Consider the following 50,816-nt stretch of genomic DNA (forward strand, 5'->3'; position numbering starts at 1 on the left):
ATCTTGACGAACACCGCTGAGCACCAGTTCGGTGGCAGAAAAAGTCCCCGGCATCATTCATAACCGCTTGATTGCTTTGGACAAGCCTCGTGTAGAGGATGAGGTATTTCACATCCAGACGCTGAACAACTACGTGAACCGGTGGTGTGGGTGGATGCAAACGTTTCATGGTGTAGGAACAGAATACCTGGAGAACTATCTGGCTTGGTTCCGTGTAGTCAGTCAGGAGCCAAACACCGCCGGCTCATGGTTGCTGGTTGGTGTCAATCGACTCACCAACACGTAACGGGAACAGCGCCCTCTTTACCCCTATGAGTTAAAACGCGATTTGCCTTTGCACCTGCTGCATCCATGGTTCATCATCAATCTTTTGCCAAGGGAGGTGCGCCATGTTTCTATTCGAGGTCACAGGAGCTGCGGGTGAGAAGGCCAGCATTCGTGTGCAGGCGCTGGATTGGGCGCAAGCCGGACCAGTGACCTTCCAGTGCGATGACGATCAGCTGGCGGTCGTGCTTCTGAGCGGTTGTCGTTGTGATGCGGTGGGCTTTTTCAATCTGCTGGCGGGGTGCAAGCCCCTCTATATCGAGCAGTGGCTCAGTTATCTGCAGGAGAGCGGCCGTATTGGCAAGTGGAGCCACCAGACCGAGAGTCCCGCCGATGGGGAGTATCTGGCCAGAGCCGGTCTGGATCACGATGAGCTCAACACCCTGCTTGGCCAGGTCTATCAGGTGGCGGGGTTCAATCGCCTGCAAATCAATCGTTACCTCAAGAATCGCCACAACCCCACCACGCTGGCGACCCGTTATGATCAAAAAGAGCTGGAACGCTATCGCCAGCTCAATGACATCATTCTGACCCTGTTGAAGCTGAAGCATCCTCAGTAAAGAGCCCCAGCTGGCTGATATCCGGTCGCAGCGGTTGCGGCCGGGCGATCAGATAGCCCTGTAAGCCATCCACGTACATCCCTTGCAGCAGCTGTTTCTGGCCAAGCTGTTCCACCCCCTCTGCAATCACCTGACACCCCATCCGGTGTGACACATCCACGATCATCCGCACAAACTGCTGGTTGGTCTGATCTTGCTCCAGCCCGGTGATAAGGGCGGGGTCCAGCTTGATGTAGTCGGGCTTTAGCTCGCGAAACAGGGTGAAGGAGCCGATCCCCTTGCCGAAGTTGGCGATGGCCGAGCGGCTGCCGTTGCGGCGCAGTAGCTCAAACACCCGCTTGGCGCCGGTCAGATTGCGCTCCAGGTGCTCCTCGTCGAGCTCGAACACCAGATTGGCACTGGTGTTGGGGTCTTTAAGCAACTGACGGTCAAGCCAGATCAGGAAGGCGCTGTTTTGCAGCAGGTTGGGGGAGAGGTTGATCCCCCAGCGATTCTGGTTGGTACCAAAGGCTCGGTACTGACGCATGATGTGGGTAATGACCAACTGTTCCAGTCGCATCACCATATCCAGCCGTTGCGCCATGGCAAACAGAGTGTCGGTGGGCAGGGCGGTACCGTCGTTGCCACTGAAGCGGGTGTAGATCTCGTTGTAGGCCAGCATGCTGCGGTGCAGCGGCTGGATCGGCTGATAGGTAAAACAGAGCCGCTCTTGCGCCAGTACCTCGGTCAGCACCTCGCGCCAGTGGTGCTGCCCCTGCAGGTCGGAGACGCTGTCATCTTGCTGGATAGCCCAGCCGTTGATGGTTTCGGTTTGGGCGCGAGCCAGTGCCAGATCCGCTCTGGCCAGCACGGCTTCGATTTTCTGACCGCTGCTGAGTTTGGTCAGCCCGGAGTATCCAGTACTCTCCAGCTCGTGCTGATCCTGATAGTGATCGAAGGCCATTTTTAAATCCTGTCCCAGCAGGTGGGGGGGGATATTGGCCACTGGCTGCACCAGCACGGCGAAATCGGCGCCGGAGATGCGATATACCTGATTGCCCGGGAAACGGCTCACCACCCGCTTGATGAGGTCCGCCATATCCTTGATATAGGCATCGCCGGACTGGAAACCGCGCTGAGCATTGATCTTGCCAAGCTCGGTGGCACGGATCAGCACCAGAGTGGCGGTCTGGGTGTCCTGATCCCGCTGCAGCAGTTCGGTCAGATCACGGCGAAACGCATGACGGTTGAGCAGTTTGGTCAGCTCGTCAGTGGTGGCCAGATTGTTCAATTCGGTCAGCTGGCGATGGGCACTCTGCTCAGCACTCTCAAACTGATCCAGCAGCTTTTGCAGCTCCTCCCGGGAGGCGGGCTCATCGAGCAGCGAGGGTTCACGGCTCCTGATCGCCTTGACCCAGGTGAGCTCCTGATGCTGGTGCAGGCCATCCATGGTGCGGATGGCCAGCATCAACAGCAGGATCATGCCGAGCAGTGTGGTGGTCAGAATAATGGCCAAAGTGAGCGGTGTGCTCTGCAGGGCCAGCCAAACTGCTTGCAGGAGCAGCAGGGGTATGGTCACTATGGTGGCGATGAGAAACAGGGAACGTCCGAGCTTGTGAACCATCTTGTCATCCTTGAAGTGGCTGCTTTATGGGGGAATTTTAACCAAGCTGGCGGAGCAAATCATGCTATTCCTCGCAACTCGGTTAAAAGGGTCAATTGGGATCGGTTAAATGTGAGTGAAACCACTTTCACAGTTACCGAAACAGGCGAAAATGAGTTGAAAATAGATCAAACAAGGCAGAGGTAAATCATGTTGTTAGAGCCCGAAAATAGTGCCAAAGCACGACAATTATTGAACCAGAGTATGGCACTGGTGCTGGCGGGAGGGCGTGGCAGTCGCCTGAAACAGTTGACCGACAACCGTGCCAAGCCTGCCGTCCATTTCGGTGGCAAATTCCGGATCATTGATTTTGTGCTCTCTAACTGTATCAACTCGGGGATCCGCCGCGTTGGTGTGGTCACCCAGTACAAGTCCCACAGTCTACTGCGCCACCTGCAATCTGGCTGGTCTTTCCTGCGTTACCAGATGAACGAGTTCATCGACTTGCTACCTGCCCAGCAAAGAGTGGATGAGGTGCACTGGTATCGCGGCACCGCCGATGCCATCTATCAGAATGTCGACATCATCCGTGATTACGGTCCCAAATACATAGTGGTGCTGGCGGGAGATCACATCTACAAGATGGACTACGCCGCCATGCTGCTCGATCACGTGCGTCTCGGCGCCAAGGTGACGGTCGCCTGCATCGAGGTGCCAAGAGCCGAGGCATCCGCTTTCGGGGTGATGGACATCGACGAGCAGCGCAAGATCCGCGCCTTCGTTGAGAAACCGGCCAATCCACCTGCCATGCCGGGTTGCGAGGATCGTTCGCTGGCCTCCATGGGGATCTACATCTTCGAGGCGGAGTACCTCTATCAACTGCTGGAGGAGGACATTCTTAACCAAGACTCCAAACATGACTTCGGGATGGATGTGATCCCCCGCATCGTGGAAGAGGGGCTAGCGTTTGCACACCCCTTCAGCATGTCCTGTGTCGGCGCCCGCGAGGGGCAAAAACCCTACTGGCGTGACGTGGGAACCTTGGATTCGTTCTGGGAAGCGAACATGGATCTCGCCTCCGTGTTGCCCGAACTCGATATCTATGATCAGAACTGGCCCATCTGGACCAGCCAGCCCCTGACGCCACCGGCCAAGTTTGTGCAGGACCGCAATGGTCAGCACGGCATGACCATCAACTCCATGTTCTCGGGCGGCACCATCGTCAGCGGATCGTTCGTGCTCAACTCGGTGCTCTTTACCAATGTGCGTGTGCACTCCTTCTGCACCCTGGATCAGGCCATTATCTTCCCAGGGGTCGAGATCGGCGCCGGTTGCCGTCTGCGCCGGGTGGTGGTGGATAAAGGGTGTGTCCTGCCCGATGGGCTGGTGGTGGGCGAGAATGCCGATGAGGATAGCCGCCGCTTCTACCGCTCCGAGCAGGGGATTGTGCTGGTGACCAAGGAGATGCTGGACAAGCTGGTTTGAGGAGGATCCTTGAAACTGTGTCAGACGCTGTAATGCAAAGGGAGCCATTATGGCTCCCTTTTTCATGCTGGTGCGCCGAGCATGGCGCTATCCGGTCACTGTGGTGGTGACAGGATGACTTGGAGGTATAAGACGAAGAGGACCGCTATCTATTACACGCGATTAAAGTGCCAGTGCGGCGTGGATCAGAGCACCTTGAACGGGATGACCAGACGGCCCGGCTCTACCTTGAGGGCTTCGACCTTGTCCTTGATCCTGGCTTCGTTCTTGCGGCTGCTGTCGAGGCGGTAGACCGGGGTTTGCGACAGGAACAGGGAGAGCGACTGATTGAAAGTGGGCAGCAGCGGGGTGAGGGCTGCGCCGATATCGGCGGGCTCGGTCTTCACCGAGAGCAGTTCAAGGTCGCGCAGATAGATGGCACCCTGGTCGGCCACATAATCCGGGCGGGCGCTCAAGGCAAAGCGGATCTTCATCTGCTGGCTGCCAAGGGGGCTGCTCACCTGCAGATCGCCAGCGGCGTCCAGCTCGATGCGATCCGGCTGCTTGCGGCCGATACGGCTCTGCATCTCATCCAGACGGATCTTGCTCGACATGATACCGGGGATCCCCAGCTGTTTTTCAAAAGAGACCTGATCTTTGAGGTACTGGTTGATTTGCGCCTCGCTGACGTTGTACTGGGTCAGGGAGCAGGCTCCCAGCAGCAGGGCGAGGGGGAGTAACAACAGCTGTTTCAACATGATGGATTCCGCTTGGGCAATTATGATGGCGCTATCTTACGCGATAATGGGCGTGGAATGAGAGCTTCATACCGTGGGAAATCACGGACTTGCTGCATTCCCGATTGTTTTTTGGCAACTGCCGGGTTCATCATCGACGGGTGGGCAGAATTGGGCTGAGCTGTTGGCTGCGGGCGTGGGTCTACGCCTGAGCAGAGAGAAGAGCACAGAGAAGAACACAGAGAACGAGGAGATCGCAATGGTTCGGATGAGCAAGGTTGGTCGCAGGGCGCTGCTGTGGCTTGGCTGCATGATGGGACTCTGGAGCTCGTCGCTGTGGGCCGAGGTGAAAGTGATCCCGGTCTTCGAGGCGCAGGCGGCGGTGCAGACCCTCAAGGAGATCTACCCCCAGCTGGGGGTGAGTGCCATGGGTAACCAACTGGTGCTGAGCGGGACGCCAGCCCAGTTGCAGGAGGCTGAAGCCACGCTGGCGCAGATCAACCAGCCACCGCAAAGTCTGCTTATCGAGTGGCGGGTGGATGGGGCCGCCAGCGGTCAGCAACTGGGGGGCTCAATCAGTCGCGACGAGGCCAAAAGGCAGTGGCTGCTCGATGGCAATGCCGAGCAGTATCAGCGCAGCCAGAACGACAGCTGGCAGGTGCGTGGGCTTTCGGGTCGTCCCGTGTTGCTGCAGATGGGCTCCTATCAGCCGGTGACCTTCTATCAGTGGAACGGGGGCGCCGTGGTGGGGATGATGCCGCTGGTGAATGGCCTCTATGCCACGGCCACCTTGATTGGCGATCGGGTGCAGATTGCGCTCAGCAGCGAACAGGCGAGGCTGAACCAGGGCACTATCAGCACTGGGCAGAGTGCCACCGAAGTGAGCGGTGCCCCAGGACAGTGGCTGACGGTGGGGGAGCTCTCGACCAACTCTGCAGATCAGGGGAGCAGCCTCGGCACCCAGTTACAGGGCGCACGAGGCAGCCAGAGTGAGCGCCAGACCCTGCAGATCCGTGTCACCCGTCAATAAGCCATTAACTCCTATTTTGTCATGCTCTACCTGACTGGGGGCTTCAGCCTGCAGGTGAACATGCAATCAACTGAGCGGGTGGGGTAGGAACCAGAGCAAAAACAGGCGGCTTAAAACAGGTTTACGCGACAACTATCTTGAAAAACGCCGGGCGGAGTTGCGCAGTGCCAAGGGTGATGGGAGAACGAGATTAGCATGGGGCAATCAACAGCAGAGACGAAAAAGCCCAGCTCGAAAGCTGGGCTTTAGAATGTGGCTCCCTCGACAGGACTTGAACCTGTGACATACGGATTAACAGTCCGCCGTTCTACCGACTGAACTACGAGGGAATTGGCTCCTCCTACTGGACTTGAACCAGTGACATACGGATTAACAGTCCGCCGTTCTACCGACTGAACTAAGGAGGAATTGCCTGTCTCGTTAAGACGGGGCGAATAGTAATGACCGGAGTGACAGGTGTCAACCCGCGAACTTCCCGAAAACCAGATTTTCGGACTGTTTGCCCAAAAGTTGCGCTTTGCGGTTTATTTTCAGCACAATCAGTCCCTTGCCATCACCTTGGCCAACTGATGCCGGGGACATTGGTTCGGTTCGCATCAACCTGATGATGCCAGCATGATGTCAGGAACGTGCAGGCAACCAGATAAGGCTCAAATGATAATCTTTGCTGCTAAAAGGGGGAGACTAGGAGTCAAGATCGGCGATTTTGCGGCAAAGAGGCCAAATAATCGATGAGCATGTGTTTCATTGATCCTGCCCATCGAAAAAATGGCCGGTCTGGAGTAAGGTTACACAGGATACCATCGCCGCGTCGACAGCTCTGCCGGCCCTTGATGATGATCGGGCGCCGGATTCTCTCCGGCCTTTATCTCCCTCTTCCGGTATTACGATATACATGCACAAGCAAACCTCTTTAAATAGCGTGAAGCTCGCCATAGCCTTACGCCAGTCCTGTATTGATGAACCCTACAGCATGGCCCGCTTTGGCCGTGACCTCATTGCCGGTGTAACGGTGGGCATCATTGCCATCCCGCTCGCCATGGCGCTGGCCATCGCCAGCGGTGTGCCGCCGCAACACGGTCTCTATACCGCCATCATCGCCGGTATTGTGATCGCCGTGACCGGTGGCTCCCGTTACTCTATCTCCGGCCCGACCGCCGCCTTTGTGGTGATCCTCTACCCGGTTGCCCAGCAGTTCGGGGTCGGCGGTCTGTTGATGGCGACGCTCATCTCCGGCCTCTTTCTGTTGGTCATGGGATTGGGTCGACTGGGGCGCCTTATCGAGTACATTCCCCCGTCAGTGACGCTCGGCTTTACCGGCGGTATCGCCATCGTGATCGCCACCTTGCAGATCAAGGACTTCTTTGGCCTAAGCGTGCCCGAGATGCCGGAAACCTATCTGGGCAAGGTCGAGGCGCTGGCCGCCGCCCTGCCAAGCTGGCAGTGGGGTGATACCCTGGTGGGGGTCGCAACACTGGCCGTGCTGCTGCTCTGGCCGCGGCTGCGGTTGCCGGTGCCCGGCCACCTGCCCGCGGTGCTGGTCGGGGTGGGTCTGGGTTTTGGCCTCCATTACTTCGGGGTGGATGTGGCCACCATCGGCAGCAAGTTCAGCTATACCCTGGCCGATGGCACTCAAGGGATGGGGATCCCACCCATCGCCCCGACACTGGTGATGCCCTGGGCCTTGCCCGGCCCCGATGGTATACCCGTTGAATGGAACCTCGCGGCCCTTGAGCGGTTGCTGCCTGCCGCCTTCTCCATGGCGATGCTGGGGGCGATCGAATCGCTGCTCTGCGCCGTGGTGCTGGATGGCATGACAGGTCGCAAGCACAGCTCCAACGCCGAGCTGGTGGGGCAGGGGCTTGGCAACATCTTCGCCCCCTTCTTTGGCGGCATTACCGCGACCGCCGCCATCGCACGCTCTGCCGCTAACGTGCGTGCGGGAGCGACATCGCCTGTTTCCGGCATCATCCATGCCCTGGTGGTGCTGGCCGCCATTCTGGTGCTGGCGCCCTGGTTATCCTGGCTGCCGCTCTCGGCCATGGCCGCTTTGTTGCTTATCGTCGCCTGGAACATGAGTGAAGCGCACAAGGTGGTGGAGCTGATCCGCCGCGCCCCCAAATCCGATGTGCTGGTGCTGCTGGTCTGCCTGTCACTCACCGTCATCTTCGACATGGTTATCGCCATCACCTTCGGGGTGATCCTGGCCTCCCTGCTCTTTATGCGCGAAATCGCCAAGATGACCAGACTGCACGATTTGGCCGAGCATAAGCGCTATGCCCATGAGGTGCCGGACAACGCGCTGCTCTACAAGATCAATGGCCCCTTGTTCTTTGCCGCGGCCGAGCGCGTTTTTACAGAACTGGCAGCCCAGGTCAAGGGGCACCAACTGCTGGTATTGCAGATGGAGGCGGTCTCCATACTGGATGCAGGGGGGCTCTCCGCTTTTCTGCTGTTTGAAAAGCAAATGGCCAAGGCGGGAGTACAGTTGCGAGTGGCCGAATTGCAGTTCCAGCCGCTCAAGACCCTGGCCCGCGCCAAGGTGCGTGCAGTGCCCGGCAAGCTGGAGTTTTACAGCTCGCTGGAAGAAGCTCTAAAAGGTGAACATTTGCATGAAGCGGCGGTAAATTGATTGAAAGGGATACAAAAAGGCATTTTTTTGGACGCTTTGTTCGGTTGTTGAGCAAAAAAACGCACAAAGTAAAAAATTGCATTGACCAAAAGTCATCGTATCCCTTACATTATGCCCCGTCGCTGCGGCATGGTCTGCCCGCGAATGTGCAGCTCAAGCACATAAAGCAGTGAGCAAAAATTTGGTGAGGTGTCCGAGTGGCTGAAGGAGCACGCCTGGAAAGTGTGTATACGGCAACGTATCGAGGGTTCGAATCCCTCCCTCACCGCCAAATATAACCCGTTGATTTATCAACGGGTTTTTTCATTTCTACGCTTACGTGATTTTTTCCCCTGGATCAACTGGGTGGAACAATCATCCATCTGTGTAAATTCCTCTGCTTCTACCGCGCACGGCTCCCGCACTCCAACATCGAATGTTACCGCACCGACCTTGATAGTCGCAGCCGGTTAGCAAGATGCAAAAGGGGGGTAACAAACGGTGCGAGAGGGTCATCACTTGTGCTGATCTGCCGGCGATTGCAAGGACATCATAGATGCGTGCCGGTATTGGTGCAGCAGTTTAAGAAAGTCATCCGGCTCCCGATCCAGGCTGTTTATCGGGATTAGCAGGTCATATCCGAGCAAGTAGCGCATCCGTGTCATGCGCTGTGCGAGCATGGCCAGTGCGCCGTCATAGCGTATTCCCTCGGGGGTGCAAAATGCACTCTCTTCCAGTAAATCGATGCCCTGCAGGGGGTCACTTCCCCGAACGGGTTGACCATGGGGTTGTTCGTTTTGCATGGCCAGCAGCAGCAAGGGCCGTTGCTCTGTCAGTAGATGCACGGCCAGTCTGGGGGTGATTAACCTCAGAAACTCGTCATACCGTTTGATCTTGAAGCCTATGTAAGGTAATGGCTGGAGATCCCACCCGACATGGACCCTGGGTTGATCGATGCGCTGGATGTTGTGCCACTTCAGTGCCCAACCGCCATATTTATGGTGATAGTGGAGGGCGTGCTGGCAGAGGGAGAGGCTGATCGGGGGCTCATTGAGCTTGAGCCAACCTATCAATGTCATCATCAGGCCACTGAGCAGCAATACATAGGCTGGAATGGGTGGGCTTGCCACAAACAACCAGAGCAGTAATAGCATCAGGCTGGTGATAAGCCCCCCGGCCCAGATCAGGGTCAAGCCATTGCGGCGGACCAGAGGCTTGATATGTCGTGTTTCCATTAAACCTCCTTGTCCTGTTGAGGATGGCGAGCGTTCCGATACTACCCGTTTGTGAGCAAGTATAAGCGTCGCGTTTTTGCGCTGACCCGTAAAGCACATGGCAGTCAGAGACGGGCTCGGGTATAGTCCTGCGCCAATGCGTGATCCTGTTTTGCTTACCCGTTGTGACCCTGCTGGTGACGAGGGCGAGCCCGTGTAAGGAGTGTTATGAAGTTCAGTCCCCTGCTCGATGAGATGATGAAGGCCCTGCAGGTGTTGCCGGGGGTGGGGCCCAAATCGGCACAACGGATGGCCTTTACCCTGCTCGAGCGCGAGCGCAGCGGCGGTCTGCGGTTGGCTCAGTTGCTTGGTCGGGCGCTGACCGAGATTGGTCACTGCAGCCACTGTCGTACCTTTACCGAGAACGATCGCTGCGATATTTGCGCCAATCCCAAGCGTGAAGAGAACGGCCTGCTCTGCGTGGTGGAGAGTCCGGCGGATGTGGCCGCCATCGAGCAGACCGGCCAGTTTTCCGGTCGCTACTTCGTGCTGATGGGACATCTTTCCCCGCTTGATGGAATCGGCCCGGAGGAGCTGGGGCTCGATATTCTCGAGCGCCGTTTGAAGGAAGAGCACATTAGCGAGTTGATCCTCGCCACCAATCCCACCATCGAGGGGGATGCCACGGCCTGGTATATCGCCGACATGGCCCGTCATGCCGGGGTAGAGGTGAGCCGCATCGCCCACGGCGTGCCGGTGGGTGGCGAGCTGGAGCTGGTGGATGGCACCACGCTCTCCCACTCCCTGATGGGGCGCCAGCGTCTCAAGTAACGGGGCGGCGGCAAGTCGCAACACACTGAACATAAAGTCGGCGGTCACACGCCAGCAGGGGGTGAATGAGCAGGATTGCACATTCGCCCCCTTGATATTTGGATCGCTGTCCCCATCTAGGTTGGGTGTATGTTCAACCCGATGTTTCTGAGGATAGGTCCATGACCCAAAGTGTTCATGCCGAAACCCACGGCTTTCAAACTGAAGTCAAACAACTGCTTAGCCTGATGGCTCACAGCCTCTACTCCAACAAAGAAGTATTCCTGCGCGAGCTGATCTCCAACGCCTCCGATGCGGCGGACAAGTTGCGCTTCAAGGCGCTTTCCGATGCCTCTTTGTTCGAAAACGACGGCCAGTTGCGTGTGCGCCTGGTGGTGGATAAAGAGAAGCGTACCCTGACCATCTCTGATAACGGGATCGGTATGACCCGTGATCAGGTGATCGAGCACCTGGGTACCATCGCGAAATCCGGCACCGCAGAATTCTTCAAAAACCTCTCCGGCGATCAGGGTAAGGATTCCCAGCTGATCGGTCAGTTCGGGGTCGGTTTCTACTCCGCCTTTATCGTGGCCGACAAGGTGACTGTGGTTTCCCGCGCCGCAGGTACGGCTCCGGAGCAGGGTGTGCAGTGGGAGTCGGAAGGGGAAGGCTCCTTCACCGTGGCTGATGTGACCAAAGAGGGTCGCGGCACAGACGTTATCCTGCACCTGCGTGCCGAAGAGGACGAGTTCCTCGACGACTGGCGTCTGCGCTCCGTGGTGGGCAAATATTCCGATCACATCAGTGTACCGGTCGAGATGTTCAAAGAGGGTACGCCGGATCGTGAAGAGGATGGCGAAACGATCAAAGGCACCCCGGGCGAGTGGGAGCAGGTCAACCGCGCGACCGCGCTCTGGACCCGCAACCCGAAAGATATCAAGGACGAGGAGTATCAGGAGTTCTACAAGCACGTCGCCCACGACTTTGAAGATCCGCTGCTTTGGGGTCACAACCGGGTGGAAGGGGCGCAGGAGTACACCAGCCTGCTCTACGTGCCGGCCCGCGCGCCGTTCGATCTCTATAACCGCGAGCAGAAGCACGGTCTGAAGCTCTACGTGCAGCGCGTCTTCATCATGGACGACGCCGAGCAGTTTATGCCGACCTATCTGCGCTTCGTCAAAGGGGTGCTGGACTCTGGCGATCTGCCGCTCAACGTCAGCCGCGAGATCCTGCAAGACAACAAGGTGACCGTCTCCTTGCGCAAGGCCTGCTCCAAGCGGGTGCTGACCATGCTCGCCAAGCTGGCGAAAGACGATGCCGAGAAGTATGCCAAGTTCTGGAGCGAGTTCGGCAATGTGCTCAAAGAGGGCCCGGCCGAGGATCACGCTAACCGCGAAGAGATCGCCAAGCTGCTGCGTTTTGCCAGCACTGCCGGCGAGGGCGAAGCCCAGACCGTCTCTCTCGAGGATTACGTGGGCCGCATGAAGGAAGGCCAGCAGAAGATCTACTACATCACCGCTGACTCTTATGCTGCCGCCAAGAACAGCCCGCACCTCGAGATCTTCCGCAAGAAGGGCGTCGAAGTGCTGCTGATGTGGGAGCGTGTGGATGAGTGGCTGATGAGCCACCTGACCGAGTTCGACGGCAAGCAGCTTATCTCCGTCACCCGTGGCGAACTGGATCTCGGCGATCTGGAAGACGAGGCCTCCAAGCAGGCCCAGGAAGAGGCTGAAAAAGCCAACGCCGGTCTGGTGGAGCGGGTCAAGCAGAGCCTGGGTGAGGCGGTGAAAGAGGTGCGCGTGACCCACCGTCTGACCGATTCCCCGTCTTGCATCGTTACCGACGCCTACGGCATGAGCACCCAGATGATCAAGCTGATGCGCGCGGCTGGCCAGCCGGTACCGGAGCAGAAGTACATTCTGGAGCTCAACCCCGACCACTCGCTGGTGAAGAAGCTCGACACCATCGAGGATGAGGCGCTGTTTGGCGAGTGGGTTGCTCTGCTGCACGAACAGGCCCAGCTGGCCGAGCAGGGCGGGCTGAACGATCCGGCGAGCTTTGTCTCCCGCATCAACCGCCTGTTGCTGCAAGCCTAAGCGGCAAAGCCGATAACAAAAAGCCCACTGCATGCAGTGGGCTTTTTTGATCCCGCCGAGTGAGAACGGCGAAAACAGCGGCAAGGGAGGCGGCCAGCGCCTCTCTATTTGCGGTATTCGTTATTGTAGTTCTGGATGAGACGCCGGGTCACTTCATGCTGGGGATCGGCAAACACCTTGAGGGTCTTGCCGCGCTCCACCACCCGCCCTTCGTGCATGACCAGCACCTCGTCGCTGATATGGCTGACGATACCCAGATCGTTTGCCACCAGCACATAGCTCAGCCCCATGCTCTCCTGCATCTCCAGCAGCAGGTTGATGATCTGGGAGCGGACCGAGATATCCAGGGTGGAGAGCGCCTCATCGGCCACCACGATCTTGGGGTTGAGGATCAGTGCCCGCGCCAGCGCCACCCGCTGTTGCTGACCGGAGGAGAGCATCTGCGGGTAGAAGAGGGCGTGATCCGGCAACATCCCCACCATGCGCAGGGTCTGTACCACCTTCTCGCGGCGCTCCTCCTCGGTCATCTCGGTGTTGAGACGCAGCGGGGTCTCCAGGATCTGGCCGACCCGGATCTTGCGGTTGAGCGAGGTATTGGGATCCTGAAAAATCATCCGTAGCAGTTTGCAGCGAGTCTGGTAATCACCATGCACCATCAGCTGGCCGTCGATGGCGATGTCGCCGCTGGTGGGCTCGATCATCCCGGCCAGAATACGGGCAAGGGTGCTCTTGCCGGAGCCTGCCTCGCCGACGATGGCGAGGGTCTGACCCACTTCGAGATCGAACGAGAGGGGCTTGATCGCCTCCACCGCCTGACGACGGAACAGACCGGTGCGGTTCTGGTAGGTTTTGCTAAGGCCTCTGACCTGCAACAGGGATGGCTCGATCACAAGCGGGGCTCCTTCATGGGGGCATTAACGGTCATCATTTTTTCGGTTCCTCCATGTTCAGCGGGAAGTGACAGCTGAACTGATGGCCCTTGATCTTGTTCATCAGCGGGGTCTGCACGCACTGCTTCTGGGCGTAGGGGCAACGTGGCCCCAGTCGGCAGCCGATGGGCAGGTGTTGCAGCGGCGGTATGACGCCGGGCAGGGTTTCAAGCCGCGACTTGTGGCGTACCAGCTTGTCAAAGTCGGGGATCGATTTGAGCAGGGCATCGGTATAGGGGTGATGCGGGGTCTCGAGGATCTGCTCCCGGGTGCCTACCTCCACCATCTGGCCGCAATACATCACGTTGATGGTGTCGGTCAGGTTGGCGATGGCGGCGATGTCGTTACTGATGATCAGGATGGTGGTGTTGCCGAGCTTGTTCATCTTGTCCAGCAGTCGCAGGATCTGCGAATGGGTGGTGGACTCCATGGCGCTGGTGGGCTCGTCGGCCACCAGCAGGCGCGGCTGGTTGGCAATCGCCATGGCGATCATCACCTTCTGGCACATGCCATCGGACAGCTCGTGGGGATAGGCGCGCATCACCTTGCGGTGATCCTTGACCCCGACCCTGTGCAGCAGGGCGATAGCCTTCTTCTTGCGCCACTGGAAGCGCTGCCAGAACTGCCCCTCGAACGAGTCGGTCGGGATCGCCTCTTCTAACTGGGTGCCTATCTCCTCGGAAGGGTCGAGGCAACTGATGGGATCCTGGAAGATCATGGCAATCTCGCGCCCCATGATGCGACGCCGCTCCTTGGGGGCCATGGTCAGCAAGTCCATGTCATTGAAGCGCATCCGGTCGGCACGCACCGTCCAGTTGTCCTTCTGGATACCGACGATCACCTTGGCCACCAGACTCTTGCCGGAGCCGGATTCCCCCACCAGACCGCGGATCTCCCCCTCGGCCACGGTCAGGCTCACCTTGTCCACCGCCTTGACCTTGCCCTGCGGGGTGTCGATCTCGATGGTGAGATTGCGTATATCGAGCAATGGCATCAGTTATTCCCCGCGGCAAGGGTGCCTTCACCTACCAGCGAATAGTCGATGGGCACGCAACATAATGGTGTACTGACACCGATGGCGACATTGCAAATATCTAGCAGGGTCATCAGCATCAGTCATTCCCCTCTTTGAGTGCTTCACGAATGCCTTCGCCGACTAAATTGGTGGCTAGCACGCTGAACAGGATGGCCATACCCGGCAGGGTGACGGTCCAGGGGGCGAGATAGATAAGGTCGCTCGAATCGGCCAGCATAGTGCCCCACTCAGGTTGGGGAGACTGGGCGCCGAGGCCAAGAAAACCGACCGCCGAGATATCGAGGATGGCCGCCGACAAGGTGCGGGTGGTCTGGGCCACCAGGGTCTCGACGATGTTGGGCAGTATGGCGAGGCGCATGATCCGGAAGGGGGGCGAGCCGTCAAGCCGGCTGGCGATGATGTACTCCTTCTGCATCTCGGCATGCACTGCGTTGTAAGTGGCCCGGATAAAGGGGGGGATCAACGCCAGGGTAATGGCGATAAGGGTATTGCCAAGGCCCGGCCCCAGAATGGCCACCATGATGATGGCCATCAGCAGGGAGGGGATGGAGAGCAGGGTATCGAGCAGGTGGTGCAGCACGCTCGATTTGAGCCCCTTGCTCATGCCGCCGAGGATACCGATGGCAGAGCCCACCACCATGGCGATCACCACCACGACAAGGGCACAGCCGAAGGTGAGACGTGCCCCCACCACCAGCCGGGAAAGCATGTCACGCCCCAAATCATCGGTGCCAAGGAAGTAGTCGATATTGCCGGTCGCCGCCCAGGAGGGGGCCAACAGCAGCCTGTCGGTGTGCTGTTCATCAATACCGTAGGGAACGACCAGCGGCCCCACCAGCGTGATAAGCAGCAACAGCAAAAAACACCAGAACCCCGCCATCGCCAGCGGATTGCGGCTGTATGAGGCCCACGTCTGCTCAAGGGGCGAGAGGATCTTGAGTTCGGGGTAAATGTTCGATTTATCTTGCATAGAGTACCTGGCTCCTGGTCACGCCATGAGCGCGTTCAATCCTGTTTGGCATAGAGCTCTTTGCGCCGTGCCGGATAGATAAGGGTGGTCAGCAACTCGGTGCTGACGCTGATCAGAATAACGAAACTGGCGACCACCAGGGTGGCGCCGCGGATGGCCGCGTAATCCTGCAGGGCGATGCTGCTGATGAGCCAGCGGCCGATCCCGTGCCACTCGAACACCACCTCGGTGATCATGGCGGAGGTGAGCACGCTGCCCAGTTGCAAACCCAGCAGCGGCAGCACCGGCGGCAGGGCGTTCTTGAGACCATGGCGCCAGACGATCTGTGCCTTGGACAGGCCCCGGCTCGCCGCTGCCTTGATGTAATTCTGCTTCATCACGTCGATGAGGGAGCTGCGCACATGACGGATCACCTCGGTGGTGGGCACTACCGCCAGTACCAGCGACGGGAGAATGAGATGACGCAGGGCATCATGCAGCGCCGCTTGCCGCCAGGGCTCGTTGCTGAGCAACACATCGATCAGGGCAATACCGGTAATGGATGGCACGTCGTAGAGCAGGCTGAGCTGTCCTGATGACGGTAACCAGCCAAGATCCAGCGAAAAGAGCATCACCACCAGCAGCGCCAGCCAGAATACCGGCACCGCATAGCCGATAAGGCCGGCGGTCATGATAGAGATATCGAGCGTCTTGCCCTGGGAGAGGGCGGCCAGGGTGCCAAGCGGAATGCCCACCAGCAGCGAGATGGCAAACGCCGCCAGACAGAGGATCAGCGTCGCCGGAAAGTAGTGGCGGATCTCGTCCAGTACCGGCAGCCCGGAGACGCTGGAGATCCCCAGATCTCCCGCCATGATCCGGCGCAGAAAATCGGGGTAACCGCGCCAGAAACTCAGTTCGTGAGCAAGCAGCCGATACTCCAGCAGATAGGCGACCAGGGTCAGCGCCAGCAGGGTAATGAGCAGCAGGTTGATGCGGCGCAATATGTATAGAAGCATGCTTACTCCCGGTGGGCCTGATTGAAGGAGGTGCCGCCAAAGGGCATCAGTGTCAGTCCCTCGATATCGCTGCGGGTGACCTGGGTGCGCAGGGCATGGGCCAGCGGAATGAGCGGTAACTGTTCATTAAGCAGGGTTTGCGCGTAATAGTAGTTGCGCAGCCGGAACGAGAGCTGGGGGGTGGTGACCGCATCATCCAGCAGTTGATCGAAGGCCGGACTGCACCAGCGGCTGTAGTTGTTGCCCCGCTCCACCGCAGAGCAGCTCAGCAACTGACGAAAGAAGTTATCCGGGTCTGCATTGTCGGCTATCCAGCCGGAGAGCAGACTGTCGTACTGCCCATTGAGCAGGCGTTTTTCAATGACGGGCCACTCCTGTTGCACAATCTTGAGTTTGATCCCCACCTTGGCCAGATCACTGCGGATCAGCTGGGCGGTCTTGACCGCATCCGGGTTGTAGGGGCGGGCGTCCGGTTGCACCAGCACCTGCATCTCAAATCCTTGTTCGAGCCCCGCCTCCTTGAGCAGCTGGCGGGCCCGTTTCGGGTCCGGCTTGCGCTCGGGCAGACTGGGGTTGTAACCCCAGGAGAGGGGGGGCAGCAGGCTGTTGGCGGGCAGTCCGGTATCGAAATAGACCGCCTGCAGCAGGTTATCGATATTGATGGCGTTGGCAATGGCCTGGCGCACCTTGATGTTGTTGAACGGCGGCTTGCGGGTATTGAGGGCTAAAAACGCGACGTTCATCCCCGACTGGACCGAGAGGCGCAAATCGGGATGCTGTTTGATCACCGAGAGCTGGCTGGCGACCGGGGTGCTCATCACGTCGCATTCGCCGGTCAGCAGCTTGGCCAGCCGCTTGGCGGATTTGGGGGTGATGTCGTAGACCAGTTGTTCAATCTTGGCCGGCCCGTTCCAGTAGCCGGGATGACGCAGATAGCGAATGAACTCGTTGTGACGATACTCCGTGAAGCTGAACGGTCCGGTGCCGATGGGGCGGCTATCCAGCAGAGCGGGTGTGCCCGCCTTAAGCAACTGGTCGGCATATTCGGCCGAGAGGATCACCGCATAGTCGCTGGCCAGGGTGGCGAGGAAGGAGGCATTGGGCTGGTTCAACTCAAAGACGACGGAGTGCGGCCCCTTTTGGTAGACCTTCTTGATCAGCTGCTCTTGCCCCAGACTGAAGAAGTAGGGGTACTCGCCGCCGGAGACCTGATGATAGGGGTGCTGTTTATCGAGCTGGCGGGCATAGGTGAAGACCACATCATCGGCATTGAAGGGACGGCTCGGTGTGAACCAGGGTGTATGGTGAAAGCTCACCCCTTCGCGCAGGGTCAGGGTGTAGGTGAGGCCATCCTCGCTGATCTGCCACTTGCTGGCCAGCGCCGGCTCCAGTGCCAGGGTATTAGGGTTGACATCCAGCAAGCGATCATAGAGCTGACGGGCACTGGCATCCAGCGTTACCCGGGAGTTGGAAACATGGGGATTGAAGGAGAGGGGGGATCCCTCCGCGCAATAGATGAGCCCGGTTTGGGAGGCCTCGGGTTGCTTCTGGCAGCCGGTGACCAGCACCAGCAGACCCAGTAGCAAGGGTGTGAGCATTCTCATTGTTGAACCATGTTCTTATAGGGGGTTTGTATGCACGTTTTGATATCAATGTGCCAGCACGAAAGCGGGCATGTTGCGGGCGTCGTCTTCAACCGCATTTCTTCACTCTTGTTCTGCATCGTTATCGCTATCCAGCAGTTGATATTTGCGCAGCATGCCACGGAACTGATGGTAGCTTAAGGCCAGCAGTTGAGCGGCTTTGCGCTGATTATACTGGGATTGCTGCATCGCCTGCTTGAGTAAATTAATCTCGACTTCCGCCACCGTCTGCTTGAGATCGAGCGGCAGGGCGAGGGGCGACACAGATTGTACCTCGCTTCGACTCTCCTGCGCAGATACAGTGGCCTGTGGTCGCCAGGGGGAATCAAACGGATTGATCACCAGCTCAACCAGCGGCAGCTGGGGATTACCCTGACGGTAGATGCTGCGCTCCACCACGTTTTTCAGCTCCCGCACGTTGCCCGGCCAGTGGTACTCCTGCAGCAGTTGGGTCGCCTTGCGCGAGAAACCGGCAAACAGCGGATAGCCCAGCTCCCGGGTCATGCTGTGGGCGAAGTGCTCCGCCAGCATCAGGATATCTTCCCGCCGCTCCCGCAAGGGGGGGAGGGTGATCACATCAAAAGCGAGCCGGTCGAGCAGATCGTGGCGAAACTGCCCCCTGTCTGCCAGCGCAGGGAGATCTTCGTTGGTGGCGCAGACCAGCCGCACATCCACCTTGAGGGGCTTGGCCCCACCCACCCGTTCGAACTCGCCATACTCGATGACCCGCAGCAGCTTCTCCTGCACCCGGGCGCTGGTGGTGGCCAGCTCGTCAAGGAACAGGGTGCCGCCATCGGCCCGCTCGAAGCGGCCCTGATGGCGCTTGGCCGCGCCGGTAAAGGAGCCCGCCTCGTGACCGAACAGCTCGGTCTCCAGCAGGCTTTCGCTCAAGGTGGCGCAGTTGATGGTGACAAAGCTTTGATCCCAGCGCGCCGAGAGATAATGTAGGCGGTGGGCGATCAGCTCCTTGCCCGTGCCCCGTTCACCGATGATCAGTACGGGTTTGCGCAGCGGGGCGAGCCGCGAGGCTTGCTCAATGATCTCGAGAAATGCGTTGGATTCCCCCAGCAGGCTTTCCGTGGCAGTGGTCATAGTGATCCCTGTCAGTTGTAAAAACTGGTCAATCTTACCAAAAGTTGGTGAATCTTATCATCACTTGCACCAGGCATCTTGTAATTTGGTCTTTCAGCCCCATATAAATCAACAAGTTAAATTTCATTCCAGATTGGCACACAAGTTGCCATTGTCAATGGAGAAACAACGCCATGCCAACAACAGGAGTGCAACCATGAGTATTTTTTCCCGTCTGGCCGACATCATCAATTCCAACCTGACGTCCCTGCTCGACAAGGCCGAAGATCCCCAGAAGATGGTGCGCCTGATCATCCAGGAGATGGAAGATGAGCTGGTCAAGGAGCGTTCCAATCTGGCCCGTTTCCTCGCCAGCCAGAAAGAGATTGGCCGTCAGGTCACCCGCCTTCAGGAGCGGGTCGACGAGTGGCAAGCCAAGGCCGAGCTGGCCCTGACCAAGGGGCGTGAAGATCTGGCCCGCGCAGCCCTTATCGAGAAGAAGAAACAGACCGAGTTGTCAGAGACCCTCTACCGCGAACAGCAAGCGGTCGACAGCGGCATCGAGAAGCTGGGTGAAGAGATCCGCCAGCTCGAAGCCAAGCTGGAAGATGCCCGCGCCCGTCAAAAGGCGATGGCGATCCGCACCGAAGCGGCCAGCAGTCGTCTCAACGTGCAGAGCCAGGTGGCCCGTGGCGAGAGTCAGGCGGTGGTGAGCAAGTTCGAGCGGATGGAGCGTCGCATCGACGAAATGGAAGCCCGCGCAGATCTGGGTCAGTCCGACAAGGCACTGGCGCAGCAGTTCGCCGAACTGGAAGTGGACGATCAGATCAGCAAAGAGTTGGAAGCAATGCGCCAGAAGCTGGGTCAGGGCGACAGTAAAAGTGAAGGTAAACAGGGGGAGTAACAGATGGAAGATCTGCTGGGTGTATTGATGGTTCCCATGGTGGTCTTCATGGTGGTGGTGGCCCCCATCTGGCTGGTGCTGCATTACCGGGCCAAGGGGCGCATTGGCGCCGGTCTTGCCGATAGCGAGCGCGAACAGCTGCAAGGGCTGCTGGCTCGTGCCGAGAAGATGCAGGAGCGAGTAGGCGCGCTGGAGTCGATCCTGGATGCCGAGGTGCCTGGTTGGAGAAACAAGGTATGACGGTTTTCAATGAGAGATGCCATGACCGTGGCGGAAAGCCGGAGCGGGTCGGCACAGTATTGGAGTCGACTCTGGATGCGGAAGTACCCGGTTGGAGGAACAAGGTATGAGCAATGTCAGTCGTGACGGACGTAACCTCTATCGCGATCCCCAGCGCGGCAAGATAGCCGGGGTTTGTGCCGGTTTGGCAGAGTACTTCGGGGTGGAGACCTGGATCGTGCGGCTGTTGGCCATCAGTGGCCTTATCTTCGCCGGTTTCATCACCTTCACCGCCTATATCGCCGCCTGGTTCTTGCTCGACAAAAAGCCGGTCACCCTCTATTCGCAAGAGGATGCCGACTTTACCGAGGTGCGGATGAAAGCGCGCAGCTGGCAGGCGGGGGTAACTCCTCATCAGGCGCTGGGCCGTATTGCGCAGGAACTTGACGCGCTGGAGCCCAGAGTTCAGCGGATCGAAAAGCTGGTGACCTCCAAGGAGTTCACCCTGCAGCGGGAATTCAGCAAGCTGTAGTAGCCATCGTCAGTATCCATCGTTGATGGTGGAGCCTCCTGTGATGCTCCATCATTGACGCCACTCAGGCAGATTGACCATTCCGATGCGGATAGCCAGTTTGCCTTGTTGTACGGCCGATCACGCCAGATGCAACCACCAAGGGAGAACGGATCAAGCCTTGATACTCAATAAACTGGAACAGAAGTTGACTCGCCTGCAACACAAGGCGAACGACGTGGTGAACCGGGTGCGGGATCGCCATATCCGGCTGGCGGTGACCGGCCTCTCGCGCAGCGGCAAGACCGCCTTTATCACGGCGCTGGTCAACCAGCTGGAGCACGCGGCCATCGACGGCCGTTTGCCGTTGTGGGATGCCCTGCGTCAGGGGCGCATTCTCGGCGCGCGCCGGGTGCCGCAGCTCAACGCCCACATTCCCACCTTTGCCTACGAGCGTGGCCTCGACTCCCTGTTTGGCGATCCGCCCGCCTGGCCCGAGCCTACCCGCGGCGTGGCCGAGGTGCGTCTCGAAATCCGCTATCGCACCCGCCACCCCCTGCGCAAGCATCTGGGGGAGATCTCCACCCTCTATGTGGATCTGGTGGACTACCCCGGGGAGTGGCTGCTCGACTTGCCGCTCCTTGAGATGAGCTACGAGCAGTGGAGCGAACAGGTGCGCGAGCAGCTGCGTCGCCCCGAGCTGCAAGGGCTGGCCGCCAGTTGGCTGACCCCCGAGTGGCAGGCCACCCAGCCGTTTGTCGAGCGGCCGGTGGCTGAGCTGGCCGAGCGCTACACCGCCTATCTGCACGCCTGCAAACAGGAGTTGGGATTGCACCTCATTCAGCCCGGCCGCTTCGTCTTGCCGGGGGAGTATGCCGGTGCCCCCATGCTGCAGTTCGTGCCCTGGGTGTGGGATATGCCCAGCGGTGAGCTTGCCGATGGGACCCTCTACGCCACCCTCAAGCAGCGCTTCGAGCAGTACAAACAGCATCTGGTGCAGGGCTTTTATGAGCAGCACTTTGCCGGCTTTGATCGCCAGATCGTGCTGGTGGACTGCCTGCAGCCGCTCAACGCTGGCGCGGCCAGCTTTGGCGACATGCAGCAGGCCATCGCCCGCATCATGGAGAGCTTTGCCTACGGCAAGAGCAACTGGTGGCGGCGGCTCTTTTCGCCCCGTATCGACAAGCTGCTCTTTGTGGCGAGCAAGGCCGATCACGTTACCCCCGAACAGCATGCGCCCATGGTCTCCCTGCTCCAGCATCTGGTGCGCAGTGGCCGCGGCCAGGCCCGTTTTGAGGGGATCGCCACCGAGTGTCTGGCGCTCGCCGCCATCAAGGCGACGGAAGTTGGCAAGGGGGTGGCCAATGGCCGCGAGTTCCCCGCCATCCGTGGCACCAGCCTGAGCGGTGAGCCGCTGCTGCTCTTCCCCGGGGAGGTGCCGCCCCATATTCCCCCCGCACAGTGGTGGAACAGTCAGGGTTTTGATTTTCAGGCGTTTCGCCCCATGCCCATGAGCCCCCATCAGGCGCTGCCCCATATCCGGCTCGATGCGGCGCTGGAGTTTCTGCTCGGGGATCACCTCGAATAACGGTGTGCGGCCCGGGGTTGTTTCCGTCGCCGCACTCAGGAGTACAATGCGATGAACGATCAGATAAAAGAGCGGCCCCCGCTGCAGGGCAAGGTGATCCTTGAGCCTGCCTTGACGGCGGCCAGTGACGAGCGACCGCCCGCGCCGGCCCAGCGGCTGGAGGAGGCGAGTTTCGAGCGCCTCGACGAGCTGGACGATTTCACCGAGGTGGAGAGCGCCCTCGTCAGCACACCGCGACGCCGCCATCGGCTCTTGGCCTGGGGGCTGGGGGCGGTCGGTCTGCTCTCGTTGGGCCAGTATGGCGCCTTTCTTTACGGTCAATTCCTCACCACCCCGCTCTGGGGCAGCGCCTGGCTGGCGGCCTCGGCGCTGGTGGCGGCGGGGACCGCCAGCGTGGTGGGGCGCGAGTGGCTGCGGCTGCGCACCCTCAAGCGGCGTCAGGATGTGCGCTCGCGAGCAGAAGATCTGCTTGCTCATCAGCGAGTCGGGCAGGGGCAGGCCTTTTGCGAAGGGTTGGCGGTCAAAAGTGGCGACAAGGGGCGCGAGGGGTATCAAACCTGGCTGGCCCAGCTCGACGAGAGCCACAGCGATCGAGAGGTGCTGACCCTTTACAGCCAGCTGGTGCTCGGCGAGCGTGACAAGCTGGCGCAGGCGCGGGTGGCCAAATGGTCGGGGGAGGCCGCGGTACTGGTGGCGCTGAGCCCGCTCGCCACCGTCGACATGATGCTGATGTTGTGGCGCAACCTGCGGATGATCGAGGATATCGCCGATGTCTACGCCATCGAGCTCGGCTACTGGAGCCGCATTCGTCTCATCCGTCAGGTGTTTCGCAACATGCTCTACGCCGGTGCCACCGAGCTGGTGACCGAGGTGGGGATGGATCTGCTGGGGGCCGAGCTCACCGCCAAGCTCTCTGCCCGCGCGGCGCAAGGGGTGGGGGCGGGGCTGCTCACCGCTCGCCTTGGCCTGCGCACCATAGAGGCGTGCCGCCCGCTGCCCTGGTGTGCGGACGAGAAACCCAAACTGGGAGAGCTGCGCAAGCGGCTGATCGGCCAGCTGGCGGGGTATCTCAACAAACCCTGATCGCCCTATCTGCACCTTGCTGCGATGACCCATGCCCCTGTTGTGCTCGCCAAGCCGCAGGGGCATGGTTTTAATCGGCAGATCATTGAGTTGGCAGCAGTGTCCGGTTTTGGCGAGGCGCCCGTTTACGGTTAAGCTGGCAGTCAATCTTACCAATCACACCAATAGTACCAATCGGCAAGGATGCCCGATGAACTTTACCTTTCGCCAGATCCGTTATTTTGTGGCCGTGGCCGACAGCTTTTCAGTGAGTCGTGCCGCCGCCGAGCTGCATATCTCCCAGTCGGCGGTCACCAGCGCCATTCGTGAGCTGGAGACCGAGCTCGGCGCCCCGCTATTCGAGCGCAATCCGCGCGGTGTCACCCTCACCACCCAAGGTCACCAGTTTTTGCTTCACGCCCGCCGCATTCTCGGCGCCATGACCGAGGCGAGCCACTCGCTCAAAGCGGTGGCCCAGCAGGATCAGGGGCGACTCACCATTGGCGTGACCACCCTGGTGGCGGGTTACTACCTGTCGGAGGCACTCGGCCGCTTTCGCCGCGCCTTTCCGGCGGTACAGATCGAGGTGAAGGAGGATGAACAGCCTTTTCTGGAGCACCAGATCGTCAACGGCGAGGTGGATGTGGGGATCCTGATGACTAACCGCACCATCCGGCAAGAGGCGTTTGATACCGAGTTGTTGACCCGCTCGCCACTGCGGCTCTGGCTGGCCGCCAACCACCCGCTCTGCGGCGAGTCGACCCTCTCGCTCACCGCGCTGGGGGAGGAGCCGATGATCTCGCTGACCGCCGATCAGCTGGATCAGATCATCGGGGGCGGCCTGCGCCGTTACGGTATCTCCCCTCGCATCGTGCTGCGCACCGCATCGGTCGAGGCGGTGCGCAGTCTGGTGGCGAGCCAGCTCGGGGTCGCCCTGCTGCCCGATTTTGCCTATCGCCCCTGGTCGCTGGAGCAGGAGCGGGTCGAGGCGCGCCCCATCAAGGAGCCCATTCCCGCCATCGACATCGGGCTGGTATGGCGCCGAGGTTCACGTCTGGATTGGACGGCGCGGGAATTTATCGATATTGCGCGGGATCAGAGCCGGTTGCGGGCCCGTCAGGCGCTCCCTCGCTAGCCATCTCTTGCGGGGTAGCCACCAAAAATCAGATTCATCTGCACTCGATATCGATTTAGCTGATACCTGAGCTACCAAAAATTGAAATATTCATCGTATTGCCACTCCCCTAAGCTCATTACTGGTTAACAGGATGTTAACGCCCATGGCGGCGTTCCTTCACCTGATGCAAGTCAACACAATGCAAGGAGTGCATGATGAAATTGACCCCTCTGATGCTGGCTCTTGTGCCGGCGCTGCTGGCAGGCCAGACCCAGGCTGCCCCGACCGAGCTCGGCAAGGGTGAAGGCCAGCTCAATATCGTGGCCTGGGCTGGCTACGTTGAGCGTGGCGAGACCGACAAGAACTACGACTGGGTGACCGGCTTCGAGAAAGAGACCGGCTGCAAGGTGAGCGTCAAGACGGCGGCCACCTCGGACGAGATGGTGGCGCTAATGAACGAGGGGGGCTTCGATCTGGTGACCGCCTCCGGCGATGCCAGTCTGCGTCTGATTGCCGGTGGCAAGGTGCAGGCGCTCAATCTGGCGCTCATCCCGAGCTACAGCAAGATTGATCCCCGGCTGCAAAATGCCCCCTGGCACACGGTGGATGGCAAGCACTACGGCGTGCCCTATCAGTGGGGCGGCAATATCCTGATGTACAACACCAAGGTGTTCCCCAAGGCGCCGGACTCCTGGAACGTGGTGTTCGAGGAGCAGACCCTGGCGGATGGCAAGTCCAACAAGGGGCGGGTGCAGGCCTTTGACGGCCCGATCCACATCGCCGATGCGGCCCTCTATCTGATGACCCATCAGCCCGATCTTGGCATCAAGGATCCTTACGAGCTGAACGAGGATCAGTACAAGGCCTCTCTCGATCTGCTGCGCAAGCAGCGCCAGCTGGTGGGACGCTACTGGCATGATGCCTTCGTTCAGATCGATGACTTCAAGAACGAAGGGGTGGTCGCGTCAGGCTCCTGGCCGTTCCAGGCCAATGCCCTGATCGCCGACAAGCAGCCCATCGCCACCACTGTGCCGAAAGAGGGAGTGACCGGTTGGGCCGATACCAGCATGGTGCACAGCGATGCCAAGAACCTCACCTGCGCTTACAAGTGGCTGGAGCACTCCCTGAGCAACAAGCTGCAGGGGGATCTCGCCGCCTGGTTTGGCTCGGTGCCTGTGGTGCCTGCCGCCTGCGAGGGCAATGCCCTGCTGGGCCCGACCGGGTGCAAAACCAACGGTATCGACAACTTCGATCGGGTTCGCTTCTGGCGCACTCCGGTCTCCCAGTGCAAGAGCCAGGGAACTTGCGTGCCCTATTACCGCTGGGTTTCCGACTATATCGCCATTCTGGGCGGCCGCTAAGGCGGGGTGAGCAGCGCCTCCTCTGCGTAACCGCCGAGACCGGATAATCAAGCGGGCTGGACAGGAGTCCGGCCCATCCCAGCACAGACAAGGACGCTCCATGAACGCCGTACAATTTGACCGGGTCAGTCGCCACTATGGCGAGGTGAAGGCGGTCGATGACATCTCTTTCCAGATCCCCTCCGGGGAATTCTTTACCCTGCTGGGGCCGAGCGGTTCCGGCAAGACCACCTGCCTGCGGATGATCGCGGGCTTCGAGTACCCGAGTGACGGAGAGATCCGCCTGTTTGGCGAACCCTGCTCCACCGTGCCGCCCTATGATCGCAACCTCAACACCGTGTTTCAGGACTACGCCCTGTTTCCCAACATGGATGTGCGCGACAACATCGGCTATGGCCTGATGCTCAAGGGGGTGGCCAAGGCACAGCGCTACCGCAAGGTGGACGAGATGCTGGAACTGGTGCGACTGCCCGGGGTCGGCAAGCGCCGCCCAAGCCAGCTCTCCGGCGGCCAGCGCCAGCGCATCGCCATCGCCCGGGCGCTTATCAACCAGCCACGCATCCTGCTGCTGGATGAGCCGCTGGGTGCCCTCGATCTCAAGCTGCGCGAGCAGATGCAGCTTGAGCTCAAGGCGCTGCAACGCCAGCTGGGCATCACCTTTATCTTCGTCACCCACGATCAGCAGGAGGCGCTCTCCATGAGCGACCGGATCTGCATCTTCAGTCAGGGCAAGATCGAGCAGATTGCCGCCCCCGATACCATCTACGACGCTCCGGCGACGCCGTTTGTGGCCCGCTTCGTTGGCACCGTCAATCTGTTCGAAGGGGAGCAGGCCAGACGGCTGTGCGGCGACGGCAGCCAGATGATGGTGCGCCCGGAGCGGATCCGGCTCGGTGAGGCGGGTGCGCCGGGCTGGTCGGGGGAGATCCGTGAGGTGGAGTATCTGGGGCCCTTCGTTCGTTATCGGGTCAGCCTCGGGGAGCAGCTCGAGATCATCGTTAACCACCCCAATGAGGGACAGGCCCGTCTGGCGCGTGGCAGCAGGGTCAGCCTCAGCTGGCCGGAGCAGGCCATCCATCGCCTGAGTGCCACCCATCAAGGGGCGCAGCCATGAGTGCCCCTCACAGTGCGAGTCTTGCCATGAACCATCAGCCCGAACCTGCCCGTTTCAGGCCGCTGCGGCGCCTCTCGACCCTGCTCTATGGTCGGCCCGGCCTGCTGCTGGCGATCCTGCTGGGGCCGCCGCTGCTGTGGCTCGGCATCATCTATGTCGGCTCCTTGCTGATGCTGCTCTCCAACTCCCTGTTCGGGCTGGACGAGTTCAGCGGTCAGGTGCGCCACGAGCTGGGGCTGCAAAATTTCGTCGCCCTGCTACGGCCGGAGAATCTGGATGTGATCGGCCGCACCGTCGGCATGTCGCTGCTGGTGACCCTGGCCTGCGCCCTGCTCGGTTTTCCGGTTGCCTACTACATGGCACGCTACACCAGTGGCAAGACCCGGGCGCTGTTCTATGTGGGGATCATGCTGCCGCTCTGGTCCAGCTATCTGGTGCGGGTCTACGCCTGGAAGCTGATTTTGGCCAAGGAGGGGGTAGTAAGCTGGCTGGCGGACAGCATGGGGCTGGAGTGGCTGCTCGATGCCATCCTCTCCTTGCCGGTGATAGGTGGCCCGTCGCTCTCCTTCTCGCGACTAGGCACCTTTATCGTGTTCGTCTATGTCTGGCTGCCCTTCATGATCCTGCCCATTCAGGCGGCGGTGGAGCGTATACCGCGATCCCTGCTGGAGGCGAGCAGCGATCTGGGGGCGACACCCGCCCAGACCTTTCGCAACCTGATCCTGCCGCTGGCGTTGCCCGGTGTGGTGGCGGGCTCCATTTTCACCTTCTCGCTGACCCTCGGTGATTACATCATCCCCGGCATCATCGGCAACTCGACCATGTATATCGGTCAGGTGGTCTACATGCAGCAGGGGACGGCGGGCAACTTGCCCTTTGCCGCCGCCTTCTCGCTGGTGCCGATCCTTATCATCGCCATCTATCTGGCGATTGCGAAACGGTTAGGAGCCTTTGATGCGCTTTGACTCTATCGCTTTGAACCGGCAGCAAGGAGGCCGTCATGTCAGCTAGCTCAGTGATCAGTCAGGGAGCGCGCCCTTCGGGCCTGCTCAAGTACGCCGCCATCGGTGGGCTTCTATTCCTGCACTTTCCCATTCTGTTTATCTTCCTCTACGCCTTCACCAGCGAGAGCAAGAGTTACCAGTTTCCGCCCCCCGGGCTCACCCTCAAGTGGTTCGAGGTGACCCTCAATCGCCCCGATGTGTGGCGTGCCATCCAGCTGTCGCTGGAGGTCGCGGGGCTGGCGACGTTGGCAGCCATGATCCTCGGCACCTTGGCGGCAGGGGCCATTGCCCGCAGCCGCTTCTTCGGTCAGGAGGTGGTATCGCTCCTGCTGGTGCTGCCCATCGCGCTGCCCGGTATCGTCACCGGTATCGCGCTGCGCTCGGCCTACGGCTTGATGGAGATCCCGTTCAGCTTCTGGACCATCGTTATCGGCCACGCCACCTTCTGTGTGGTGGTGGTCTACAACAATGCGCTGGCCCGTTTTCGCCGCACCAACCAGAGTCTCATCGAGGCGTCGATGGATCTCGGGGCCGACGGCTTCCAGACCCTGCGCTACGTGATCCTGCCCAATCTGGCCACGGCGCTGCTGGCGGGGGGCATGCTGGCCTTTGCCCTGAGTTTTGACGAAGTGATCGTCACCACCTTTACGGCGGGCCAGCAGACCACCCTGCCCATCTGGATGTATCAGGAGCTGATCCGTCCCCGTGACAGGCCGGTCACCAACGTGGTGGCCCTCATCATAGTGGCCTTCACCACCATCCCCATTTTGCTTGCCTACTACCTCACTCGCGACACCCATGATGTCGCTGGCAGTGGCAAATGATGACTCAACGCGTGCGCAAGGATGCAACCATGAAACTCTCTACCCAACTCTTGATTGATGGCCAGTTTGTGACCGGCGAGGGGCAGGCCGAACCCATTCTCAACCCGGCCAACGGCGAACAGATCGCCGCCGTGCCCGAAGCCTCGTTCGAACAGGTGAACCGGGCGGTGAACGGTGCCCAGCGTGCCTTCGCCCAGTGGAGCCGCACTACCCCTGCCCAGCGCAGCAACCTGCTGCTGCGTCTGGCGGATCTCGTCGAGCGCCACGCCGAGGAGTTTGCGGCGCTGGAATCCCTCAACTGCGGCAAACCCTATCTGGCGGTGCTCAATGACGAGCTGCCCGCGGTGGTGGACTGCTTCCGCTTCTTTGCCGGGGCGGCCCGCTGCCTGCAAGGGCCGCTGGCGGGAGAGTATCTCGAGGGGCACACCAGCATGATCCGCCGCGATCCCATAGGTGTTGTGGGCAGTATCGCCCCCTGGAACTACCCGCTGATGATGGCGGCCTGGAAGATGGCGCCGGTGCTGGCGGCGGGCAATACGGTGGTGCTCAAACCCTCCGAGCAGACCCCGCTCACTGCTTTACGCCTTGCCGAACTGGCCAGCGAGATCTTCCCCCGCGGCGTTATCAACGTCATCTGCGGCCGGGGCGAGAGCGTGGGGGCGCCGCTGGTGGAGCACCCGCTGGTGCGGATGGTGTCGCTCACCGGCGACATCGCCACCGGCCAGAAGATCCTGCAGAGCGCTGCCCGCACCATGAAGCGCACCCACCTTGAACTGGGGGGCAAGGCGCCGGTGATCATCTTCGACGATGCGGATCTGGAGGCCGTGGTGGCGGGCATTCGCACCTTCGGTTTCTACAACGCAGGCCAGGACTGCACCGCCGCCTGCCGTATCTATGCCCAGGGCAAGATCTACGACAAGTTCGTCGCCGCCATGACCGATGCGGTGGCCTCCATCAAGGTGGGCAGCCAGTACGAGGAGGGGGTCGAGATGGGGCCGCTCATCTCGGACAGACAGCGCAACCGGGTCGCCAGCTTTGTCGAGCGGGCCCAGAGCAGCGGTCATGTGGAGGTGACGGCGGGGGGCAAGATCCGCCCCGGCAACGGCTTCTTTTTCGAGCCGACCCTGATCGCCCATGCCCGTCAGGAAGATGAGATCGTGCGCCGCGAGGTGTTTGGCCCCGTGGTGTCGGTGACCCGTTTCAGCGATGCCGAGCAGGTGGTGCAGTGGGCCAACGACTCGGACTATGGTCTCGCCTCGTCGGTCTGGACCCGGGATTTGAGCCTGGCCAGCAAGGTGGCCAGCCACCTGCAATATGGCTGCACCTGGATCAACACCCACTTCATGCTCACCTCAGAGATGCCCCACGGTGGCATGAAAATGTCGGGCTACGGCAAGGATCTCTCCCTCTATGCGCTGGAGGATTACACTGTGCCGCGCCATATCATGGTCAAGCTGTAGTGGGGATTGGTTAGCTGGTTGTCACAATTTATTTACAACTGTTTCAGGCAGCCGACTCATGGGTCGGCTGCTTTTTTTGTTGCCATTTCGTTAAAGTGAAACAGTGATGAAACGGCAAGGTGCCTTGATGTGGCGCCAGAGGATGGAACCGCTATGGCAACCTGTTATACCGCACACCAGCCGGATGCTGACGGGGTGATCCACTACAGCAACGAGGAGCATGGCACCTGGCAGATCCTGATCGAGCGCCAGTTCGCCGCCCTCGATGGCAAGGGGTGTGACGAGTATCTGACCGGTCTCGACAGGCTGGCGCTGCCCCGTGATCGCATCCCCCAGCTGGCCGAGATCAACGCCGTCTTGCAGCCAGCGACCGGCTGGTCGGTGGCGGCGGTGCCTGCGCTCATCTCGTTCGATCGCTTCTTCGCCCTGCTGGCCAACCGCCAGTTTCCGGTTGCGACCTTTATCCGGCGCCGGGACGAGCTCGACTACCTGCAAGAGCCCGATATCTTTCACGAGATCTTCGGCCACTGCGCCATGCTGACCAATCCGGCATTTGCCCACTTCACCCACCTCTACGGTCAGTTGGGGCTGCAGGCGAGCAAGGAGCAGCGAGTTTTTCTGGCGCGGCTCTACTGGTTCACCGTGGAGTTTGGCCTCTTGGCGACGCCGGACGGGCTGCGTATCTACGGTGGCGGTATTCTCTCCTCCATCGGTGAGACAGCTTATGCCCTTTCCGGTCAGCCGCTGCTACAACCTTTCGATCTGCTGAGCGTGCTGCGCACTCCCTATCGTATCGACATCATGCAGCCCACCTATTTTGTGTTGCCGAGTCTCGATCATCTCTATCAGTTGACCGGTGAGGAGATCATGGCAGCTCTGGCCGATGCCAGTCGGCTTGGCCTCTATCCGCCGCGCTTTGAGGTTGCCGCCGGCAAACAGGCGAGCTGACCAAAAGCAAACAACCCAATTTCATATTCATTAATCCAAGCAGGAGTAACCCATGTCCGAACTGGCCAGCCAGCAGTGTGAAGCGTGCCGCGCCGATGCCCCCAAGGTGAGCGATGAGGAGCTGCGCGAGTTGATGCAGCTTATCCCCGACTGGCAGCCGCTGGTGGTGGAGGGGGCGCTGCAACTGCGGCGGGAATTTACGTTTCGCAACTTCAAGGAGGCGCTAGCCTTTACCAACCGCCTGGGCGAGCTGGCGGAAGCGGAGTTCCATCATCCGGCCATCCTGACCGAGTGGGGAAAGGTGACCGTCAGCTGGTGGACGCACAAGATTGGCGGTTTGCATCGCAACGACTTCATCATGGCGGCGCGCACCGATCAGTTGCTCCGGTAATCGCCCCACAGACCAGCGTCATCGGTTGACCCGGGCCTGCCTGCGAAAGCGGGGCGGGCCCGCATTTTTATGGGCTGGCGCTCGCACTGGGGGGATCGAGACTGTATTATCCGCTCATTCATAGAGTTAGCTAGGAAGTGTGTCCCGAATGCGTCTTGAAGTCAGCTGTGAAGACCGCCTGGGCCTGACCCGGGAACTGCTCGACCGCTTGGTGGAGCACAATATCGATCTGCGCGGCATCGAAATCGATACCTCAGGCATCATCTATCTCAACTTTCCCGAGCTGGAGTTCAGCGATTTTCAGCACCTGATGCCGGAGATCCGCCGCATTCCCGGCGTCTACGACGTCAAGACCATCCCCTACATGCCCTCCGAGCGAGAGCACCACGAAATCGAAGCGTTGCTCAAGGCGCTGCCGGATCTGGTCTTCTCCCTCGACAACAAGGGCAAGGTGACCCAGGCCAACCAGTCGGCCCTGACCACCCTCAGCTTGCCGGTGGAAGAGGTGCGCGGCGTCGCGCTCGGTTCGCTGGTCAAGGGCTTCTCTTTCACCCGCTGGCTGGAAGCGAGCGAGATCAAGCCGCAGACCTGCAAGCTCAGTTTCAATGGCGAAGAGTATCTGGCGGATCTGATGCCGCTGTTCGTGGCGGAAGCCCGTGGCAAACAGGCGCTGGCTGGCGCTGTGGTGGTGCTCAAATCTGCCCGCCGGGTCGGCATGCATTTCAGTGCCCTGCATGCGGTGGAAGTGGGGGGCTTTGAGCATCTGCAGGCCGAGAGCCCCAAGATGAAAGAGGTGCTGTCCCAGGCGCGCAAACTGGCGATGCAGGATGCGCCGCTCCTCATCGTCGGCGAGACCGGCACCGGCAAGGAGCTGTTGGCCCGCGCCTGTCACGGTGCCAGCCTGCGCTCCAGTCACCCCTTTATGGCCCTCAACTGCGCCGCCATGCCCGATAACGTGGCCGAGAGCGAGCTGTTTGGTTATGCCCCCGGCGCCTTCGGCAACAACACCGAGGGTAAGCGCGGCGTGCTGGAGCTGGCCAGTGGCGGCACCCTGATGCTGGACGAGATCGGTGACATGTCCCCCCATCTGCAAACCAAGTTCCTGCGGGTATTGCAGGACGGTGTGTTCCGCCGGGTGGGCGACGAGCAGGAGGTCAAGGTCAACGTCCGTTTCATCTGCACCACCCAGAAGCAGTTGCTGGATCTGGTGCATGAGGGCAGGTTTCGGGAAGATCTCTACTACCGCCTCAACGTACTGAGTCTGGCGCTACCGCCGCTGCGCGAGCGCAAGGCGGACATCATGGTGCTGGCCCAGCAGTTTGTCTCCCGCTTTGCCAGCGAGTTGCAGCGGCCCCGCCCGCGCTTTACCCGCAACATGGCCGACTACCTGACCGCTTATCGCTGGCCGGGCAACGTGCGCCAGCTGCGCAACTGTCTCTACCGCGCCATGACCCTGCTGGAAGGGGATGAGCTGGGGCCCGAGCAGATCGACCTGCCGGTGGCGGCCGATACCATGCCGCAGATCGACGAGTGGTTTGAGGGAAATCTCGACGATGCGGTGAAGCGCTTCGAGAGCCAGCTGCTGGCCCGGCTCTATCCCGCCTTCCCGTCGACGCGCCAGCTGGCCAAACGCCTTGGGGTGTCGCATACCGCCATCGCCAACAAGCTGCGAGAATACGGCATCAGCAAGAAGTAAGTGGTGCCGATGCTGACCCACAGATAGCCCGTCATCAGAGGGAGGCATCATGCCTCCCTCACTCTTTAACCCTATCCCCCGCGGTTTGGGCCTCAAATACTCTAAATGAACCTTTGATGCCTTTTGGGGTTGGCGACATTATTTACCCGTGTCGGCCTCGCTGTGCTTGCGCAAGCGGATATTGATCATCTCCACCACCAGCGAGAAGGCCATGGCGAAGTAGATGTAGCCCTTCGGTATGTGCAGATCCATCCCCTCCGCCATCAGGGCAAAGCCCACCAGGGTGAGGAAAGAGAGGGCCAGCATCTTGATGGTGGGGTGGTCATCGACGAAATCGCCGATGGACTTGGCGGCAAACATCATGATGAAGACGGCGATCATGATGGCCAGCACCATCACCGGCACGTGATCGGCCATGCCGACCGCGGTGATCACCGAGTCGAGGCTGAACACGATGTCCAGAATAGCGATCTGGATCAGGGTGCTGATAAAGCCCGAGGCCGCTTTGCTGACGCTCTGTGGCTCGGCCACCCCTTCCAGGGTGACGTGGATCTCGTGGGCACTCTTGCCGATGAGGAACAGGCCCCCCAGCAGCAGGATCAGATCGCGGCCGGAGATGGCTTCACCCAGCACGGTGAAGAGCGGATCGGTGAGGCGCATCACCCAGGCCAGCGAGAGCAGCAGCAGGATCCGGGTACCCATGGCGAGCCCCAAACCCAGAATGCGCGCTTTTTGACGCTGTTCCTCCGGCAGGCGACCGACCAGGATGGAGATAAAGATGATGTTGTCGATACCCAGCACGATCTCGAGCAGGGTAAGGGTGGCGAGTGCGACCCAGGCAGAGGGATCAAGAACCCATTCCAGCATGATTGAACCTTGGTTGAAAATTGGTTGGAAAATTGAAACTGCGCATTTTAGCAGGGGGCGCCACTGCTTGTCCCAGAGGGGGGAAAAGATAAAAATGGTAGCCATCGCAAGGGAGGCAGGCATGTTTCGATTAGGGTTCATCATTAATCCGGTCGCCGGGATTGGCGGCGCAGTGGGGCTCAAGGGCAGTGACGGTGTGGTGGCCGAGGCGCTGGCCCGTGGTGCCGTGCCCAAGGCGCAGGAGCGGGCGCGGCAAGCCTTGTTGCCACTGTGCGAGCTGAGCGTCCCGTTCGAACTGCTGACGGTGGCCGGAGAGATGGGGGAGACGGTAGCCCGATCTTTGGGATTGCCCTGTCGGGTCATCTATCAACCGGCCGGGGAGAGCACCTCGGCTGACGATACCCGCCATGCGGCCGAGCTGATGCGCGAAGCCGGGGTCGATCTGCTGCTGTTTGCCGGTGGTGATGGTACGGCGCGGGATATCTGCGCCGCGGTGGGGGAGTCCTGCCATGTGCTCGGCATTCCGGCGGGGTGCAAGATCCACTCCGGCGTCTACGGAGTGACGCCCGCCGCCAGCGGGCGGGTGGTGGCGCGGATGATCGCAGGGGAACTGCTCAGTCTGATCGATGCCGAGGTGCGCGACATCGACGAGGAGGCGTTTCGCGCGGGCAAGGTGCGGGCCCGCCACTACGGCCAGCTGAAGGTGCCCGGTGATCTGCAGTACGTGCAGGCGGTCAAACAGGGGGGCAAGGAGTCCGAAGAGCTGGTGCTGGCCGATCTCGCCGCCGGCGTGGTGGAGCAGATGGAGCCCGATACCCTCTATCTGATGGGCTCCGGCAGCACGGTGGCCGCCTGCATGGCAGAGCTCGGTCTGGAAAATACCTTGCTCGGTGTGGATCTGGTGGAAAATGGCCGGCTTATCGGGCAGGATCTCAGCGCCGCCGAGATCCTGACCTGGATCCGCGGCCGTCGCTGCCGTCTGATCATTACCCTGATAGGCGGTCAGGGACATCTGTTCGGGCGCGGAAATCAGCAATTGAGTCCAGAGGTGATTCGGTGTGTCGGACTGGAAAATATCCTGGTGCTGGCGACCAAGAGCAAGTTGGCCGTGCTTGAGGGCCGACCGCTGTTGGTGGATACCGATGATCCCAAACTGAACCGTGCGTTGCGTGGTTATCTGCGGATCACCACGGGATACAAGGATCAGGTCATCTACCCGGTGGCCAACCCGGAATAGGACATCAAGGAAGCCGCTGGCCTGGCGCCAGAGAGCCGCAATCAACCGGATTGCGGTTCCATACCCCCGAATTATTTTGCCGGCAACCCCGGAAATGAGGCTGCGTTACATGACGATTCACGATTTTGAGCACAAGGTGTTGGGACTGATCGACGACATGGTTGCCACCGCAACAGACGATGAGTTGTTTGCCGGAGGATACTTGCGGGGGCATATCTCGCTGGCGGTGGCCCGGGCCGAGCTGGAAGGCAAGACCCTGGTGCGGGACGTCAAGAGCTATGTGCTGCGCAGTCTCAACGAGGCCATCTTGCAGGGGGAGCTCTCCGAAGAGGACGAGAAATTGGTACAGGCAATGTGGATTCGTTTGCAGCAGCAGGCAGAAGCTTGATCGGAAACACACTTCAAACAGAAGTTTGAGTTAATTCTTCCCTGAAGTTAGTGAAAGGTTAATAATAAGTTTCGCCTTTTGTTTCAGGGATTAAACTATGGCCCCTTCATCACGCATTGCCAATAAACTGCCGCTCGAGATGCTCTATCACTGGGAGCGGCAGTGTCCTGATCGAACCTATCTGCGTCAAACCATCAACCGAGAATATGTCGACTTCACCTGGGGTGACGTGGCCGATGAGGCGCGGCGGATGGTGACGGCCTTGCGTCACCTCGGCCTGGTTGCTGGTGACAAGGTGGCGCTGCTCTCCAAGAACTGCGCCCAGTGGTTTATCGCCGATCTGGCCATGCAGATGGGGCAGTATGTGAGTGTGCCCATCTATCCCACCGCCAACGTCGACACCATCGAATATGTGTTGCGCCACAGCGAGGCCAAGGCGATCTTCGTTGGCAAGCTGGATGACTGGAAGAGCCAAGAGGCCGGTGTGCCCGCCGATCTGCTGCGCATCGCCTTCCCCTATGACACCATGCCGGCCGGCCACCAGTGGGACGATCTGCTCGAGGCGCATGAGCCCATCCCTGACAGTCCGGTGCAGGCGCCAGACGCCCTGCTCAGTCTGGTCTACACCTCCGGCAGTACCGGCAAGCCGAAAGGGGCCATGCTGAGCGTCGAGCGCTATGCCTGGTCATGCGAGAAGCTGGTGGAGACGGTGAGCCTGAGCCAGGCCGATCGGGGCTTCTCCTACCTGCCGCTGGCCCATATTACCGAGCGGGTCTACATCTACGGCGGCAGCCTCTATGGTGGCGCTATCATCGCCTTTCCCGAATCCCTCGACACCTTTATCGAAGATGTCAAACGCTGCCGTCCCACCGTCTTTATCTCGGTGCCACGGCTGTGGGCCATGTTCCGCATCAAGATCCACGAGAAGCTGCCCCAGAACAAACTGGCGTTGCTGCTCAAGATCCCGCTTATCTCCGGCCTTATCAAACGCAAGCTGCAAAAGGGGTTGGGACTGGATCAGGCCCGGGTACTCGGCTGCGGCTCCGCGCCTGTCTCCCCTGCGCTGCTTGAGTGGTATCTGAGCATCGGCCTCAAGGTGACTGAAGCCTGGGGCATGACCGAGAACCACGCCTACTCCACCATCAACTACCCGTTCCGCGCTGACAAGATCGGCACCGTCGGCAAGGCGGGGATTGGGGTGACCATCAAGATCTCCGACGAGGGTGAGATCCTCTGCCGCTGCGAAGGGATGATGCTGGGTTACTACAAGGATCCCGAGCACAGCGCCGAGGCCATCGATGCCGAGGGGTGGCTCCATACCGGCGACATGGGCAAGCTGGACAAGGAGGGTTATCTCACCATCACCGGCCGGATGAAGGATGTGTTCAAGACCGCCAAGGGCAAGTATGTGGCGCCTGTGCCCATCGAGGGACTGCTGGGGCAGGAGCCCATTATCGAACAGCTCTGCGTGATTGGTTATGGCATGCCCCAGCCCATTGCGCTGGTGCAGCTGGCCGAGAGTGCCATGAAGGGCAATCGGGAGGAGGTCAACGCCAGGCTGGAAGCAGCACGGGTACGGGTCAACGATCGGCTGGAGTCACATGCCAAAATTCGCGGCATTCTGGTGGTGAAGACCCCCTGGAATATCGAGAACGGTGTACTGACCCCCACCATGAAGATCAAGCGTCACCTGCTGGAGCAAAAGTATGCCCATGTGGGGGATCGCTGGCCCTCATCCCAAGTGGTGGTGTGGGAGGAGTAACGCCCCGACGCTGCACCAGGTAACAGCAAACAAGCGCGGCCCGTTATGGGCCGCGCTTGTTTTTGGCGCCGTGTTGGCCGAAGGTGTCAGGTCGCCATGTTGGCGCGAATACGGCCAAACAGGCTCTGCAGACAGGGTTGATCCTTGTCGGCCGCACGCACGGCCCCGTACATGTGGCGGCGCACCCCCTCCCCGAGCGGGCGCGCCTCCAGCAACCCCTGACGGACGAACGCCTCGCAGGCCCAGCGCGGCAGAGCGGCAACGCCAAGGCCAGCGGCGGCCATTTGCAGCATCACCGAGGTGTTGTCCACCGGCTTGCAGCGGGCGGGCTCGACGCAAGCCGGTTGCAAAAACCGGCTGAACACGTCCATGCGTGTCCGCTCCACCGGGTAGACCAGTAGCACCTCGGGGCGCAGATCCGCCGCCGCGATGGCCCGTCGTTGGCAGAGGGGGTGATCCGGCGCCATGACCAGCACCAGCTCATAGGCAAACAGGCGCTCAAAGTGGAGATCGCCGCGCGCCTGCACGTCCGAGGTGAGCAGCAGATCGAGCTGGCCACCGAGCAGGGCGCTGATGGCATCAAAGCCCGGCACCGACTCCACCTCCAGATCCACCCCGGGCCACTGGCGGCGAAAATCGGGCATGAGTGGCAGCAGCCACTGGATGCAGCTGTGGCAATCGAGCGCCAGATGCAATCTGCCCGCATCGCCGCTTTGCAGGGCCTGCAGCTGTTTTTCGCTCTGGGCCAGGGCCGGCAGCACCTGACGAGCGAGCCCCAGCAGCAGGTTGCCCGCGGCCGTCAGCACCAGCGGGCGACTCTTTCTCAGGTAAAGCTCCAGATTGAGGCGGGTCTCCAGCTCTTTGAGCTGGTGGGAGAGGGCGGATTGGGTCAGGTTGAGGGTGAGCGCCGCCCCAGCCAGCGACCCCTGCTCGGCCAGTGCGCTGAGAGTTTTCAGGTGTTTGATCTCTATCCCTGACGTGCTGGGCTGTGCCATCAGCTGGCTCCTTGTGTTATCCCGTGTGGCTCTGCTCTTGAGCTCGGCCGTGGCATGGCCGGACGGCGCCTCTTGATCTCGCGGCTCTATCCTCGCTGGTTAATGGGCTGCCAGTCAGTTGCGGATCCTTTGAGCGCCAGTTGAAGAGGATTCAATAGCCAAGGCCACCTTATCTTGTCATTTTGGATGTGTAAACATCCGGACGGCTAAATCATCCGGTGTCCCATCAGATAAACGAGCATAAGGAAATGGACCTATGACCCTAGCACACACCCTGGGTTTTCCCCGTATCGGCGCCAAGCGCGAGTTGAAATTTGCCCTCGAACCCTACTGGCGTGGCGAGACCAGCCAGGCTGAGCTGGTTGCCGTGGGCAAGCAGCTGCGTGAGCGTCACTGGCAGGTGCAGCAGGCCGCCGGGGTCACACTGCTGCCGGTGGGGGATTTTGCCTGGTACGATCAGGTGCTGGGTACCAGTCTACTGGTGGATGCCGTCCCCGAGCGCCACCGTCATCTCGTGGATGGCAAGAGCGAGACCGATCTCGATACCCTGTTCCGGGTCGCCCGTGGCCGAGCGCCGACCGGCCCGGCGGCGGCTGCCGCCGAGATGACCAAGTGGTTCAACACCAACTACCACTATCTGGTGCCCGAGTTCAGCCGCGATCAGCGCTTCAAACTGGGCTGGTGCCAGCTGTTTGACGAGGTGGACGAGGCCAAAGCGTTGGGGTTGCCGGTCAAGGCGGTGCTGCTGGGGCCCATCTCCTATCTGTGGCTTGGCAAGGAGAAAGAGAGCGACTTCTCTCGCCTTGAACTGCTCGATCGCCTGCTCATCGTCTATCAAGAGATCCTGGCGAAACTGGCCGCCCAGGGAGTGGAGTGGGTACAAATCGACGAACCGGCGTTGGCGCTGGACTTGCCGGACGAGTGGCGGCTGGTCTACCTCAACGCCTACGAGCGCCTCGCGGGCCCCTGCAAACTGTTGCTCACTACCTATTTCGGTTCGGTGGCTCATCAGCGCGACATCATCACCAGCCTGAAAGTGGATGGCCTGCATCTGGATCTGGTGGCGGCCCCCGAGCAGCTGGAGACGCTGGTGCCGCATCTGCCAGCCCAGTGGGTCATCTCCGCCGGGGTGATCAATGGTCGCAACGTCTGGCGTGCCAATCTGGCCAAGCTGGCGCCCACCCTGAAGGCACTGAAAGCCAAACTGGGCGAGCGGCTCTGGGTTGCCTCCTCCTGCTCGCTGCTGCACAGTCCGGTGGATCTGACCCTGGAACAGGAGCTGGATCCCCAGACCCGCAGCTGGTTCGCCTTCGCTTTGCAAAAATGCTTCGAATTGGGGATGCTCAGAGAGTATCTGGATGGGGGCGAGCTCGACAAAATCACCGCCTACAGCCAGCCCATCGTGGATCGGGAGTCCGATAGTCGGGTCCACAAGCGTGCGGTGCAGTCGCGGCTCGCCAGCCTCAGCAACAGCGACTTTGATCGCCACAGCCCCTATCCGATCAGGGCCGAGCTGCAGCGCTCGGATCTCAAGTTGCCGCTGCTGCCCACCACCACCATCGGCTCCTTCCCGCAGACCTCGCAGATCCGGGGATTGCGTCAGGAGTGGCGGGCCGGTCGCATCGATGACGGCGCCTATGAGGCGGGCATTCAGGGGGAGATCCGTGATGCCATCGCGCGTCAGGAGGCGATCGGGCTGGACGTGCTGGTACACGGCGAGGCCGAGCGCAACGACATGGTGGAGTATTTCGGTGAACTGCTGGATGGCTTTGCCATCACCCGTTTCGGTTGGGTACAGAGCTATGGCTCCCGCTGCGTCAAGCCGCCGGTGATCACCCGGGACATCGACCGTCCGACCCCCATGACCCTGGCGTGGACCCAGTATGCCCAGAGCCTGACCGACAAGCCGGTCAAGGGGATGCTGACGGGCCCGGTGACCATCCTCTGCTGGTCCTTCCCGCGGGAAGATGTGAGCCGCGAGCAGTCCGCCCTGCAGATTGGGCTGGCCATTCGTGACGAGGTGGCGGATCTGGAAAGCGCTGGCATCAAGATCATTCAGATCGACGAACCGGCGATCCGCGAGGGCTTGCCCCTGCGCAAGCAGGATCACCAGGCCTATCTCGACTGGGCGGTGCGGGCCTTCCGCCTCAGTGCCAGCCCGGTGGTGGACAGCACCCAGATCCACACCCACATGTGTTACAGCGACTTCAACCTCATTATCGAGGCGGTGGCGGCGCTGGATGCGGACGTGATCACCATCGAGACCAGCCGTAGCCAGATGCAGCTGCTCGAAGCGTTCGAACGCTTCAACTACCCCAACGAGATTGGCCCGGGTGTCTATGACATCCACTCGCCGAACGTGCCGAGCCAGCGCTGGATTGAAGGGTTGCTGCGCAAGGCGGCCAAGCAGATCCCGGCCGAGCGGCTGTGGGTCAACCCGGATTGCGGCCTCAAGACCCGTGGTTGGGAAGAGACTGAGGCCGCACTCAAAGTGATGGTCAATGCCACCAGGGCTCTGCGGGCCGAGCTGGCATAAGTCAGACCACGACAGGGGGCGGGTTGCTGATGGCGGCAAGATGCTCGGTCACGGCCGGGCCCTTGCTTGGCAAACCCCATCAGCAGGCCGCTCGCCGCCATCGGCAATAGCAAAACAAGAGCAACGGGAATACCCAGGAGGGAAGGCGCGAGCCTTCCCTCTTTTTTGTGGCGCTGCTTTGCCGTATGGCGCAACTTGCGGTCTAAACCCACTCGCGGGTTTTGAGCTTGCTCAGGTCGGCGACGATGGGCCAGAACGCGTCGATCAACGGCCCGTTGCTGTGGGGAGGGCGGATCAGCCCTATGGTCCAGCTGGCCTCTTTCTCTTGCAGGGGCAGGGTCAGTACATCCGGGTGCTCTATGGTGGTGGAGGAGGGGACCAGGGTCCAGGCTATGTCGGCGGCTGCGGTAGCCACTCCGGCGGCGAAGTCATTCACATACTGGATATCGCGAAAACGCAGCCCGCTCTGGGCCAGATAGTTCATCAGGTGATCGTAAAACGACGGAGCCTTGTCCCGACGCAGAATGGCCAGCGGCTTGTCCACCAGATCCGCCAGCGCATGCACCTTGCGGTAGCTGGCGGGTAGCACAGCGACGAAGTGGGCCTGCTCCACCGCCATGGCGTGCCACCCCTTGGGGGCGGGCAGACGGCAAAAACCCAGATCCAGCCTGCCTTCACTGAGCGCCAGCAACTGGTGATGGGTGGAGAGATCGTTGAGCTCTATGGTCACCAGTGGCCGCTCGGCGCGAAAACGGGCGATGGCGGCGGGGACCAGCAACTTGGTGGCGACCCCAAAGCCGATGCGCAGGGTGCCGACATTGCCTGCCAGCACCTCACGGGCGCTGCGGCCCAATTGCTCGCTCTGGACGACCACCGCCCGGGCATCTTCATAAAGCGCCCGTCCCAGCACGGTGAATCGGGTGCTGCTGGCGTTGCGCTCGAACAGCTCGCCCCCCAGCGCCTCCTCCAGCCGTTTTATCTGTTTGCTCAGGGCCGACTGGGTAACATGCTGGCGCACCGCCGCTTGGCCGAAGTGCAGCACCTCCCCCAGGGTGACGAAGGCTTTCAGATCCCGTAGTTCCATCAGGGCTCCTTTCATTCCTGTTGGGAATGTTGAGTGGTTGCATTTGTCATTGGACGGAATTTTAGAACTGTTCGATGCTATTGCCAATTCCATTGAGGCGTAGCCAGTCACGCCGGATCAATCGAGGTGGCCTGGGTCACCACAGCAGCAGGAGCAACACCAGATGCATCATCACAAGTTCAACGACTTCCCGACCGATTTTCTGTGGGGCGCCGCCTCTGCCGCCTATCAGGTGGAGGGGGGCTGGAATGCCGATGGCAAGGGCCCCTCGGTGTGGGATCTGTTCACCAAGCTGCCGGGCAAGACCTTCGAGGGGAGCAATGGCGATGTGGCGGTGGATCACTACCACCGGATGGAAGAGGACGTGGCGCTGATGGCCGAGATGGGGCTCAAGGCCTACCGCTTCTCGGTGAGCTGGCCGCGCATCTACCCCGCTGGTCGGGGCGAGGTGAACGAGACGGGGTTGGCCTTTTATGAGAAGCTGATCGACACCCTGCTGGCCCACGACATCGAGCCGGTGCTGACCCTCTATCACTGGGATCTGCCGCAAGCGCTGCAAGACGAATACGGCGGCTGGGAAGACAGACGGATCATCGCCGATTTCGAGCACTACTGTGTGACCCTCTATCAGCGTTTCGCCGGAAAAGTGAAATATTGGGTCTCTCTCAATGAGCAGAACTACAACCTGACCAACGCCTATCAGCTCGGCACCCATCCGCCCGCAGTGCAAGATCGCAAGCGCTTCTTTGCTGCCAACCACATCGCCTTTCTGGCCAACGCCAAGGTCATCAAGGCGTTTCGTGAGCACGTGCCGGGGGGCCTCATCGGCCCAAGCTTTGCCTACTCCCCCGCCTATCCGGCGTCGTGCGACCCGAAAGATATGCTGGCCTATGAAAACGCCGAGGAGTTCAACAACCTCTGGTGGCTGGATGCCTACTGTTTTGGCCGCTATCCGCAGGCTGCATTGGCCTATCTGCGGGAAAACGGTGAGGCTCCCGAGATCCTGCCAGGCGATCTCGCGCTGCTGCGCGAGGGGACGCCCGACTACATCGGCGTCAACTACTACTACACCCTGACCTATACCGATAACCCGCTGGGCGGTCAGACGTTGCAGCGGATCAACACCACTGGCAAGAAGGGCACTACGCCGTCCAGCGGCATCCCCGGCCTCTACAAGACGGCGCCTAACCCGCATCTGGAGACCAGCAACTGGGATTGGGCCATCGATCCGACCGGGATGCGCATCGCCCTGCGCCGCCTCTCGTCCCGCTACGGTCTGCCGCTGATGATCACCGAGAACGGCCTTGGCGAGTTCGACCAGCTGGAGGCGGGTGACAAGGTAAATGATGACTACCGCATCGCCTACCTCAAGAGCCACCTTGTCGCTTGTCAGGAGGCACTGCAAGACGGGGTTGAGCTCTTGGGCTACTGTGCCTGGTCATTTACCGACATCCTGAGCTGGCTCAACGGCTATCAGAAGCGCTACGGCTTTGTCTATGTGGAGCGTGACGAGCTGGGTGGCTCCCTGCGCCGGCTCAAGAAAGCGAGTTTTCACTGGTATAGCCAGGTGATCGCCAGCAAGGGCAAGCAGCTCTGATCGGCAATACGTACTGTGCATGGCGCACGGGCCCGGGTCACCCCCGGGCCCGTGTTGTTTGTGGAAGGGGAGAGGGGATTAGCACCTCTTTGGTCCTCATCTCATGGTGGTCGCCCCTATTTTTGTCCTGCCAAAGCCGCCGACCCCTGCTATTATCTGCGGCCAAACATGAGCCAATAAAAATCAGGATACCGTGATGACAGACCACACTTTTATTCCCGGCAAGGACGCGGCGCTGGAAGACTCTATCGACCGTTTTCAGACCAAGCTGCAAGCTCTGGGGTTTGATATCGAAGAGGCCTCCTGGCTCAACCCCGTTCCCAATGTCTGGTCGGTGCATATTCGGGACAAGGAGTGCTCCCTCTGCTTCACCAATGGTAAGGGTGCCAGCAAGAAGGCGGCGCTCGCCTCCGCCCTCGGCGAATATTTCGAGCGTCTCTCCACCAACTATTTCTTCGCCGATTTCTATCTGGGCGAACAGGTGGCCAACGGCGATTTTGTGCATTACCCGAACGAGAAGTGGTTCCCCATCGAAGGTGATCAGTTCCCGGTCGGTCTGCTCGATAGCTTCACCCGCAAGTTCTACAACCCGGACGGTGAAGTAACCGCCGACATGCTGGTGGATCTGCAGTCAAACAACGAGGAACGCGGCATCGTCGCTCTGCCGTTTGAACGCCAGTCCGACCACCAGACCGTCTACATCCCGATGAACATCATCGGCAACCTCTATGTCTCCAACGGCATGAGCGCCGGCAACACCAAGACCGAAGCGCGCACTCAGGCGCTCTCTGAAGTGTTCGAGCGCCACGTGAAGAACAAGATCATCGCCGAGGGCCTGAGCCTGCCGCTGATCCCGGCCGAGGTGATTGCCCGTTATCCGGGGATCGCCGCCCCCATCGCCGCGCTGGAGGCCGAAGGTTTCCCCATCTACAGCTTCGATGCGTCCCTGGGCGGTCGCTATCCGGTCATCTGCGTGGTGCTGCTCAACCCGAGCAATGGCACCTGCTTTGCCTCCTTCGGTGCTCACCCCCGCTTCGAAGTGGCCTTCGAGCGGACCGTCACCGAGCTGCTGCAGGGGCGTGGTCTGAAGGATCTGGACGTGTTTGTCCCGCCATCGTTTGATAACGAGCAGGTGGCGGATCACCACAACCTCGAGACTCACTTCATCGACTCATCTGGCCTCATCAACTGGGATCTGTTCAAACAGGATGCGGACTTCGAGTTTGCCGACTGGGATTTCCGCGGCACCTCTCAAGAGGAGTTCGATCACCTGATGGGCATTTTCCACGAGCTGGAGCAGCCGGTCTATATTGCCGATTACGTGCATCTGGGGGTCTATGCCTGCCGCATTTTGGTGCCGGGTATGTCCGATATCTATCCGGTGGAAGATCTGTTGTTGGCCAACAACAACATGGGCGCCAACCTGCGCGAAGTGATCCTGGCGCTGCCATCACTGGAGTGGGAAAGCGATCAGTACATGGCGTTGTTTGATCAACTGGATGAAGAGGGGCATGACGAGCGTACCCGGGTACGCGAGCTGCTGGGCATCGCCGCCGCCAAGGGCACCGCGCTGCATACCCTGCGTGTCGGTGAGCTGAAAGCCATGCTGGCGCTGGCTGCCGGAGAGTTGGAGACGGCGCTGGATCTCATCGACTGGACCATGGAGTTCAACCAGTCGGTGTTCACGGCCGAGCGAGCCAGCTACTACCGTGCGTTGCGCGCCTGTGTCGAGTTGTTCCTCGACGAAGAGCGGGATCCGGAGCAGTATCGCGCCGTCTTCACCCGCATGTATGGCGAAGCGACCCTGGCACAGGCCTGGGCCAACGCCAGCGGTGAAGCACGCTTCTACGGGCTGGAGGTGGCTGACTTGTCGCTGGCCCAGTTCCCGCTGCATCAGAAGCTGCTGGCCGTCTACGAGAAGCTGCAAAACGCCAAGCGTGCCCATCACTGGGCGTGATCGTTGCTGTAAAGGAAGGGGCCGTGTGGCCCCTTCTGTTTATCGTGCGGCAAGGCACGGGATTGTTATTCAAAGATGAAATAAAAAACAAAAAATACCCCTAAGGGGGTTGATGACAGGGCAGGAGGGTGCTGCCGAGCTGCAAAGATATCTTGCCAATACCATATTTTCATGATTGGAAATAAATTCTTTAAAATCATTACATTAAAAATGCGACATTTCTGTTTCAGCTGATACCTGGTGTAAAGTGGCGTAGCCATCACACTAAAATATTTGTAGTAAAATTACATTCGCACTCTGATAAACTTGATCAATGTCAATTTTGGCTATTTGGCCCTTTGTTATGATTTCAACAGGCAAAACATTCAGGTAGAAAATAATTGAAAGCTGAATCCCCATTCGATTGTCTCAAGCCCGAAGCCATCGCTGCACTGGCTGAAGACATCACCTATGCCAAGGCCACCAAGCCGGCATACAAGGTCATTCCACTGGCCATTACCGCAGGCGCTTTCATCGCCATCGCATTTATCTTCTACATCACAGTGACTACCGGAACCGGTTCCATGCCTTGGGGTATGGCCAAGCTGGTTGGCGGTCTCTGCTTCTCACTCGGACTTATCCTCTGTGTGCTGCTTGGTGCCGAGTTGTTCACCTCCACCACCCTGACGCTGGTAGCCAAGGCTGCCAATCGCATCAGCTGGGCTCAGCTGCTCAAGAACTGGGGTCTGGTCTACTTCGGTAACCTGATCGGTGGTTTGCTGATGGTTAGTCTCATCATCATATCGGCGGAATACACCGCTGCGGATGGTCAGTGGGGTCTCAATGCCCTGAAAGTGGCCCAACACAAGATTCATCACACCTTCTTCGAAGCGGTGGCGCTGGGTATCCTCTGTAACCTGATGGTCTGTCTTGCTGCCTGGATGGCCTTTGGTGCCCGCAGTGCGACTGACAAGGTAGTGGTGATGCTGTTGCCGGTTGCCATGTTTGTTGCATCAGGTTTCGAGCACAGCATCGCAAATATGTTTATGATTCCGGTTGGTATCGCTATTCACAGCGTGGCTGGTCCGGAATTTTGGCAGGCCATCGGCCAGGATCCGGCAACCTTTGCTGACCTGACCGTATCCAACTTTGTCCTACACAACCTCATCCCTGTCACCATTGGCAATATCATCGGTGGTGGCGTGATGGTTGGTCTGACTTACTGGTTTATCTTCCGTCGTCATCATTAAGGATGATTGCGGGATACTACATCAATACCGTGTGAGGTAATGAAAAATGGCAGAACTTAACGAACAGTTCCAAAAAGCATGGGAAGGCTTCGCGGCCGGTGAATGGCAGACCTCTGTCAACACCCGTGACTTCATCCAGAAGAACTACACCCCGTATGAAGGTGACGAGTCCTTCCTGGCTGGCGCGACCGAAGCGACCACCAAGCTGTGGGACAAGGTCATGGAAGGGATCAAAATCGAGAACCGCACTCACGCGCCGGTCGATTTTGATACTGACCTGCCCTCCACCATTACCGCACACGATGCCGGTTATATCGATCAGAGCCTGGAGCAGATCGTTGGCCTGCAGACTGACAAGCCGCTCAAGCGCGCCATCATCGCCAACGGCGGTATCAAGATGGTTAAAACGTCTTGCGAAGTGTACGGTCGTCAACTGGACCCGATGGTCGAGAAGATCTTCACCGAGTACCGCAAGACTCACAACCAGGGCGTGTTTGACGTTTACACCAAAGACATCCTGAACTGCCGTAAGTCTGGTGTTATCACCGGCCTGCCGGATGCCTACGGCCGTGGCCGTATCATCGGTGACTACCGTCGTGTTGCTCTGTACGGTGTTGACTTCCTGATGGCCGACAAACTGGCCCAGTTCAAGTCCCTGCAAGCTGACCTGGAAAACGGCGTCAACCTGGAAGCCACCATCCGTCTGCGCGAAGAGATCTCCGAGCAGCACCGTGCTCTGGCACAGATGAAGGTGATGGCTGCCAAGTACGGTTGCGATATCTCCGTACCGGCTTCGACCGCCAAAGAAGCCGTACAGTGGACCTACTTCGCCTACCTGGCGGCAGTCAAGTCCCAGAACGGTGCCGCCATGTCCTTCGGTCGTACCTCCAGCTTCCTGGACGTGTACATCGAGCGTGACATCCAAAAAGGCGTACTCACCGAGCAAGAAGCCCAGGAGCTGATGGACCACATGGTCATGAAGCTGCGTATGGTTCGCTTCCTGCGTACTCCGGAATACGATTCACTGTTCTCCGGCGACCCGATGTGGGCGACCGAGACCCTGGCTGGTATGGGCGTTGACGGCCGTACTCTGGTCACCAAGAACAGCTTCCGTATGCTGAACACCCTGTACACCATGGGCCCGTCCCCTGAGCCGAACCTGACCATCCTGTGGTCCGAGAAGCTGCCGGTCGGTTTCAAAAAGTACTGTGCCAAGGTATCCATCGAGACCTCTTCCGTTCAGTACGAGAACGACGATCTGATGCGTCCGGATTTCAACAACGATGACTACGCCATCGCTTGTTGTGTATCCCCGATGATCGTTGGTAAGCAGATGCAGTTCTTCGGTGCTCGTGCCAACCTGGCCAAGACCATGCTGTATGCAATCAACGGCGGTATTGACGAGAAGCTCAAGATCCAGGTCGGTCCGAAAACCGAGATGGTCAAGTCCGAGTTCCTCGAGTACAACGACGTGATGGATCGTCTGGATCACTTCATGGATTGGCTGGCCAAGCAATACGTTGCTGCGCTGAACATCATCCACTACATGCACGACAAGTACAGCTACGAAGCCTCTCTGATGGCGCTGCACGACCGTGACGTATATCGCACCATGGCGTGTGGTATCGCTGGTCTGTCTGTAGCCGCTGACTCCCTGTCTGCCATCAAGTACGCCAAGGTCAAGCCGGTTCGTGACGAAGATGGCGTTGCCATCGACTTCGAAATCGAAGGCGAGTACCCGCAGTTCGGTAACAACGACGCTCGCGTCGATGACATCGCCTGTGACCTGGTCGAGCGCTTCATGAAGAAGATTCAGAAGCTGAACACCTACCGTGGTGCCGTGGCTACCCAGTCCGTGCTGACCATCACCTCCAACGTGGTGTACGGCAAGAAGACCGGTAACACTCCGGATGGCCGTCGCGCCGGTGCGCCGTTCGGCCCGGGTGCCAACCCGATGCACGGTCGTGACCAGAAGGGTGCCGTTGCTTCCCTGACTTCCGTTGCCAAGCTGCCGTTTGCTTACGCTAAAGATGGTATCTCTTATACCTTCTCCATCGTTCCGAACGCCCTGGGTAAAGATATGGAAGCCCAGAAAGCCAACCTGGCTGGTCTGATGGACGGTTACTTCCACCACGAATCCAACGTAGAGGGTGGTCAGCACCTGAACGTCAACGTGATGAACCGTGAAATGCTGCTGGACGCCATGGAAAACCCGGAGAAATATCCGCAGTTGACCATCCGCGTATCCGGTTATGCCGTTCGCTTCAACTCTTTGACCAAAGAGCAACAGCAAGACGTCATCACCCGTACCTTCACCGCTTCTCTGTAATCGAGACATAGTGAGCAAAAACCGGCGCCAAGGCGCCGGTTTTTTTATGCATGTGATTATGGGGGAGTGGACTTACATCCAGTTCCATCGCAATCACAAAAGTTGTTATGGGGCATTTGAACGAAAAGCCCGCGCAATTCCGCTCCTTTAGGGGCGGGTCAAGCGGGAGGTAAATTAGTTTTTTTCAGGGCCTTGGATCTCTGCACGGCCTGTTCGCTCGGAGGGGTGTTTTGCTCCTTAATATACTGCTTTATCACCTCCAACGTAGCCCCCCCGCATGACACCACGCAATAACTGGGCGACCAAAAATGGTTGCCCCATAACATCGGCTTTATCCGCTCCCAGAACTCCCTGCGTAGCATATACGATGACTTTCCTTTTAACTTGCCGACCAGATTAGAGACTGAAACCTTCGGGTGGATCGCCACCATCATATGGATGTGGTTATGCTCGCCGCCAAACTCCAATAGCTCACAATCCATCTGCTCACACGTCTCCGCGATGATGGACTTGGTTCGCTCCAGCATTTCCAGTGTAAATACTTCTCGCCGATACTTAGTAACAAAGACTAGGTGCGCATGATTTTTAAAGATGCAGCTTCTACCTGTGCGCCAGTCGTACATTTTAAACCTCATACTAGATTGACATCGTGGCGTGAATGGTACTAATCTTTACCAAAATTGACAACATTTGGAGGCGAAGTGGACAAAGTGACCATTCCATGCTCCGGCGGATGTGGGCGCACAGTGACCTTGCGTAGAAGCAAGGTTAAAAAAGCCGATTATTACCTCTGCCAGTCAAAAGAGTCGGGGCACCTATGTCAGCAAAAACTCCCTCCATTGCAGCCGGGGAAAGTTCGAATAGTAGAGATGAATGCCGCCGCACATTTTTGGGGGTACACAGACGAGGTGGCCAGCGCGGAAGATGTTGCATCCATAACCCGTGCGCGTGAAATTCTCGCCGCTGGGGTTGTGCAACTGGCACTTAAGAAAGCGGCCAAATAATGCTGACTGGCATCAAGCTACGCGCCAATCCGAACGCGACTCAAAAACAAACGTTGAGTCAATGGATGGGCTGCGCTCGCGTGATCTGGAATTGCAAGGTGGAAGAAGAAAAATACCACCGCACCTATGCCCGAAAATATTGCACCATTGGTACTTATCCACCGATTGACCAAAAAGCAGCCCAATTCAAATCCGAAGAATTAACACCATGGCTATCAGACTGCCCAAGTCAAATTCTGCGCAACAGCGCGGTTAACTGGTATCAAACCTATCAGAAGTTCATGAAGGGCCAGTGCGGGCGACCAAAACGCAAATCCAAGACCGACAAGGGATCCGTTTATCTCACCCGCGAACTGTTCAGTTTTGACCACTGCCCTGACGGCAATGTTCGGCTGTTCATCGGCACCAAGACCAATAATATTGGCTACCTGTCCTACAAGGCGCACAGTAAATTCGAGATCCCGAATTCGCTCTACGTCCGTAAGGAGCGGGGCCAATATTATGTGTCTTTCTGCTACGAAAATGGCGTGGATGAAATATCTTCCTGATTACCCATGATT

44 protein-coding genes and 3 tRNA genes are annotated in these 50,816 nt (G+C 59.5%); 32 read left to right on the top strand and 15 right to left on the bottom strand.

The genetic code is table 11. The features are described 5' to 3' along the window. Nucleotides 1-31 precede the first annotated feature (31 nt). Together BN1125_RS00035 and BN1125_RS00040 are read left to right on the top strand one after the other, a co-directional pair. On the top strand, nt 32-286 hold the full coding sequence (locus BN1125_RS00035) for a hypothetical protein (RefSeq protein ID WP_052446013.1): 255 nt from the start codon (nt 32-34) through the stop codon (nt 284-286). A gap of 103 nt (nt 287-389) precedes the next feature. After that, a complete protein-coding gene (locus BN1125_RS00040; RefSeq protein ID WP_042009599.1) occupies nt 390-884 on the top strand; it encodes a hypothetical protein in 495 nt (164 codons plus the stop codon). Here the strand turns inward: BN1125_RS00040 and BN1125_RS00045 are convergent. Further along, entirely contained in the window at nt 847-2,487 is a 1,641-nt protein-coding gene (locus tag BN1125_RS00045; protein WP_042009602.1) for an EAL domain-containing protein, read from the bottom strand. The genes BN1125_RS00040 and BN1125_RS00045 overlap by 38 nt on opposite strands. A 189-nt stretch (nt 2,488-2,676) precedes the next feature. Here BN1125_RS00045 and glgC point away from each other — a divergent pair, with 189 nt between their 5' ends. Beyond that, a complete protein-coding gene (gene glgC / locus BN1125_RS00050) occupies nt 2,677-3,951 on the top strand; it encodes a glucose-1-phosphate adenylyltransferase (RefSeq protein WP_042009605.1) in 1,275 nt (424 codons plus the stop codon). Nucleotides 3,952-4,136: 185 nt separating this feature from the next. Here glgC and BN1125_RS00055 read toward each other — a convergent pair whose 3' ends face one another. Continuing rightward, nucleotides 4,137-4,688 (bottom strand): lipoprotein, encoded by a 552-nt coding sequence (locus tag BN1125_RS00055; protein ID WP_042009607.1) that lies wholly within the window; start codon nt 4,686-4,688, stop codon nt 4,137-4,139. A 289-nt stretch (nt 4,689-4,977) separates the two neighbouring features. Between BN1125_RS00055 and BN1125_RS00060 the strand changes: the two genes are divergently transcribed. Continuing rightward, nucleotides 4,978-5,697 (top strand): hypothetical protein, encoded by a 720-nt coding sequence (locus BN1125_RS00060; RefSeq protein ID WP_425283617.1) that lies wholly within the window; start codon nt 4,978-4,980, stop codon nt 5,695-5,697. 253 nt (nt 5,698-5,950) lie between these two features. On the opposite strand, the gene BN1125_RS00065 is transcribed toward BN1125_RS00060, so the two are convergent. Together BN1125_RS00065 and BN1125_RS00070 are read right to left on the bottom strand one after the other, a co-directional pair. Continuing rightward, nucleotides 5,951-6,026 (bottom strand) — tRNA-Asn (locus BN1125_RS00065). A gap of 2 nt (nt 6,027-6,028) precedes the next feature. Continuing rightward, a tRNA-Asn gene (locus BN1125_RS00070) sits at nt 6,029-6,104 on the bottom strand. Nucleotides 6,105-6,592: 488 nt separating this feature from the next. Between BN1125_RS00070 and dauA the strand changes: the two genes are divergently transcribed. After that, on the top strand, nt 6,593-8,329 hold the full coding sequence (gene dauA / locus BN1125_RS00075; protein ID WP_042009610.1) for a C4-dicarboxylic acid transporter DauA: 1,737 nt from the start codon (nt 6,593-6,595) through the stop codon (nt 8,327-8,329). A 183-nt stretch (nt 8,330-8,512) separates the two neighbouring features. Then, nucleotides 8,513-8,600: transfer RNA gene (locus tag BN1125_RS00080), tRNA-Ser, on the top strand. Between the two features lie 223 nt (nt 8,601-8,823). Here BN1125_RS00080 and BN1125_RS00085 read toward each other — a convergent pair. Continuing rightward, entirely contained in the window at nt 8,824-9,543 is a 720-nt protein-coding gene (locus BN1125_RS00085) for a DUF2982 domain-containing protein (RefSeq protein WP_042009611.1), read from the bottom strand. A gap of 207 nt (nt 9,544-9,750) precedes the next feature. Here BN1125_RS00085 and recR point away from each other — a divergent pair, with 207 nt between their 5' ends. Together recR and htpG are read left to right on the top strand one after the other, a co-directional pair. Then, a complete protein-coding gene (recR, locus tag BN1125_RS00090) occupies nt 9,751-10,353 on the top strand; it encodes a recombination mediator RecR (protein ID WP_042009614.1) in 603 nt (200 codons plus the stop codon). A gap of 161 nt (nt 10,354-10,514) precedes the next feature. Continuing rightward, nucleotides 10,515-12,428, top strand: a complete 1,914-nt coding sequence (gene htpG / locus BN1125_RS00095) for a molecular chaperone HtpG (protein WP_042009617.1) — start codon at nt 10,515-10,517, stop codon at nt 12,426-12,428. Between the two features lie 104 nt (nt 12,429-12,532). Here the strand turns inward: htpG and BN1125_RS00100 are convergent, their stop codons facing one another. The 6 genes from BN1125_RS00100 to pspF all read right to left on the bottom strand — a co-directional run bounded on the left by BN1125_RS00100 (nt 12,533) and on the right by pspF (nt 19,093). Then, nucleotides 12,533-13,318, bottom strand: coding sequence for a peptide ABC transporter ATP-binding protein (locus BN1125_RS00100; protein ID WP_042009618.1), 786 nt, complete (start codon nt 13,316-13,318; stop codon nt 12,533-12,535). A 34-nt stretch (nt 13,319-13,352) separates the two neighbouring features. After that, a complete protein-coding gene (locus BN1125_RS00105) occupies nt 13,353-14,351 on the bottom strand; it encodes a peptide ABC transporter ATP-binding protein (protein WP_042009619.1) in 999 nt (332 codons plus the stop codon). Between the two features lie 118 nt (nt 14,352-14,469). Further along, nucleotides 14,470-15,363 carry an ABC transporter permease subunit gene (locus BN1125_RS00110; protein WP_042009621.1) on the bottom strand — a complete coding sequence of 298 codons (894 nt, stop codon included), beginning with the start codon at nt 15,361-15,363 and terminating at the stop codon, nt 14,470-14,472. 35 nt (nt 15,364-15,398) lie between these two features. Continuing rightward, nucleotides 15,399-16,358 carry an ABC transporter permease gene (locus BN1125_RS00115; protein ID WP_042009623.1) on the bottom strand — a complete coding sequence of 320 codons (960 nt, stop codon included), beginning with the start codon at nt 16,356-16,358 and terminating at the stop codon, nt 15,399-15,401. A 2-nt stretch (nt 16,359-16,360) separates the two neighbouring features. Beyond that, a complete protein-coding gene (gene sapA / locus BN1125_RS00120; RefSeq protein ID WP_042009625.1) occupies nt 16,361-17,956 on the bottom strand; it encodes an ABC transporter substrate-binding protein SapA in 1,596 nt (531 codons plus the stop codon). 108 nt (nt 17,957-18,064) lie between these two features. Continuing rightward, nucleotides 18,065-19,093, bottom strand: a complete 1,029-nt coding sequence (gene pspF, locus BN1125_RS00125; RefSeq protein WP_042009627.1) for a phage shock protein operon transcriptional activator — start codon at nt 19,091-19,093, stop codon at nt 18,065-18,067. A gap of 196 nt (nt 19,094-19,289) precedes the next feature. Here pspF and pspA point away from each other — a divergent pair, with 196 nt between their 5' ends. From pspA to tyrR, 14 genes are all read left to right on the top strand, one after another. Further along, nucleotides 19,290-19,976 carry a phage shock protein PspA gene (pspA, locus tag BN1125_RS00130; RefSeq protein WP_042009629.1) on the top strand — a complete coding sequence of 229 codons (687 nt, stop codon included), beginning with the start codon at nt 19,290-19,292 and terminating at the stop codon, nt 19,974-19,976. Between the two features lie 3 nt (nt 19,977-19,979). After that, on the top strand, nt 19,980-20,216 hold the full coding sequence (gene pspB / locus BN1125_RS00135; RefSeq protein ID WP_025326779.1) for an envelope stress response membrane protein PspB: 237 nt from the start codon (nt 19,980-19,982) through the stop codon (nt 20,214-20,216). Nucleotides 20,217-20,322: 106 nt separating this feature from the next. Then, entirely contained in the window at nt 20,323-20,727 is a 405-nt protein-coding gene (gene pspC, locus BN1125_RS00140) for an envelope stress response membrane protein PspC (RefSeq protein WP_042009633.1), read from the top strand. Between the two features lie 160 nt (nt 20,728-20,887). Then, nucleotides 20,888-22,294, top strand: coding sequence for a YcjX family GTP-binding protein (locus BN1125_RS00145; protein ID WP_042009634.1), 1,407 nt, complete (start codon nt 20,888-20,890; stop codon nt 22,292-22,294). A gap of 51 nt (nt 22,295-22,345) precedes the next feature. Then, complete coding sequence (locus BN1125_RS00150) at nt 22,346-23,377, top strand: YcjF family protein (RefSeq protein ID WP_042009636.1); 1,032 nt, start codon at nt 22,346-22,348, stop codon at nt 23,375-23,377. Nucleotides 23,378-23,567: 190 nt separating this feature from the next. Continuing rightward, the gene (locus BN1125_RS00155) at nt 23,568-24,491 is read left to right on the top strand and encodes a LysR family transcriptional regulator (protein WP_042009638.1); all 924 of its coding nucleotides are present in this window, start codon (nt 23,568-23,570) and stop codon (nt 24,489-24,491) included. A gap of 197 nt (nt 24,492-24,688) precedes the next feature. After that, complete coding sequence (locus tag BN1125_RS00160) at nt 24,689-25,834, top strand: ABC transporter substrate-binding protein (protein ID WP_042009641.1); 1,146 nt, start codon at nt 24,689-24,691, stop codon at nt 25,832-25,834. A 100-nt stretch (nt 25,835-25,934) separates the two neighbouring features. After that, on the top strand, nt 25,935-26,948 hold the full coding sequence (locus tag BN1125_RS00165; RefSeq protein WP_042009644.1) for an ABC transporter ATP-binding protein: 1,014 nt from the start codon (nt 25,935-25,937) through the stop codon (nt 26,946-26,948). Further along, a complete protein-coding gene (locus tag BN1125_RS00170) occupies nt 26,945-27,913 on the top strand; it encodes an ABC transporter permease (RefSeq protein ID WP_005346227.1) in 969 nt (322 codons plus the stop codon). Before BN1125_RS00165 ends, BN1125_RS00170 begins: the two co-directional genes overlap by 4 nt. A gap of 35 nt (nt 27,914-27,948) precedes the next feature. Further along, nucleotides 27,949-28,776 carry an ABC transporter permease gene (locus BN1125_RS00175; RefSeq protein ID WP_042009648.1) on the top strand — a complete coding sequence of 276 codons (828 nt, stop codon included), beginning with the start codon at nt 27,949-27,951 and terminating at the stop codon, nt 28,774-28,776. Between the two features lie 29 nt (nt 28,777-28,805). Beyond that, nucleotides 28,806-30,236 carry a gamma-aminobutyraldehyde dehydrogenase gene (locus tag BN1125_RS00180; protein ID WP_042009651.1) on the top strand — a complete coding sequence of 477 codons (1,431 nt, stop codon included), beginning with the start codon at nt 28,806-28,808 and terminating at the stop codon, nt 30,234-30,236. Nucleotides 30,237-30,389: 153 nt separating this feature from the next. Then, nucleotides 30,390-31,184: a phenylalanine 4-monooxygenase gene (gene phhA / locus BN1125_RS00185; protein ID WP_042009652.1), complete on the top strand. Its 795-nt coding sequence runs from the start codon at nt 30,390-30,392 to the stop codon at nt 31,182-31,184. 52 nt (nt 31,185-31,236) lie between these two features. Beyond that, entirely contained in the window at nt 31,237-31,575 is a 339-nt protein-coding gene (locus BN1125_RS00190) for a 4a-hydroxytetrahydrobiopterin dehydratase (protein WP_021231380.1), read from the top strand. A gap of 148 nt (nt 31,576-31,723) precedes the next feature. Beyond that, nucleotides 31,724-33,271, top strand: a complete 1,548-nt coding sequence (gene tyrR / locus BN1125_RS00195; RefSeq protein ID WP_042009653.1) for a transcriptional regulator TyrR — start codon at nt 31,724-31,726, stop codon at nt 33,269-33,271. Nucleotides 33,272-33,409: 138 nt separating this feature from the next. Here the strand turns inward: tyrR and BN1125_RS00200 are convergent, their stop codons facing one another. After that, the gene (locus BN1125_RS00200; RefSeq protein WP_042009655.1) at nt 33,410-34,138 is read right to left on the bottom strand and encodes a TerC family protein; all 729 of its coding nucleotides are present in this window, start codon (nt 34,136-34,138) and stop codon (nt 33,410-33,412) included. A 121-nt stretch (nt 34,139-34,259) separates the two neighbouring features. On the opposite strand from BN1125_RS00200, the gene BN1125_RS00205 reads away from it, so the two are divergent. The 3 genes from BN1125_RS00205 (at nt 34,260) to BN1125_RS00215 (ending at nt 37,525) form a co-directional block, all read left to right on the top strand. Next, the gene (locus BN1125_RS00205; protein ID WP_042009656.1) at nt 34,260-35,375 is read left to right on the top strand and encodes an ATP-NAD kinase family protein; all 1,116 of its coding nucleotides are present in this window, start codon (nt 34,260-34,262) and stop codon (nt 35,373-35,375) included. A 109-nt stretch (nt 35,376-35,484) separates the two neighbouring features. Continuing rightward, entirely contained in the window at nt 35,485-35,763 is a 279-nt protein-coding gene (locus tag BN1125_RS00210; RefSeq protein WP_042009658.1) for a YfcL family protein, read from the top strand. A 97-nt stretch (nt 35,764-35,860) separates the two neighbouring features. Beyond that, on the top strand, nt 35,861-37,525 hold the full coding sequence (locus tag BN1125_RS00215; protein WP_042009659.1) for an AMP-binding protein: 1,665 nt from the start codon (nt 35,861-35,863) through the stop codon (nt 37,523-37,525). Nucleotides 37,526-37,611: 86 nt separating this feature from the next. Here BN1125_RS00215 and BN1125_RS00220 read toward each other — a convergent pair whose 3' ends face one another. After that, nucleotides 37,612-38,520: a LysR substrate-binding domain-containing protein gene (locus tag BN1125_RS00220; RefSeq protein WP_042009661.1), complete on the bottom strand. Its 909-nt coding sequence runs from the start codon at nt 38,518-38,520 to the stop codon at nt 37,612-37,614. A gap of 256 nt (nt 38,521-38,776) precedes the next feature. Here BN1125_RS00220 and metE point away from each other — a divergent pair, with 256 nt between their 5' ends. Further along, entirely contained in the window at nt 38,777-41,056 is a 2,280-nt protein-coding gene (gene metE, locus BN1125_RS00225) for a 5-methyltetrahydropteroyltriglutamate--homocysteine S-methyltransferase (RefSeq protein ID WP_042009663.1), read from the top strand. 202 nt (nt 41,057-41,258) lie between these two features. Here metE and BN1125_RS00230 read toward each other — a convergent pair whose 3' ends face one another. Then, nucleotides 41,259-42,140 (bottom strand): LysR family transcriptional regulator, encoded by an 882-nt coding sequence (locus BN1125_RS00230; protein WP_042009664.1) that lies wholly within the window; start codon nt 42,138-42,140, stop codon nt 41,259-41,261. 163 nt (nt 42,141-42,303) lie between these two features. Between BN1125_RS00230 and BN1125_RS00235 the strand changes: the two genes are divergently transcribed. The 4 genes from BN1125_RS00235 (at nt 42,304) to pflB (ending at nt 49,252) form a co-directional block, all read left to right on the top strand. After that, nucleotides 42,304-43,737 carry a glycoside hydrolase family 1 protein gene (locus BN1125_RS00235; RefSeq protein WP_042009666.1) on the top strand — a complete coding sequence of 478 codons (1,434 nt, stop codon included), beginning with the start codon at nt 42,304-42,306 and terminating at the stop codon, nt 43,735-43,737. Nucleotides 43,738-43,933: 196 nt separating this feature from the next. After that, nucleotides 43,934-45,694 carry a 30S ribosomal protein S12 methylthiotransferase accessory factor YcaO gene (gene ycaO / locus BN1125_RS00240; protein ID WP_042009667.1) on the top strand — a complete coding sequence of 587 codons (1,761 nt, stop codon included), beginning with the start codon at nt 43,934-43,936 and terminating at the stop codon, nt 45,692-45,694. Between the two features lie 380 nt (nt 45,695-46,074). Continuing rightward, on the top strand, nt 46,075-46,923 hold the full coding sequence (focA, locus tag BN1125_RS00245) for a formate transporter FocA (protein WP_042009669.1): 849 nt from the start codon (nt 46,075-46,077) through the stop codon (nt 46,921-46,923). A gap of 46 nt (nt 46,924-46,969) precedes the next feature. Then, nucleotides 46,970-49,252 (top strand): formate C-acetyltransferase, encoded by a 2,283-nt coding sequence (gene pflB, locus BN1125_RS00250; protein ID WP_042009671.1) that lies wholly within the window; start codon nt 46,970-46,972, stop codon nt 49,250-49,252. A gap of 158 nt (nt 49,253-49,410) precedes the next feature. Here the strand turns inward: pflB and tnpA are convergent, their stop codons facing one another. Continuing rightward, nucleotides 49,411-49,875, bottom strand: a complete 465-nt coding sequence (gene tnpA, locus BN1125_RS00255; protein WP_084202207.1) for an IS200/IS605 family transposase — start codon at nt 49,873-49,875, stop codon at nt 49,411-49,413. Nucleotides 49,876-49,953: 78 nt separating this feature from the next. Between tnpA and BN1125_RS18205 the strand changes: the two genes are divergently transcribed. Then, nucleotides 49,954-50,256 carry a hypothetical protein gene (locus BN1125_RS18205; RefSeq protein ID WP_208854201.1) on the top strand — a complete coding sequence of 101 codons (303 nt, stop codon included), beginning with the start codon at nt 49,954-49,956 and terminating at the stop codon, nt 50,254-50,256. After that, complete coding sequence (locus tag BN1125_RS00260) at nt 50,256-50,804, top strand: helix-turn-helix domain-containing protein (protein WP_042009679.1); 549 nt, start codon at nt 50,256-50,258, stop codon at nt 50,802-50,804. The genes BN1125_RS18205 and BN1125_RS00260 overlap by 1 nt, the downstream gene beginning before the upstream one ends. Nucleotides 50,805-50,816: the final 12 nt, after the last annotated feature.

The organism is Aeromonas fluvialis, assembly GCF_000819885.1.
In the GTDB taxonomy this organism is placed as follows: domain Bacteria; phylum Pseudomonadota; class Gammaproteobacteria; order Enterobacterales; family Aeromonadaceae; genus Aeromonas; species Aeromonas fluvialis.

What these genes read in the sequence shown, in the direction of transcription:
- BN1125_RS00040 (WP_042009599.1), top strand. Translation starts at nt 390, where the DNA reads ATGTTTCTATTCGAGGTCACAGGAGCTGCGGGTGAGAAGGCCAGCATT.
- BN1125_RS00045 (WP_042009602.1), bottom strand. Translation starts at nt 2,487, where the DNA reads ATGGTTCACAAGCTCGGACGTTCCCTGTTTCTCATCGCCACCATAGTG.
- glgC (WP_042009605.1), top strand. Translation starts at nt 2,677, where the DNA reads ATGTTGTTAGAGCCCGAAAATAGTGCCAAAGCACGACAATTATTGAAC.
- BN1125_RS00055 (WP_042009607.1), bottom strand. Translation starts at nt 4,688, where the DNA reads ATGTTGAAACAGCTGTTGTTACTCCCCCTCGCCCTGCTGCTGGGAGCC.
- BN1125_RS00060 (WP_425283617.1), top strand. Translation starts at nt 4,978, where the DNA reads ATGATGGGACTCTGGAGCTCGTCGCTGTGGGCCGAGGTGAAAGTGATC.
- dauA (WP_042009610.1), top strand. Translation starts at nt 6,593, where the DNA reads ATGCACAAGCAAACCTCTTTAAATAGCGTGAAGCTCGCCATAGCCTTA.
- BN1125_RS00085 (WP_042009611.1), bottom strand. Translation starts at nt 9,543, where the DNA reads ATGGAAACACGACATATCAAGCCTCTGGTCCGCCGCAATGGCTTGACC.
- recR (WP_042009614.1), top strand. Translation starts at nt 9,751, where the DNA reads ATGAAGTTCAGTCCCCTGCTCGATGAGATGATGAAGGCCCTGCAGGTG.
- htpG (WP_042009617.1), top strand. Translation starts at nt 10,515, where the DNA reads ATGACCCAAAGTGTTCATGCCGAAACCCACGGCTTTCAAACTGAAGTC.
- BN1125_RS00105 (WP_042009619.1), bottom strand. Translation starts at nt 14,351, where the DNA reads ATGCCATTGCTCGATATACGCAATCTCACCATCGAGATCGACACCCCG.
- BN1125_RS00110 (WP_042009621.1), bottom strand. Translation starts at nt 15,363, where the DNA reads ATGCAAGATAAATCGAACATTTACCCCGAACTCAAGATCCTCTCGCCC.
- BN1125_RS00115 (WP_042009623.1), bottom strand. Translation starts at nt 16,358, where the DNA reads ATGCTTCTATACATATTGCGCCGCATCAACCTGCTGCTCATTACCCTG.
- sapA (WP_042009625.1), bottom strand. Translation starts at nt 17,956, where the DNA reads ATGCTCACACCCTTGCTACTGGGTCTGCTGGTGCTGGTCACCGGCTGC.
- pspF (WP_042009627.1), bottom strand. Translation starts at nt 19,093, where the DNA reads ATGACCACTGCCACGGAAAGCCTGCTGGGGGAATCCAACGCATTTCTC.
- pspA (WP_042009629.1), top strand. Translation starts at nt 19,290, where the DNA reads ATGAGTATTTTTTCCCGTCTGGCCGACATCATCAATTCCAACCTGACG.
- pspB (WP_025326779.1), top strand. Translation starts at nt 19,980, where the DNA reads ATGGAAGATCTGCTGGGTGTATTGATGGTTCCCATGGTGGTCTTCATG.
- pspC (WP_042009633.1), top strand. Translation starts at nt 20,323, where the DNA reads ATGAGCAATGTCAGTCGTGACGGACGTAACCTCTATCGCGATCCCCAG.
- BN1125_RS00150 (WP_042009636.1), top strand. Translation starts at nt 22,346, where the DNA reads ATGAACGATCAGATAAAAGAGCGGCCCCCGCTGCAGGGCAAGGTGATC.
- BN1125_RS00155 (WP_042009638.1), top strand. Translation starts at nt 23,568, where the DNA reads ATGAACTTTACCTTTCGCCAGATCCGTTATTTTGTGGCCGTGGCCGAC.
- BN1125_RS00160 (WP_042009641.1), top strand. Translation starts at nt 24,689, where the DNA reads ATGAAATTGACCCCTCTGATGCTGGCTCTTGTGCCGGCGCTGCTGGCA.
- BN1125_RS00165 (WP_042009644.1), top strand. Translation starts at nt 25,935, where the DNA reads ATGAACGCCGTACAATTTGACCGGGTCAGTCGCCACTATGGCGAGGTG.
- BN1125_RS00170 (WP_005346227.1), top strand. Translation starts at nt 26,945, where the DNA reads ATGAGTGCCCCTCACAGTGCGAGTCTTGCCATGAACCATCAGCCCGAA.
- BN1125_RS00175 (WP_042009648.1), top strand. Translation starts at nt 27,949, where the DNA reads ATGTCAGCTAGCTCAGTGATCAGTCAGGGAGCGCGCCCTTCGGGCCTG.
- BN1125_RS00180 (WP_042009651.1), top strand. Translation starts at nt 28,806, where the DNA reads ATGAAACTCTCTACCCAACTCTTGATTGATGGCCAGTTTGTGACCGGC.
- phhA (WP_042009652.1), top strand. Translation starts at nt 30,390, where the DNA reads ATGGCAACCTGTTATACCGCACACCAGCCGGATGCTGACGGGGTGATC.
- BN1125_RS00190 (WP_021231380.1), top strand. Translation starts at nt 31,237, where the DNA reads ATGTCCGAACTGGCCAGCCAGCAGTGTGAAGCGTGCCGCGCCGATGCC.
- tyrR (WP_042009653.1), top strand. Translation starts at nt 31,724, where the DNA reads ATGCGTCTTGAAGTCAGCTGTGAAGACCGCCTGGGCCTGACCCGGGAA.
- BN1125_RS00200 (WP_042009655.1), bottom strand. Translation starts at nt 34,138, where the DNA reads ATGCTGGAATGGGTTCTTGATCCCTCTGCCTGGGTCGCACTCGCCACC.
- BN1125_RS00205 (WP_042009656.1), top strand. Translation starts at nt 34,260, where the DNA reads ATGTTTCGATTAGGGTTCATCATTAATCCGGTCGCCGGGATTGGCGGC.
- BN1125_RS00210 (WP_042009658.1), top strand. Translation starts at nt 35,485, where the DNA reads ATGACGATTCACGATTTTGAGCACAAGGTGTTGGGACTGATCGACGAC.
- BN1125_RS00215 (WP_042009659.1), top strand. Translation starts at nt 35,861, where the DNA reads ATGGCCCCTTCATCACGCATTGCCAATAAACTGCCGCTCGAGATGCTC.
- BN1125_RS00220 (WP_042009661.1), bottom strand. Translation starts at nt 38,520, where the DNA reads ATGGCACAGCCCAGCACGTCAGGGATAGAGATCAAACACCTGAAAACT.
- metE (WP_042009663.1), top strand. Translation starts at nt 38,777, where the DNA reads ATGACCCTAGCACACACCCTGGGTTTTCCCCGTATCGGCGCCAAGCGC.
- BN1125_RS00230 (WP_042009664.1), bottom strand. Translation starts at nt 42,140, where the DNA reads ATGGAACTACGGGATCTGAAAGCCTTCGTCACCCTGGGGGAGGTGCTG.
- BN1125_RS00235 (WP_042009666.1), top strand. Translation starts at nt 42,304, where the DNA reads ATGCATCATCACAAGTTCAACGACTTCCCGACCGATTTTCTGTGGGGC.
- ycaO (WP_042009667.1), top strand. Translation starts at nt 43,934, where the DNA reads ATGACAGACCACACTTTTATTCCCGGCAAGGACGCGGCGCTGGAAGAC.
- pflB (WP_042009671.1), top strand. Translation starts at nt 46,970, where the DNA reads ATGGCAGAACTTAACGAACAGTTCCAAAAAGCATGGGAAGGCTTCGCG.
- tnpA (WP_084202207.1), bottom strand. Translation starts at nt 49,875, where the DNA reads ATGTACGACTGGCGCACAGGTAGAAGCTGCATCTTTAAAAATCATGCG.
- BN1125_RS00260 (WP_042009679.1), top strand. Translation starts at nt 50,256, where the DNA reads ATGCTGACTGGCATCAAGCTACGCGCCAATCCGAACGCGACTCAAAAA.